50 protein-coding genes (1 of these 50 cut by a window edge) are annotated in these 57,256 nt (G+C 71.7%); 22 read left to right on the forward strand and 28 right to left on the reverse strand.

Going from position 1 to position 57,256, the window contains the following annotated elements:
* Positions 1-160 precede the first annotated feature (160 nt).
* The 3 genes from ACFVYL_RS30670 to cynR all read right to left on the reverse strand — a co-directional run bounded on the left by ACFVYL_RS30670 (position 161) and on the right by cynR (position 1,975).
* The gene (locus ACFVYL_RS30670; protein WP_389721684.1) at positions 161-316 is read right to left on the reverse strand and encodes a DUF6131 family protein; all 156 of its coding nucleotides are present in this window, start codon (positions 314-316) and stop codon (positions 161-163) included.
* 108 nt (positions 317-424) lie between these two features.
* Positions 425-775: a PRC-barrel domain-containing protein gene (locus tag ACFVYL_RS30675; protein WP_389721686.1), complete on the reverse strand. Its 351-nt coding sequence runs from the start codon at positions 773-775 to the stop codon at positions 425-427.
* Between the two features lie 279 nt (positions 776-1,054).
* Complete coding sequence (cynR, locus tag ACFVYL_RS30680) at positions 1,055-1,975, reverse strand: transcriptional regulator CynR (protein ID WP_389721688.1); 921 nt, start codon at positions 1,973-1,975, stop codon at positions 1,055-1,057.
* Positions 1,976-2,163: 188 nt separating this feature from the next.
* Between cynR and ACFVYL_RS30685 the strand changes: the two genes are divergently transcribed.
* From ACFVYL_RS30685 to secD, 11 genes are all read left to right on the forward strand, one after another.
* Positions 2,164-2,781: a carbonic anhydrase gene (locus tag ACFVYL_RS30685; RefSeq protein WP_389721690.1), complete on the forward strand. Its 618-nt coding sequence runs from the start codon at positions 2,164-2,166 to the stop codon at positions 2,779-2,781.
* Between the two features lie 36 nt (positions 2,782-2,817).
* Complete coding sequence (gene cynS, locus ACFVYL_RS30690; RefSeq protein WP_389721691.1) at positions 2,818-3,288, forward strand: cyanase; 471 nt, start codon at positions 2,818-2,820, stop codon at positions 3,286-3,288.
* Between the two features lie 250 nt (positions 3,289-3,538).
* Positions 3,539-4,810 (forward strand): ABC transporter substrate-binding protein, encoded by a 1,272-nt coding sequence (locus ACFVYL_RS30695; protein ID WP_389721693.1) that lies wholly within the window; start codon positions 3,539-3,541, stop codon positions 4,808-4,810.
* The gene (locus ACFVYL_RS30700) at positions 4,807-5,781 is read left to right on the forward strand and encodes a carbohydrate ABC transporter permease (protein ID WP_389721695.1); all 975 of its coding nucleotides are present in this window, start codon (positions 4,807-4,809) and stop codon (positions 5,779-5,781) included. The genes ACFVYL_RS30695 and ACFVYL_RS30700 overlap by 4 nt, the downstream gene beginning before the upstream one ends.
* Before the next feature lie 12 nt (positions 5,782-5,793).
* On the forward strand, positions 5,794-6,606 hold the full coding sequence (locus ACFVYL_RS30705; RefSeq protein ID WP_389721697.1) for a carbohydrate ABC transporter permease: 813 nt from the start codon (positions 5,794-5,796) through the stop codon (positions 6,604-6,606).
* A gap of 38 nt (positions 6,607-6,644) precedes the next feature.
* Positions 6,645-9,866 (forward strand): alpha-mannosidase, encoded by a 3,222-nt coding sequence (locus ACFVYL_RS30710; RefSeq protein ID WP_389721699.1) that lies wholly within the window; start codon positions 6,645-6,647, stop codon positions 9,864-9,866.
* A 73-nt stretch (positions 9,867-9,939) separates the two neighbouring features.
* Positions 9,940-11,709 (forward strand): class I mannose-6-phosphate isomerase, encoded by a 1,770-nt coding sequence (locus ACFVYL_RS30715; protein ID WP_389721701.1) that lies wholly within the window; start codon positions 9,940-9,942, stop codon positions 11,707-11,709.
* Positions 11,706-12,587, forward strand: coding sequence for an ROK family protein (locus ACFVYL_RS30720; protein ID WP_389721703.1), 882 nt, complete (start codon positions 11,706-11,708; stop codon positions 12,585-12,587). Before ACFVYL_RS30715 ends, ACFVYL_RS30720 begins: the two co-directional genes overlap by 4 nt.
* Before the next feature lie 100 nt (positions 12,588-12,687).
* Positions 12,688-13,743, forward strand: coding sequence for a LacI family DNA-binding transcriptional regulator (locus ACFVYL_RS30725; RefSeq protein ID WP_389721705.1), 1,056 nt, complete (start codon positions 12,688-12,690; stop codon positions 13,741-13,743).
* Positions 13,744-13,914: 171 nt separating this feature from the next.
* Entirely contained in the window at positions 13,915-14,286 is a 372-nt protein-coding gene (locus tag ACFVYL_RS30730) for a hypothetical protein (RefSeq protein ID WP_389721707.1), read from the forward strand.
* A gap of 115 nt (positions 14,287-14,401) precedes the next feature.
* Entirely contained in the window at positions 14,402-16,747 is a 2,346-nt protein-coding gene (gene secD / locus ACFVYL_RS30735; RefSeq protein ID WP_389721709.1) for a protein translocase subunit SecD, read from the forward strand.
* A 245-nt stretch (positions 16,748-16,992) separates the two neighbouring features.
* On the opposite strand, the gene ACFVYL_RS30740 is transcribed toward secD, so the two are convergent.
* The 7 genes from ACFVYL_RS30740 to ACFVYL_RS30770 form a co-directional block, all read right to left on the reverse strand.
* Positions 16,993-17,541 (reverse strand): tellurite resistance TerB family protein, encoded by a 549-nt coding sequence (locus ACFVYL_RS30740; protein WP_389721711.1) that lies wholly within the window; start codon positions 17,539-17,541, stop codon positions 16,993-16,995.
* 15 nt (positions 17,542-17,556) lie between these two features.
* Entirely contained in the window at positions 17,557-18,990 is a 1,434-nt protein-coding gene (dctA, locus tag ACFVYL_RS30745) for a C4-dicarboxylate transporter DctA (protein ID WP_389721713.1), read from the reverse strand.
* A gap of 120 nt (positions 18,991-19,110) precedes the next feature.
* The gene (locus tag ACFVYL_RS30750) at positions 19,111-20,166 is read right to left on the reverse strand and encodes a tartrate dehydrogenase (RefSeq protein WP_389721715.1); all 1,056 of its coding nucleotides are present in this window, start codon (positions 20,164-20,166) and stop codon (positions 19,111-19,113) included.
* Between the two features lie 119 nt (positions 20,167-20,285).
* Positions 20,286-21,182, reverse strand: coding sequence for a LysR family transcriptional regulator (locus tag ACFVYL_RS30755; RefSeq protein WP_389721717.1), 897 nt, complete (start codon positions 21,180-21,182; stop codon positions 20,286-20,288).
* A 92-nt stretch (positions 21,183-21,274) separates the two neighbouring features.
* Complete coding sequence (locus ACFVYL_RS30760; protein WP_389721719.1) at positions 21,275-21,919, reverse strand: TetR family transcriptional regulator; 645 nt, start codon at positions 21,917-21,919, stop codon at positions 21,275-21,277.
* Positions 21,920-22,010: 91 nt separating this feature from the next.
* The gene (locus ACFVYL_RS30765) at positions 22,011-22,886 is read right to left on the reverse strand and encodes a DUF1206 domain-containing protein (RefSeq protein ID WP_389721721.1); all 876 of its coding nucleotides are present in this window, start codon (positions 22,884-22,886) and stop codon (positions 22,011-22,013) included.
* Between the two features lie 103 nt (positions 22,887-22,989).
* Positions 22,990-23,409 (reverse strand): STAS domain-containing protein, encoded by a 420-nt coding sequence (locus ACFVYL_RS30770; RefSeq protein ID WP_389721723.1) that lies wholly within the window; start codon positions 23,407-23,409, stop codon positions 22,990-22,992.
* A 509-nt stretch (positions 23,410-23,918) separates the two neighbouring features.
* Here ACFVYL_RS30770 and ACFVYL_RS30775 point away from each other — a divergent pair.
* Positions 23,919-25,070, forward strand: coding sequence for an alpha/beta hydrolase (locus ACFVYL_RS30775; RefSeq protein WP_389721725.1), 1,152 nt, complete (start codon positions 23,919-23,921; stop codon positions 25,068-25,070).
* Between the two features lie 17 nt (positions 25,071-25,087).
* On the opposite strand, the gene ACFVYL_RS30780 is transcribed toward ACFVYL_RS30775, so the two are convergent.
* Positions 25,088-25,891 (reverse strand): TSUP family transporter, encoded by an 804-nt coding sequence (locus ACFVYL_RS30780; protein WP_389721727.1) that lies wholly within the window; start codon positions 25,889-25,891, stop codon positions 25,088-25,090.
* 86 nt (positions 25,892-25,977) lie between these two features.
* On the opposite strand from ACFVYL_RS30780, the gene ACFVYL_RS30785 reads away from it, so the two are divergent.
* Positions 25,978-26,760, forward strand: coding sequence for a helix-turn-helix domain-containing protein (locus ACFVYL_RS30785; protein WP_389721729.1), 783 nt, complete (start codon positions 25,978-25,980; stop codon positions 26,758-26,760).
* Here the strand turns inward: ACFVYL_RS30785 and ACFVYL_RS30790 are convergent, their stop codons facing one another.
* The 3 genes from ACFVYL_RS30790 to ACFVYL_RS30800 form a co-directional block, all read right to left on the reverse strand.
* Entirely contained in the window at positions 26,761-27,627 is an 867-nt protein-coding gene (locus ACFVYL_RS30790) for a GyrI-like domain-containing protein (RefSeq protein WP_389721731.1), read from the reverse strand.
* A gap of 86 nt (positions 27,628-27,713) precedes the next feature.
* Positions 27,714-29,462: an ankyrin repeat domain-containing protein gene (locus tag ACFVYL_RS30795; RefSeq protein WP_389721733.1), complete on the reverse strand. Its 1,749-nt coding sequence runs from the start codon at positions 29,460-29,462 to the stop codon at positions 27,714-27,716.
* 85 nt (positions 29,463-29,547) lie between these two features.
* A complete protein-coding gene (locus ACFVYL_RS30800) occupies positions 29,548-30,141 on the reverse strand; it encodes a M23 family metallopeptidase (protein WP_389721735.1) in 594 nt (197 codons plus the stop codon).
* Positions 30,142-30,517: 376 nt separating this feature from the next.
* On the opposite strand from ACFVYL_RS30800, the gene ACFVYL_RS30805 reads away from it, so the two are divergent.
* Both ACFVYL_RS30805 and ACFVYL_RS30810 read left to right on the forward strand, forming a co-directional pair.
* Complete coding sequence (locus ACFVYL_RS30805) at positions 30,518-31,732, forward strand: acyl-CoA dehydrogenase family protein (RefSeq protein WP_389721737.1); 1,215 nt, start codon at positions 30,518-30,520, stop codon at positions 31,730-31,732.
* Between the two features lie 247 nt (positions 31,733-31,979).
* On the forward strand, positions 31,980-33,098 hold the full coding sequence (locus ACFVYL_RS30810) for a hypothetical protein (RefSeq protein ID WP_389721739.1): 1,119 nt from the start codon (positions 31,980-31,982) through the stop codon (positions 33,096-33,098).
* 44 nt (positions 33,099-33,142) lie between these two features.
* On the opposite strand, the gene ACFVYL_RS30815 is transcribed toward ACFVYL_RS30810, so the two are convergent.
* Complete coding sequence (locus ACFVYL_RS30815) at positions 33,143-34,729, reverse strand: sigma-70 family RNA polymerase sigma factor (protein ID WP_389721741.1); 1,587 nt, start codon at positions 34,727-34,729, stop codon at positions 33,143-33,145.
* Positions 34,730-35,050: 321 nt separating this feature from the next.
* Positions 35,051-36,274 carry an alpha/beta hydrolase family protein gene (locus ACFVYL_RS30820; RefSeq protein WP_389721743.1) on the reverse strand — a complete coding sequence of 408 codons (1,224 nt, stop codon included), beginning with the start codon at positions 36,272-36,274 and terminating at the stop codon, positions 35,051-35,053.
* Between the two features lie 231 nt (positions 36,275-36,505).
* Between ACFVYL_RS30820 and ACFVYL_RS30825 the strand changes: the two genes are divergently transcribed.
* On the forward strand, positions 36,506-39,721 hold the full coding sequence (locus ACFVYL_RS30825; RefSeq protein WP_389721745.1) for an amidohydrolase family protein: 3,216 nt from the start codon (positions 36,506-36,508) through the stop codon (positions 39,719-39,721).
* 78 nt (positions 39,722-39,799) lie between these two features.
* On the opposite strand, the gene ACFVYL_RS30830 is transcribed toward ACFVYL_RS30825, so the two are convergent.
* The 3 genes from ACFVYL_RS30830 to ACFVYL_RS30840 form a co-directional block, all read right to left on the reverse strand.
* Positions 39,800-40,420: an L-threonylcarbamoyladenylate synthase gene (locus ACFVYL_RS30830; protein ID WP_361733066.1), complete on the reverse strand. Its 621-nt coding sequence runs from the start codon at positions 40,418-40,420 to the stop codon at positions 39,800-39,802.
* A gap of 104 nt (positions 40,421-40,524) precedes the next feature.
* Positions 40,525-41,415 carry an alpha/beta fold hydrolase gene (locus tag ACFVYL_RS30835; RefSeq protein ID WP_389721747.1) on the reverse strand — a complete coding sequence of 297 codons (891 nt, stop codon included), beginning with the start codon at positions 41,413-41,415 and terminating at the stop codon, positions 40,525-40,527.
* A 524-nt stretch (positions 41,416-41,939) separates the two neighbouring features.
* Positions 41,940-42,761 (reverse strand): alpha/beta fold hydrolase, encoded by an 822-nt coding sequence (locus tag ACFVYL_RS30840; protein WP_389721749.1) that lies wholly within the window; start codon positions 42,759-42,761, stop codon positions 41,940-41,942.
* Positions 42,762-43,423: 662 nt separating this feature from the next.
* Here ACFVYL_RS30840 and ACFVYL_RS30845 point away from each other — a divergent pair.
* The 3 genes from ACFVYL_RS30845 to ACFVYL_RS30855 all read left to right on the forward strand — a co-directional run bounded on the left by ACFVYL_RS30845 (position 43,424) and on the right by ACFVYL_RS30855 (position 45,582).
* Positions 43,424-44,233, forward strand: a complete 810-nt coding sequence (locus tag ACFVYL_RS30845) for a class I SAM-dependent methyltransferase (RefSeq protein WP_389721751.1) — start codon at positions 43,424-43,426, stop codon at positions 44,231-44,233.
* A gap of 44 nt (positions 44,234-44,277) precedes the next feature.
* Positions 44,278-44,814: a putative immunity protein gene (locus ACFVYL_RS30850; RefSeq protein WP_389721753.1), complete on the forward strand. Its 537-nt coding sequence runs from the start codon at positions 44,278-44,280 to the stop codon at positions 44,812-44,814.
* Between the two features lie 120 nt (positions 44,815-44,934).
* Entirely contained in the window at positions 44,935-45,582 is a 648-nt protein-coding gene (locus tag ACFVYL_RS30855; RefSeq protein ID WP_389721755.1) for a TOPRIM nucleotidyl transferase/hydrolase domain-containing protein, read from the forward strand.
* A gap of 187 nt (positions 45,583-45,769) precedes the next feature.
* Here the strand turns inward: ACFVYL_RS30855 and ACFVYL_RS30860 are convergent, their stop codons facing one another.
* On the reverse strand, positions 45,770-46,951 hold the full coding sequence (locus ACFVYL_RS30860; RefSeq protein WP_389721829.1) for an alanine--tRNA ligase-related protein: 1,182 nt from the start codon (positions 46,949-46,951) through the stop codon (positions 45,770-45,772).
* 275 nt (positions 46,952-47,226) lie between these two features.
* Positions 47,227-48,291 (reverse strand): NAD(P)/FAD-dependent oxidoreductase, encoded by a 1,065-nt coding sequence (locus tag ACFVYL_RS30865; protein WP_389721757.1) that lies wholly within the window; start codon positions 48,289-48,291, stop codon positions 47,227-47,229.
* Positions 48,292-48,606: 315 nt separating this feature from the next.
* On the opposite strand from ACFVYL_RS30865, the gene ACFVYL_RS30870 reads away from it, so the two are divergent.
* From ACFVYL_RS30870 to ACFVYL_RS30880, 3 genes are read left to right on the forward strand one after another with little or no spacing between them, the layout of a single operon-like run.
* Entirely contained in the window at positions 48,607-48,888 is a 282-nt protein-coding gene (locus ACFVYL_RS30870) for a polyprenyl synthetase (RefSeq protein WP_389721759.1), read from the forward strand.
* Complete coding sequence (locus ACFVYL_RS30875) at positions 48,878-49,933, forward strand: polyprenyl synthetase family protein (RefSeq protein ID WP_389721761.1); 1,056 nt, start codon at positions 48,878-48,880, stop codon at positions 49,931-49,933. The genes ACFVYL_RS30870 and ACFVYL_RS30875 overlap by 11 nt, the downstream gene beginning before the upstream one ends.
* 56 nt (positions 49,934-49,989) lie before the next feature.
* Entirely contained in the window at positions 49,990-51,147 is a 1,158-nt protein-coding gene (locus tag ACFVYL_RS30880; RefSeq protein WP_389721763.1) for an oxygenase MpaB family protein, read from the forward strand.
* A 63-nt stretch (positions 51,148-51,210) separates the two neighbouring features.
* On the opposite strand, the gene ACFVYL_RS30885 is transcribed toward ACFVYL_RS30880, so the two are convergent.
* From ACFVYL_RS30885 to ACFVYL_RS30915, 7 genes are all read right to left on the reverse strand, one after another.
* Entirely contained in the window at positions 51,211-52,443 is a 1,233-nt protein-coding gene (locus tag ACFVYL_RS30885; RefSeq protein ID WP_389721765.1) for a cytochrome P450, read from the reverse strand.
* Positions 52,444-52,455: 12 nt separating this feature from the next.
* The gene (locus ACFVYL_RS30890) at positions 52,456-53,664 is read right to left on the reverse strand and encodes a cytochrome P450 (protein ID WP_389721767.1); all 1,209 of its coding nucleotides are present in this window, start codon (positions 53,662-53,664) and stop codon (positions 52,456-52,458) included.
* Positions 53,661-54,224, reverse strand: coding sequence for an ATP/GTP-binding protein (locus tag ACFVYL_RS30895; protein ID WP_389721769.1), 564 nt, complete (start codon positions 54,222-54,224; stop codon positions 53,661-53,663). The genes ACFVYL_RS30890 and ACFVYL_RS30895 overlap by 4 nt, the downstream gene beginning before the upstream one ends.
* 25 nt (positions 54,225-54,249) lie before the next feature.
* The gene (locus ACFVYL_RS30900; protein ID WP_389721771.1) at positions 54,250-54,606 is read right to left on the reverse strand and encodes a DUF742 domain-containing protein; all 357 of its coding nucleotides are present in this window, start codon (positions 54,604-54,606) and stop codon (positions 54,250-54,252) included.
* Positions 54,603-55,019, reverse strand: coding sequence for a roadblock/LC7 domain-containing protein (locus ACFVYL_RS30905; protein ID WP_389721773.1), 417 nt, complete (start codon positions 55,017-55,019; stop codon positions 54,603-54,605). The genes ACFVYL_RS30900 and ACFVYL_RS30905 overlap by 4 nt, the downstream gene beginning before the upstream one ends.
* Positions 55,020-55,021: 2 nt before the next feature.
* Positions 55,022-56,347: an ATP-binding protein gene (locus ACFVYL_RS30910; protein WP_389721775.1), complete on the reverse strand. Its 1,326-nt coding sequence runs from the start codon at positions 56,345-56,347 to the stop codon at positions 55,022-55,024.
* Between the two features lie 817 nt (positions 56,348-57,164).
* A protein-coding gene (locus ACFVYL_RS30915) for an amino acid adenylation domain-containing protein (RefSeq protein ID WP_389721777.1) crosses the window boundary here: on the reverse strand, positions 57,165-57,256 show its 3' end. 3,904 nt of this gene lie beyond the right edge of the window; the window shows 92 of its 3,996 coding nt (coding positions 3,905-3,996); the start codon falls outside the window, past its right edge; it ends in the stop codon at positions 57,165-57,167.

Raw genomic sequence — 57,256 nt, forward strand, 5'->3', positions numbered from 1 at the left:
GAGCAAATGCTCCGGCCCCCTCCTTATGGACTTATGGCCTTATGGACTCTTACGGACTCATACACGTACGGACTCACACACGGCAGATGGGCCCACCGATCTCTGATGGGCCCATCGATGTCACCGGTTTTCGAGGCTCCGCCGACGTCTACGCCGACGTCTACCAATAGTGCTTGCGGCCGCCCACGGAGTGTCCGACTGCTCCGAGCACCCAAAGGACCGCACCGATGATGACGAGTGCGATGCCAATGGTCCAGAGGATAGAGATACCTGCCAGCATGCCGATGACGAGCAAGATGATGCCGAGTGCGATCATGGATCCTCCGACCCTCAGAACTATTTTTCAGTGTACGCCTGTCGGGTGAAAACGACCGGCGAGTGAATGCTGCCGCCTTGCCGGGGTGAAACCGCCGGGGTGGCGGGATCAGTGGCCCGATCCGCCGTAATAACCGCCGAGCTGGTCGCGGTAGGCGGGGTCGCCCAGATGCTTTTCCTTGTCGAACTCGGGTGCGTTCTTGATCTGTTCCTTGGTGAGCGAGACCAGGATTCGCCGGTCGTCATGGTCGATGACCGTGACGGTGCTGGCGGGCAGCAGAACCTCCTTGCCGAAGATCCAGACACCGGTGTCGACGACGAGGTACTGGTTGGCGACTTCGTCGGAGTGCTTGTCGACCTTGCCGATGTGACCATCCGAGGCTTCCACCTTGTAGCCGGTCAGATCGGCGTCCGGACCGTGACCGGCCGTCGGAACGTAGTTCCACATTTCATTGCTCACGCAGGACTCCCCAATCGACATCTGCAACACAAGTCTTTGAATACCAGGGGAGGCGACGTATTGATCGTCCGCTCCCGCTGTTCGGGTGTCCTGTCGGAGCGAGGCCAAACAAAGAGAAGTCGAAATTCTTTGCGGGCGGTGGTGCGAAGGCCAGGAAACGCCCGTACCGCCGGACCATGATCGGTCCGGCGGTACGCCGTCAGCTTCCAGCTGAACTCCTGGGGCGAGCCGACATCGGTGGCCTGCCAACCCTTGCTGTCGTACTGATTGTCGGGACTGTCAACCCTTCAATTGATGTTCGTGGGGCGGCAGTTGCGTCCGGGCCCACTCGCGGGCCAGCTCGGTGAAGGCCCGCGCGGCGGCGCTCCGGTAACCGCTTTCACGGTGCAGCAGGGTGACCGTACGGGCCGGCAGCGCGGGGGTGAGCGGGACGGTGTGCAGGTCGGGGCGGTCGTGGGCGAGGGCGTCGGGCAGGACCGTGGCCAGCGGGGTGTGCCGGACGATCTCGGTGAGGGCGTTGATCGAGGTGGCCTCCACGGTGACGTCCGGCCGCACCCTGTGCCGACTCAGGTGGGCGTCGATGTGCACGCGGGTGGCGAAGTCGCTGCTGAGCAGGGCGAGTCGGAGCCGCGCCAGCTCGTCGAGCGGCAGGGGAGTGGTGCGCCCCGCCTGCGGATGACGGTCGCCCACCACGAGGCTGAGCGTCTCGGTGAACAGATCCGTGGCGGCCAGTCCCGGCAGGTGCGGACCGTGGAAGGCGATGCCGAGGTCGAGCTCGTCGGCAAGCAGCTCGGGCTCGATGCGTTCCTGCGGAAGTTCCTTCAGGCGCAGAGTGATCCCGGGGTGGCGGGAGTGCAGCAGCGCGGTGAGCGGCCCGACCAGATAGGCGGTGAACGTCGGTGTCACGGCGAGCCGCAGCGTGCCGCGCGACAGATCGGTCACGTCGTGCACGGCACGCTCGGCGGCGGCCAGGTCCTGCAGGGCGCGCCGCGCGTACGGCAGATAGGCGGCCCCGGCGTCGGTGAGCCGCACCGCGCGCCCGCCTCGGTCCAGGAGGGCGACGCCGATCGCCCGTTCGAGCTGGCGGATCTGCTGGGACAGTGTCGGCTGGGAGATGTGCAGCTCCTCGGCCGCCCGCGTGAAGTTGCCGTGCTCGGCGACGGCGAGCAGATAGCGCAGATGACGCAATTCAGGGGCCATCACACAACTATAGATGCCATCGATAGCAATCATGGAAACCAAGTCTTGGACTCTATAGGCGCACGTCCTGCACGGTGGAACTCGTCAGCCGCACGAGGCGGAGATCCTCCTCCGGCCCACGGCGTTCGCCGCCCCTTCCGGGCTCCGGCGCTCCCGTGCCGGCTGACCCTCTGTCGAAGGGAGTGACCATGCGAGACCTCGCGGCGGGAGTACGGAGCTTCCAGCAGGAAGTCTTCCCGGCCAAGGCCGAACTGTTCGCGGGCCTGGCCGCCCGCCACGCACCGGACACGCTGTTCATCAGCTGTTCCGACGCCCGGGTCGTACCCGAACTGATCACCCAGCGCGAGCCGGGTGAACTGTTCGTCGTCCGCACCGCCGGCAATCTCGTACCGGCCCACATGCCGTACGCCGACGGTACGGCCGCGAGCATCGAGTACGCGGTGGCCGTCCTCGGCGTCACCGACATCGTGGTGTGCGGCCATTCGTCCTGCGGCGCGATGACGGCCCTCGCCGAGGGCCACGACCTGAGCGGCGCGCCCGCCGTGGCCGGCTGGTTGCGCCACGCGGACGCGGCTATGACCGGCGTGCCCGGCTCCGCGACCGGCGCGGCACGCGTGGCCGCCCTGGTGCGGGAGAACGTCCTCGCCCAGCTGACCCGCCTGACCACCCACCCCGCGGTGGCCGGAGCCCTGTCCCGCGGCGCGCTGACGCTGCACGGCTGGGTCTACGACATCGCCACCGGCGCCGTCGAGAACCTCACCGGCGCCGTCGAGAACTTCACCCCGGCCGCCCGTCCGGCGGCCTGAACCCTCCCGGAACCCTCTCCGAAAGGACACCACTCCATGATCCACGCCCAGTTCGACCCCGCCGCACGCCAGAACCTCGCCGTCCGCGCCGTCGAGGCCAAGGTCCGCGAGGACCTGTCCTGGCAGCAGATCGCCGACGCGGCGGGCCTCTCCGTCGCCTTCGTCACCGCGGCCGTCCTCGGCCAGCACGCGCTGCCCGCGCCCGCCGCGCGGGCCGTCGCCGAACTGCTCGGCCTGGACGAGGACGCCGCGACACTGCTGCAGACGATCCCGACCCGCGGCTCGATCCCCGGTGGCATACCGACCGACCCGACGATCTACCGCTTCTACGAGATGCTCCAGGTCTATGGCACCACGCTGAAGGCCCTGGTCCACGAGGAGTTCGGCGACGGCATCATCAGCGCGATCAACTTCAGGCTCGACGTGCGGAAGGTCGCCGACCCCGAGGGCGGCGAGCGCGCGGTGATCACCCTGGATGGCAAGTACCTGCCCACCAAGCCGTTCTGACCCGGCGGACGGCCGCGCGCCGTCCGGTTGGCCCCGTCGCCGCACGGCGTCGGGGCCAACCGCCTCTCAAAACGAGGCAGATCAAGGAAGTCCGAACACGGCCGGTTCGCGACCCATTGACATCGGGCGGGCCCGCGGTGAAGCTCCAAGACGCCCGTGGTAACGCTAACAACGGGCTGAGGCACACCTGAGGGAGCCATCCATGTCAGGTAGTCGTCACCTCCCGAGGCCGGGTGGTCTTCCTCCCTCGATGGACCGCCGCACCCTGCTCCTCGCCACCGCGGCCACCGCGGCCGGCGCACTCGCCACGGCCTGCGGCTCCGCCGGTGGACTCCCCGCGGGCGAGGTCGCCGTGCTCGGCGACAGCACCGCCTGGGAGAAGCCCATGACGGCCGCGGGGGCGGCCATGAAGTCCGTGGCGTCGCTGCGCCTCGTGCCCGAGGTCAACCCCTCCCTGGAGTCGTTCGAGCAGATCGTGCGGTCCTCGCTGCGGACCGACAAGACGCCGGACATGCTCAAGTACTGGTCGGGCTACCGGCTGCGGGACCTGGCCCGTACCGGCGGCATCGTGGACCTGACGCCCCAGTGGGACGACGCCGTCGCCAAGGGCTGGGTGGAACCCTCGCTGCGGGACGCGTTCACCCACCGCCGGCGGGTGTACGGACTGCCGATGAACCTCGCGTACTGGGTGATGTTCTACAACCCCGAGGTGTTCCGCGAGTACGACATCAGGACCCCGCGGACCTGGGACGGATTCCTCGCGGCCTGCGCGCGCCTGAAGAAGGCGGGCATCACGCCGCTGCACGGCACCGCCGCCGACCGCTGGCCCTCCTTCATCTGGTTCCAGGAGGTCCTCAGCCGTCAGGACCCCCGCTTCTACCAGGACTTGATGAACGGCCGCGATCGGTACACCGACCCGCGTGCCGAACGCGCGCTGCGCACCATCGCCTCCTTCTTCGACAAGGACTGGTTCACCCCCATGGACCTGAGCCACACCGACGCGGCCGCCGCCCTGGTGGCCGGCGAGGTCGGCCTGGTCGCCTGCGGCACCTGGCTCGGCTCGACACTGGCAGGAGCGGGCGGGAAACCGGGTGGGAACGTGGGCGCCTTCGTGCTGCCCATGGCCGACCCGAAGGCCCGCCCCAGCGTCGTCTTCGAGTCCAGCGCCCTCGTCGCCACCGTCAAGGGCGCCGACCACGACGAGGCCGTCGAAGCCACCGGCTCCTGGCTCCACCCCGCGGTCATGCGGGCCTTCTCGGGCGCACTCCAGGACGGCTGCCCCAACCCGAAGGTCAAGGCCGCCAACCCCGTCATCGCGGGCCTCACCGAGCAGGTGCGCGGCGACAAGCTGTGGCTGCTCAACCGCTTCTGGGAACAGGGCCCGCCCGAACTGGTCGAGGCGACCGTCGACGACCTCGCCGGATTCCTGCTGAACCCGTCCTCGTACCGAAAGACGCTGCGCACCATGCAGGACCGCGCCGACGACGCCTGGCGAGTGTGGCGGGAGGCGGAGAAGACATGACCGGGACCACGTCGACCGCGCACGGCGGCGCCGAGGCGGTGCGCGTGCGCCGCCGGGTGCCCACGCGCACCCCGCACCAGGCCGTGAAGGCGGGCGGCGGCAGACTCGGCGGCCCCCTCGCCGCCCTGCCCTGGGCACTGCCCGCCTTCACCCTCGTCGGCGTCCTCCTCGTCTACCCCTTCTTCCGCAGCGTCTACGGCAGCTTCTTCGAGGACAACGGCTTCACCAGCAGCTTCACCGGGTTCGACAACTACACGCGCCTCGCCGACGACCCGATCTTCGGCCGGTCGCTGCTCAACACCCTGATGTGGGTGGCCGGCACGCTGCTCCTGCCCGTACTCGCCGGACTCCTCATCGCCGTCGCCACCCACAGCATGCGCTTCGGCGGGATCGCCCAGCTGATCATCGTCCTGCCGTACGCCATCTCGGGCGCCGCCACCGCCGTCCTGTGGAACTTCATGCTGACGTCCGACGGCGCCGTCAACCAGGTGCTGCGCGGCGTCGGACTGGACGGCTGGGCACACACCTGGCTCCTGGAGTGGCCGCAGAACACCCTCGCGATGATCGTCGCGAGCACCTGGCAGGCGACCGGCCTGAACGTCGTCCTCTTCGCGATCGGGCTGCGCGCCATTCCGAGCGAGACCGTCGAGGCCGCCGAACTGGACGGCGCGAGCGGCTGGCGCATGTTCCGGCACATCACCCTGCCCCAACTGCGCGCCGTGACCGTTGTCGTGGTCGGCATGGCCGTCGTGAACAGCCTCAAGGCGTTCGACATGATCTGGATCCTGACCAAGGGCGGGCCGTCCCGCTCCTCGGAGACCCTCGCGCTGAGCATGTACCGCGAGACGTTCCGGCTGTTCCACGTCGGGTACGGCTCGGCCATCGCGCTCGTCCTCTCGGTGATCGTCGTGGCCTCGTCCTGGATGTACCTGCGCCACCAGATGCCCGACACCGGCACGGCGAAGAGCTGAGGGGGGAGTCCCATGGGACGCGCGCTGCGCACCGTCTTCGTCACCGGGTGCGTGCTGCTCTGGCTGATTCCGCTGTACCTGCTGGTCGTCAATGCCCTCACCCCGGTGACCGAGTACGCGGGCAGACCCGACTGGTTCCTTCAGGGCTTCGACCTCGTGGACAACGTCGAGACCGCCTGGGACGTGGCGGGCATCGGCGACAGCTTCCAGGCCTCGCTCCTCTACGCCTGCGTATGCGCTGTGACCGCCGTCCTGGTGGCGGCCATGGCGGCGTTCGCTGTCGTCGTCCTGCCCATCCCGAAACCGGCGTTCTGGTTCTGGCTGATCTACTCCGGCACGCTCTTCCCGCTGCAGATGTTCCTCGCACCGCTCTTCGGCCTGTACGCGGACGCCGACCTGTACGACACCAGGATCGGCCTGATGCTCGTGTACGCGGCATGGGCGGTGCCGTTCGCGTTCTTCCTGATCCGCAATCAGATGACTGCCATGCCACCGGAGTTGACCGAGGCCGCGCTGATCGACGGGGCGTCCTTCCGCCGGATCTTCTGGCGCATCCACGTCCCCCTGATGAAGGAAGGGCTCGCGGCGGCCTTCATCTTCCAGTTCACCGCCGTCTGGAACGACCTGCTCCTCGGCATCACCCTCAGCCGCAGCCCCGACGTACAACCGGTCATGGCGGCCCTGAGCACCCTCAACAACGCCTACTCCTCGACGGGCCCGCCCGTCATCCTGGCCGGCGCGCTGATCGTGTCCGTGCCGACCCTCGTCCTCTTCCTGCTGTTCCGCGGCCTGTTCCTGCGCGGCATCACCGCGTCCGCCCGCTGACCCGACCATCCCCTTCCCCTTCCCCGGGAGCGATCCGCATGACGACACGGGCTCTGGTCCGCACCACCGACTGGGACAACGACCGGATACGGAAAAGCCTGCGCGCCGGCGTGGTCAGCGCCGAGGGGGTCCTGGCGGACGGAGCCGTCCTGCGGCTCACCGAGGAACCCCTCCTGCGCCACGCCGATGACGGCGCACTCCTGCAGTCGCTGCGCGTCGAACCCGTCAACGGCACCGCACTGCCGGCGGAGTTGAGCGTGCGGACGGAATCCGGCGCGGCCCTGCGCTGCGAGCGGATCGCCGGCCCCGGCCGTTCCGCGCGGCTCCTGCTGCCCGCCGTCGGCGCCGCGACCCGCGTCACCGTCGGCCTCCCGGACGGACGGGACGGCATCGGCGTACGGCTCACCCCGCAGCGCCGCTGGACCCTGCACCTCATCCACCACTCCCACCTCGACATCGGCTACACCGACCCGCAGGGCCGGGTCCTCGCCGAGCACCTGTCGTTCCTCGACTCCTGCCTCGAACTGACCCGCGCCACCGACGACTGGCCCGCCGAGTCCCGGTTCAGGTGGTGCGTGGAGTCGCTGTGGTCGTTCCAGCAGTGGGCGCGGGCCCGCCCCGCGGAACAGGTCGCCGAGTTCGTCCGCAGGGTCCACGAGGGCCGCATCGAACTGACCGCGCTTCCGTTCAACCTGCACACCGAGACCTGCTCCACCGACGAGTTGCACGAACTCCTGCGGGCCGCCCGCGCCGTGCGCGACGAGCATGGCGTCCACTTCACCTCCGCCATGCAGACCGACGTACCCGGCGCAGTCGTCGGACTCGTGGACGCCCTCGCCGCCGCGGGCGTCAAGTACCTCTCCGTCGCCCACAACTGGGCCGGGCGCTCCGTCCCCCACCTCGTCGGCGGCGAGAAACTGCCCCGCCTCTTCCGCTGGCGCGCGCCCAGCGGCAACAGCGTCCTGGTGTGGGTCACCGACACCCCGCACGGCCTCGCCTACATGGAGGGCCCGCTCCTGGGATTCGACACCCGGTACGCGGACGTCGACGACCTGCTGCCCGCCTACCTGACCTCCCTCGCCACACACCCCTACCCCTACCGGGGCGGCATCTTCGGCTGGTCCATGGACCACACGGAGGTCAAGCGCGAGCCCTACCCCTGGGACGTGCTCCACCTGCGCGTGCAGGGCAAGTTCGGCGACAACGCGCCCCCGCGCCGCATCATCGCCGACACCGTCCGCCGCTGGAACGACACCTGGGCCTTCCCCCGCCTGCGGCTCTCCCGCAACGAGGACTTCTTCACCGACGCCGAGGCCAGGCTCGGGGCCGGGATCCGCACCTTCGAGGGCGACTGGACCGACTGGTGGGTCGACGGGGTCGGGTCGGGGGCGCACCCGCTGTCCCTGGCCAGGACCGCCCAGTCCGTGGTCGCCGACGCCCAGACCATCGGCACGTTCGCCGCCCTCCTCGGCGCCACGGGGGCCGAGGACGACAGCAGGGACGCCGCCGGGGTCTACGAGGCGGTGTCGCTCTTCGACGAGCACACCTGGGGCGCCGGCGACCCGTGGACCCACGGCGACGAGGGCGGCCACTGTGGTGAGCACCAGTGGCACTGGAAGTACGGGCAGGCGATGCGCGCGCACGACGACGGCAACGCGCTCCTCGCCCGCGCGAGCGCCCGCCTCGGACAGCGGCTCGCCGCCTCACCCGACGCGGCGGCCACGTACCACGTCGTCAACACCTGCTCATGGCCGCGCACCGACGTCGTCCACGTCTTCCTGCCCGAGAGCGCCGTGCCGCTGGAGCAGCCGGTGACCGTGCACGACGCCCGCGACGGGCGTCAACTGCACTGCGAGGAACGGCCGCAGACCAACGACGACCACCGGGACGCGGGCCGGTTCCTGCTCGTCCGCGTCGACGACGTGCCCCCCACCGGATCGGTCCGCCTCGACATCGTCGCCGCGGCCGCCGCACCGCCCCCAGAGCCGGACGGCGCGAAGGCGAAGGCCGCCACTGGCTGGAACCCGACCGGCGGCACCGAACGCGAGGACCCCGGCGAGACAGCGGCCGAGGCGCTGGCCCGCCCCGCCCCGACCCATCTGGAGAACGACCACTTCGCCGTCCGCGTCGACCTCGCGCACGCCTGCGTCGCCTCGGTCATCGACAAGCGGACCGGCCGTGAGCTCGTCCGCGCGGACGCCGTCGTCGGCTTCAACGGCTACCTCCACGACAGCTACACCACCGCGGGCGGCTTCAACCACAACTCCAGCCGCACCACGGCGTCGGACCGCCTCGAACACCTCGGGGTCCGTGCGCTCGCCCCGCCCGCCGCGCTCATCGCCCGCCGCTCGACGGCCGTCGCCGAGTCCCTCACGTACGAGACCCGCCCGGCCGGCGCCCGGCGGCTGCGCACCACGCTCACCCTCCCGCACGGCGTGCCCCGGCTCGACATCGAGAACCACCTCGACAAGGACGCCGGTCTCGGCAAGGAGAGCGCCTACTTCGCCTTTCCCTTCGCCTTCGACGAGCCGGTCGTCCGGATGGAGGCCACGGGCGGCGTCACGGGCAGCGGACTGCCGGTGGTGCCGGGCTCCGCGCCGCACATGCGGGCGGTGCGGCGCTGGGTGACCCTGGCCGACGACGACCTGACGGTGGCCTGGTCCACGCAGGACGCGCCGCTCGTGCAGTTCGGCAACATCGCCCTGCCCTACGCCCCGTTCCCGAAGACACTGGACCACGACGAATCCGCCACCCTCTTCTCCTGGATCCACAACAATCTCTGGGACACCAACTTCCCCAGCGAGCAGGGCTTCGCATTCACCTACCGCTACAGCCTGGCCAGCGGATCCGGTGCGGGCGGCCTCGGGCCACGAACGGCCGCCGCCCGGAGCCGCCCGATGCGCGCCGTCCGGGCCAGAGGGAGCTCGGGCGGCGCGCCGGACCAGCATTGTTTCGCCGACCTGGACGATCCCCGCGTCCGGCTCGTCGGCGCCACCACCCCACGGCCCGGCCACACCCTGCTGCGCCTGCAGTCGTTCGCGGAGCAGCCCGTGACCTGCCGGGTCCGCGCCCACTTCCCGGTGACCGCCGCACACCACGCGGACTTCCTCGGCACCCCGGGCGCCCCACTCCCCTGTCCACACGGCGAAGTCGCCCTGGACATGCCCGTGCTCGGCACGGCCGCGGTGCTCTTCACGCGCCCGGCCGACGCCGCCGCGGGACCTGAAGCACCGCCCACACCTCCCTCCGTACGCCCCTGACCGCACATCCCTGAAAGCCGCACTGAGCGTTGTTCCCGTACGTGTTCCCGTACGTCCGCGCGAAGGAGAACGTGTGTACCGGCTCGACCCCCGTTACGCCCCCGAACCGGGAGCCGTCCTGGCCACCGGCTGGCGGGACGTCGCCGCGCAGCTGCCCCCGGGACCCGCCACCCTCGCCGTGGAAGGGCCCCCGACGGTGGACTGGGACGGTCTCGCCGCCCGGCTGACCGAGGAACTCTCCGCGTGCGGCACCACCGTGCGGACCCTCGACCTGCGCGCCCACCACGCCCCGCCCGCCACGGTGCGGCGCCGCACCGAATCCGCCGTGACGGCCGACGACCCGTACTACGCCAAGCTCGCCGAGACCCCACTGCGCGACTTCTTCGACGGCCTCCCCCGGCCGGAGCGGCCGAACGGCCACGAGCTGCTGCTCGTCCACGGACCCGGTGCCTCGTTCGTCCCGCACGACGTGCTCTGGTACGCCGACCTGCCCAAGCGCCACGCCGAGGCGGCCGTCGCCGCAGGGTCCGGCAGGAACCTCGGACTCCCGTACGAGGAGGCGCGGTTGAGGCGACTCTTCTACATCGACTGGCCCGTCCTCGACCGCCACCGCGACGCCCTCGTACCCAGGCTCGACGGTTGGCTCGACGTCCAGGACCGCGACCGGCCCACGTATATCGACGGCGCCGGACTGCGTGCCACCCTCGCGGGCCTCGCCCGGCGCCCCGTCCGGACCCGCCCCTACTTCAACTCCACGCCCTGGGGCGGACATTGGGCCCAGCGCCACCTGGGCTTCGACCCCGGCGCCCGCAACACCGCCCTCGGATACGAACTCATCGCCCCCGAGTCCGGTGTCCTCATCGGCGCCCACTCCGGCCAACAGGCCGAAATCCCCTTCGCGTTGCTGTGCGTCCTGCACCCGGGGGAGTTCCTCGGCCCCGAGGTGACCGCCCGCTTCGGCACCTCCTTCCCGATCCGCTTCGACTACCTGGACACCGTGGACGGCGGCAACCTCTCCGTGCACTGCCATCCCAGGGCGCGGTACATGAGGGAGCGGTTCGGCTGGCCCTACACCCAGCACGAGACGTACTACGTGACCCTCGCAGGCCCGTGCGCCCGCGTCTTCCTCGGCCTGCGCGAGGACGCCGACCCTGCTCTCTTCCGCAAGGAGGTCGAGGAGGCCGCACACGACGGGACCCCCATGGCCCCGGAGGACCACGTCCTGACCTTCCCCGCCGTACAGGGCCGCCTCTTCATGATCCCCGCGGGCACCCCGCACGCCTCCGGCGCCGGGAACGTCGTCCTGGAGATCAGCGCCACCCCCTACCTCTACTCCCTCCGCTTCTACGACTGGCTGCGCCCCGACGCCGACGGACGCCCCCGCCAACTCCCCTACGAACACGGCCTCGCCAACCTGGAGACCGAACGCCGCGGCGACGCCGTCGCCCGGGACCTCGTCCAGGAACCACGCACCCTGCGCGCCGGAGCGGGCTGGCGCGAGGAACTCCTGGGCGCGCTGGACGAGATGTTCTACGAAGTGCGGCGCTACGCCCTCGACCGGAACGCCGTGGCCGACGACGACACGGCGGGCCGCTTCCACGTCCTGAACGTCGTGGAGGGGGAGGCCGTCATGCTGCACACGGCGGCGGGGGAGCGGCACCTGCTCTCCCGGGCGGAGACCCTGACGGTGCCCGCGGCGGTCGGCCCCTACCGCCTTGCGGCCGTCGGCGAGAGCCCGGTCGCGGTCGTCAAGGCGCTGGTCCGCCCGGACCCGTCGACCGGCACCGGCACCGGCACGCCGGATCCTTCGGCGGACCCCGATCACCTCCGGGGCGGCACATGAGAGGCGCCCGCCCGAGACCCGTCCTCGAACTCGGCGGCACCCATGTGACCGCGGCCCTCGCCAACCCCGCCACCGCCACCGTGACCCGGCGCGTGCGGCGTCGGGTCCACGCCCGCTCCAGCGCCGAACACGTCCTGGGCGCACTCGTACGCTGCGCCGGAGAGCTGGACGCCCCGGCCGGACAGGTGTGGGGCGTCGCGGTCCCCGGCCCCTTCGACTACGACAAGGGCATCGCCCGCTTCGAGGGCGTCGGCAAGTTCGACGACCTGTACGGCATCGACGTGCGCGCGGTGCTCCTCGACGGGGTGTGGCCGCGCCCGGCGGACACCGTGTTCCTCAACGACGCACACGCCTTCCTGCTCGGCGAGTGGCGGGCCGGCGCCGCTCGCGGGCACCACCGCAGTGTGGGCATCACCCTCGGGACGGGCGTGGGTTCGGCCTTCCTCATCGACGGCGACGCACAGCACCGGGGGCCCGGCGTACCGTCCCAGGGCCGCATCGACCTCGTGCAGGCGAACGGCAGGCCCCTGGAGGACACAGTGTCGCGGCGGGCGATCCTGGCCCGCTACGGCGGCGAGCACGCGGCCCGGGGCCTCGACGTCAGCGAGGTCGCGGACCGGGCACGGGCGGGGGAGCGGTACGCGCGGCACGTCCTCGACGAGGCCTTCACGACCCTCGGCGCCGTGCTCGCCCCGCACCTGCGCGCCTTCGACGCGACCGTCCTCGTCGTCGGCGGCGCCATGGCCGACTCCTGGGACCTGCTCCGGCCCGCGCTGCGCGCCGGTCTGGGGGATACTCCCGTCACGCTGCGCCCCGCGGGGCTCGGCGGGAACGCGGCGCTCGTCGGCGCGGCGGCGCACGCGGCCGCCGTGCTCTGAGCCGACGCGCGCCCGGACCGGGCGCCGAACGGAACGGGCGCCGAACGGAACGGGCGCCGAACGGACCGGGCGCCGAACGGAACGGAAGGACATCCGCACCATGCCCGGACCGCACGACCACGGCGGCGGCAGGCCGCGGCGCGATCCCAGAAGCGGTCAGCCCACCCTGCGGGACGTCGCCGAACGCGCCGGGGTCAGTGCCATGACGGCGTCGCGGGTGCTGCGCGACGACCCACAGGTGCTGCCCGCCACCCGCGAGCGGGTCCGGGCCGCGGCCGCCGCCCTCGGCTACCGCCCCAACGAGGTCGCCCGCAGCCTCAGGCTGGGCCGCGGCACCGGACTCGTCGGGCTCGTCGTCACCAACCTCGCCAACCCCTTCTACTCACGTCTGGCCCTCGGCGTCGACTCCGTGGTCGCCCGGCACGGACTGAAGACGGTGATCGGCAATACCGGCCAGGACCCCGGCGCCGAACGGGAGCTGGTCGCCGATCTCCTGGCCCGCCGTGTCGACGGCATCATCGCTGTCCCGGCGGGCGCCGACCAGCGCCACCTCGCGGCGGCGGCGGCCGACGGTGTGCCGGTGGTCCTTGCCAGCCGTCCGCCCGAGGGGTTCGCGGCGGACTGCGTCCTGGTCGACGACTTCGGCGGCGCGCACGCCGCCACGGCCCGCCTCCTGGCACGCGGCCACCGCCGCATCGGCTTCCTCGGCTCACCGCCCGCCGTCTACACCGGCACGGAACGGCTGCGCGGATACGCGGCCGCCCTCGCCTCGGCGGGGCTCGCCGCCGACCCGGGCCTCGTACGCCAGGGCCAGACGGAACCGGAAGAGGCCACGCGCGCCGCGGCCGGACTCCTCGCGCTGCCCGACCCGCCGACCGCGCTGTTCTGCTCCAACAACCGGAACACGATAGGGGCGTTCCGTGCCCTGCGGGCCGCCGAGGGCGGCGCGGCCGTCGCCCTCGCGGGCTTCGACGACTTCGAGCTGGCCGACGCGCTCGGCCTGGCGCTCACGCTCGTCGCCTACGACAGCGACGAAGTCGGCCGCGCGGCGGGCCGCCTCCTCGCCGACCGGCTGCACGCCGGAGGGGGTGTGGGTGCGCCCGGCGAGCCCCGGCAGATCGTGGTGCCCACCAGCCTGGTGGAATACGGAGCTTGAGGCTCCGCCCGTACGTCGTGGGTCGGAGCGGTCGGTCGGAACGGTCGGTCGGAGCGGTCGGAGCGGTCGTGCGGAACGTACCGGGGTGTCCCGTACGTTGGGCAGGTCGGGGGCGGGACTCGGCCGTGCCGTGTGCACCCGCATGAGTGCCGGAGGGACGGGGGGAGACGCGTGTCGCAGCAGAGCCGTTCCGCGCGCCTGGCCGCGTCCGCGCTGTCCTTCCTCGTCACGGTGCTCGTCCTCTTCGTCCCGTCCGCCGCGGCGAGCGGGGCATCGGCCGACGCCCCGCCCACCCGGCACGCCGTGGGCGCGCGCGCCGGGAAGGCCACCGGACCCCATGACATCCCGGCCCTCCACGTCGCCGTCACCCACCGGCCGGACGCCCACATTCCGGAGCCACAGCCGGCCGGCCCGGCGCCCGTACCCTTCGACACGGCGCCGCACCGCGCCCTCAGCGGTCCCGACGCCCGGCCCGCCACCGCGTTCGCACCGCCCCAGCGGATCCACGCGGCGGCCGCCCCGCGCGGGCCGCCCCGCCGATGAGCACGCAGACCCTTCCCGACGCCTGACCCGTCGCACACCGCATGCCGTACGCCGTACCGCTTGCGCGATGCCCGGTCACGCGTTCTTCCTTCCTGCCCTCATCCGTGGAGAACCCATGTCACGCGCGCCCCTGTGGCGGGCGGTGGTCGCCCTCGCGGTCGTCGCCCTGTCCCTCTACATCGCCCTCACCCAATCCGCCCGCCTCGGCCTCGATCTGCGAGGCGGCACCCAGATCGTCCTGGAGACCAGGAACTCACCCACCGTCACAGCGGACGCCGCGTCCACCGACCGTGCCCTGGAGGTCCTCAGGCAGCGCGTCGACGCCCTCGGCGTCTCCGAACCGGGCATCGCACGCTCCGGCGAGAAGCGCATCATCGTCGAACTCCCCGGCGTGCAGGACCCGCGCAAGGCGGCCGAAGTCATCGGCCGCACCGCGCAGCTGACCGTCCACCCGGTGACGGGGGAGTCGCAGGCCAAGGGCACCGCGAAGCCCGCCGCCGACGGTTCGCGCACCCTGCCCGACCCCGACAGGCCGGGCAAACACCTCAGGCTCGGCCCCACCGCACTGACCGGCGAGGGGGTAAAGGACGCCGAAGCGAGGCTCGATCAGCAGTCTCTCGCCGGCTGGACCGTCTCCCTCGACTTCCGGAAGGGGGCGGGGGACACCTGGGCGAAAGTCACCGGCGAGGCGGCCTGCGCGCCGCAGGGCGCACCCGAACGGCGCGTCGCCATCACGCTCGACAACAAGATCATCTCGGCTCCCGGTGTCAATGAGGGTGTCGCGTGCGGGACCGGCATCACCGGCGGGACCACCCAGATCACCGGCAACTTCAGCCAGTCGGAGGCCCGCGACCTCGCCGCCCTCGTCAAGGGCGGGGCGCTGCCGGTGCCCGTCGACGTCGTGGAGCAGCGCACGGTCGGCCCGACGCTCGGCGCCGAAGCCATCGAGGCGAGCACCCGGGCGGCCCTCATCGGCATCGCCCTGACCGCCCTCTTCATCACCGCGGTCTACCGGCTCCTCGGCTTCCTCGCCGGGCTCGCCCTCGCGCTCTACGGCCTCATCTCGTACGCCGCCCTCGTGGCGCTCGGCGCGACGCTCACCCTGCCCGGACTCGCCGGGTTCGTCCTTGCCATCGGCATGGCCGTGGACGCCAACGTCCTCGTCTTCGAACGGGCCAGGGAGGAGTACCTCGCCGTTCGGTCGAAGGACCTGGCCAAGCCGGTCCGCACGGGATTCTCGAAGGCGTGGAGCGCGGTCGTCGACTCGAACGTCACGACGCTGCTCGCCGCCGGACTGCTGTTCTTCTTCGCCACCGGACCCGTCAAGGGCTTCGGCATCACCCTGTGCGTCGGCGTCCTCGCGTCGATGCTCACCGCGCTGGTCATCACCCGCGTCCTCGCGGACTTCGCCGTCGGCCGGGACGCCGTACGCAGGCGCCCGGCGCTGACGGGCATCGCCTCGACGGGCCGCGTCCGCACCTGGCTGGCCCGGCGGGACCCGAACCTGGTGCGCCACCGCCGCCGCTGGCTCGGCGTCAGCGGCCTGCTGGTCGCCGTGGCCGTCGCGGGCATCGCCCTGCGCGGCCTGGAGTTCGGCGTCGAGTTCACCGGCGGCCGTCTCGTCGAGTACAGCACCAGCAGGTCCGTCGACGCCGACACGGCCCGCGCGGCCGTGTCCGACGCGGGATTCCCGCGAGCGGTGGTGCAGGAGTCCGGGGACGGCGACATCACCGTACGCACGGAACGGCTGACCGACACCGAACAGCAGCGCGTCAGGACGGCGTTGGAGCGGCCCGGCGGCACCGTGACCGTCGAACGCGACGAACTGATCGGCCCGAGCCTCGGCAGCGAGCTGCGCCAGAAGGCGCTCATCGCCCTCGGGATCGCCGTGGCCGCCCAGCTGATCTACCTGAGCGTGCGATTCCGCTGGACCCTCGCGGCGGCGGCCGTCTCGGCGATGGTCCATGACGTCCTGCTCGTGGTGGGCCTCTTCGCGTGGCTCGGCAAACCCGTCGACAGCGTCTTCCTCGCCGCCCTGCTCACCGTGATCGGCTACTCGGTCAACGACACGGTGGTCGTCTTCGACCGCGTGCGCGAGGCGCGCCGCCGCCACCCGCGCGGCGATCTGGGGACCACGGCCAACCGGGCGGTGGTGCAGACGCTGCCGCGCACGGTGAACACGGGCATGGGCGCCCTGTTCATCCTCAGCGCCCTCGCGGTGCTCGGCGGGGACGCGCTCGCCGACTTCTCGCTGGCTCTGATCGCCGGGGTGCTGGTCGGTATGGCCTCCACCGTCTTCACGGCCGTGCCGATCGCCGTCGCGCTCGAGCACCGCAATCCTCCGACACCGCCGTCCGGGCGGCCCGGCTCCTCGGACTCGGCCCCGGCCGAAGTGCCGGACGGTTACAGCCCGTTGGAGGCCCGGCGCAGGAGGGAGCGGGGCACGGGAGCGGTCGTGTGAGCCTCATACCGTTGTGATGCCGTCGTGCTTCGGCCAAGCTCTGTGGCCATGGAGTACGGCGGCGCTGCTCGGCGCGCCGGGCCCGTACACGGCACGAACCGTTCTGACCGCGGGCCGGTACGCCGATAGCCGCTGCGCAAGCGGGGGTTCAAAGACAGGCTCTGAAACGCTCGGCCCCGGACCGCGACCGGACCGGGGCCGAGCGGCGGAGTGCGGCTCGATCAGAGGCCGAACTCCTGACTCGATCAGAGGCCGAACTCCTGAGGGGAGACGCCGAGCGCGGCGCACGCCTCCCGCAGGATCTGCTCCTCCGCCGGAGCGATGTACCCGTCCGCGCCCGCGACGACGAAGCCGGTCTGGACGACGGCCTTGGCCTCCGTCTGCTTCTTCGCCGCCTTGGCGATCTCCTGCATGGCCTCGGTCTTGCCGTGCTGGAAGTTGGCCGTCAACCGGTCGACGTGCTTGTTGAACCGCTGCCGGAGCTGCTCGGGCGGGAAGTTCTGCAGGACGTCGTTCTGCAGGATCAGCGACTCCACGTGCTGGCGTTCGGCCGGGTCGACCGAGCCGTCGGCGGCCGCGACCAGGGCGCACATGGCCATGCTGGCGTCCCGGTAGGCACCGCTCTTGAGCTCGGTCTTGAGGGAGGAGAGCTGATTCTTGAGGACGCCCACGAGCTGCGCCTTCGAACCCCCGCCGGACCCGGAACCCGACCTACCGTGTCCGCCGGCGCCCCGCGCCCCCTGCGACTGCTGCAGACCCTTCGCCTGGTCCTTGATCCGGTCCCACATCGCCATCCGTGCCACCTCGGTCTACCTGTTCGCTTCCACCCGCGCGTTCTGCGCGTCGTTCTGCCAACGCCTTCCCGGGTCCGGGAGTTCCACGTCCGGCGGACCCGTTGGATCCGGTTCCCGCCCGGCCCGCTCCAGGTCGGGCTCGGGGACCTTGGTGTGCAGGACCCTGTTGACGCGTGCCGTGTCGAGGACGCGTTCCCAGCGGGCGACGACGAGGGTGGCCACGCTGTTGCCCGCGAGGTTGGTGAGGGCGCGGCACTCGGACATGAACTTGTCGATCCCGAAGACGAGCATGATGCCGGCGGCGGGCAGGGTGCCGACCGTGGAGAGGGTGGCGGCCAGGGCGATGAAACCGGCGCCCGTGATGCCGCCGGACCCCTTGGAGGTGAGGAGCATGACGGCGAGCAGACCGAGTTGCTCGCCGACGGAGAGCGGCGTGTCGGTGGCCTGGGCGATGTAGACGGCGGCCAGGGAGAGATAGATGGAGCTGCCGTCGAGGTTGAAGGAGTAGCCGGTCGGCACGGTCAGGCCGACGATGTCCCGGCGCACGCCGAGACCCTCCAGCTTGGACATGACCCGGGGCAGCACGCTCTCGGAGGAGGAGGTGCCCAGGACGATGAGGAACTCCTCGCGCAGGTAGCCCAGCAGCCGGAAGATGTTGATCCGCAGCAGGGCGAGGACGCCGCCGAGGACGACCACGACGAAGAACAGCGACGTGCCGTAGAACAGGCCGATCAGGCGGCCGAGGCTGGTGAGCGTCGAGACCCCGTACTTGCCGATGGTGTACGCCATGGCGGCGAACGCGCCGACGGGGGCGGCGAGCATGACGTAATGGAGGATCTTGAAGACGACCGTGCTCACCCGGTTGACGCCGTCGACGAGGGGCGCGCCGACGGGCCCCACGGCCTTCAGCGCGATGCCGAACAGGACAGCGAAGAAGATGACTTGGAGAATGTTGCCCTCGGCGAACGCGCCGACCGCGCTGGAGGGCACGATGTCGGTGAGGAAGTGCCACCAGCTCTGGTTCTCGCCGTCCTTCACGTATTGCGCGGCGTCGCCGGAGAGCTGGAGGTCGCCGGGGCGGGCGTGGGCCCCGGCGCCGGGCTCGAAGACGTTGACCGCGATCAGCCCGACGGCGAGCGCGGCCAGGGTGCCCGCCTGGAAGTAGAGCAGGGATTTGAGGCCGACCCTGCCGACCCGGCGCAGGCTGTCGACACCGCCGATGCCCGCCACGATCGTCAGGAAGACGATCGGGGTGATCAGCATCTTGATGGCGGAGACGAAGGTGGTGCCGACCGGTTCCAGGGCGACGCCCACGGAGGGGGTGAGCCAGCCGGTCAGGATCCCGGCGACGATCGCGGTCAGGACCCAGAAGTACAGCTGTTTGTACCAGGGCTTTGACGGTGGTGAAGCGGGGCGCGCGGCAGGGGCGGTGGACTCGGTCGCTGCCATGGCGTTTCTCCTCGTCGGACAACGTGGATGCGACGTGGACGCAGCCGGGACGCGGTGCAGCCTGTCGACAGTGGCGGCAGCGGGCGGTGCCGTCCGTAGTGGGTCCTGGCCTTGCGTGGGTCAGAGCAGTTCGAGGAGCTTCTCGGTGAACTCGGCGGTGGTGGCGTCGCCGCCGAGGTCGGGGGTGCGCAGGTCGGTCTTGGCGAGCACCGCGGCGATGGCGCCGGTGATGTCGTCGGCGGCCGCCCGGTGGCCGAGGTGATCGAGCATCAGCGCGGCCGACCAGATCGCACCGAGCGGGTTGGCGATGCCGCGCCCCGCGATGTCGGGGGCGGAGCCGTGCACCGGCTCGAACATGGAGGGGTACTCCCGCTCCGGGTTGAGGTTGGCGGCCGGGGCGATCCCTATGGAACCGGCCACGGCGGCGGCCAGATCGCTGAGGATGTCACCGAAGAGGTTGGAGGCGACCACCACGTCGAAGCGGCCGGGATCGAGGACGAACTTGGCGGCCAGCGCGTCGATGTGCTCCTGGTCCCAGGTCACCCCCGGATGGGCGGCGCCCCGCTCGGCGACCAGCTCGTCCCAGAACGGCAGGGTGTGCACGATGCCGTTCGACTTGGTGGCCGAGGTGAGGGTGGAGCCGCGCCGCCCGGCCAGGGCGAAGGCGTAGTCGAGGACGCGGGTCACGCCGGCGCGGGTGAACACCGCCTCCTGTACGGCCATTTCCTCCGGAAAGCCCCGGTTGAGCCGCCCGCCGATCTCGCTGTACTCGCCCTCGACGTTTTCGCGGACGACGACGAAGTCGACCTCTCCGGGGGCGGCGGCGCGCAACGGGCTGTCGACCCCTTCGAAGACGCGGATCGGGCGCAGATTGACGTACTGGCGAAAGCCCCGTCGGATCGGGATCAGCAGGCCCCACAGCGAGACGTGGTCGGGGACACCCGGACAGCCGACCGCGCCGAGCAGAATGGCGTCCTTCTCCCGCAGCCGGTCGAGGCCGTCCTCGGGCATCATCGCGCCCTCACGGACGTAGCGCTCGCACGACCAGTCGTAGGAGGTGTACGAGAGACGGAATCCGTGGCGGGCGCCGACGGCGTCCAGGACCCGCTGGGCGGGCGGCAGCACCTCGGCCCCGATGCCGTCCCCGGGGATGAGTGCGATGTGGTGGTGGGTCATGTCCTGATTGCAGCAATCGGGACGCCCGACCGTCCAAGACACTCTGCCGATCTGCCTTATAGGGCGGCCCTATAGCCCTATAGCCCTATAGGAAGGGTGGGCGCAGGCGAAGTGCAGGGCTATGAGCAGTCGATGGCGGCAAGACCACAGGCCAGAAACGTCCGAGCGGCAGGCGACTGCTCGGCTCTGCGGCTCACCAGAGCGATCTGCAGCGTCGTCCTCGGCTCGATGTCCAGTACGTGCGCCCCGGCCCGCTCGGCCGTGGTGCGCCAGGACTCGGTGACCACGGCGAGCCCGACGCCCGCGAGCACCAGCGGCAGGATCGCCACCCGGTGCTCGGTCTCCGCCGCGATCGTGAAGCCGATCCCGCTCTCGCGGAGCCCGTCGACGTACGCGCGCATCCCCGTGCCCCGCTGCCCGACGATCAACCGCTGCCCGGCCAGCTCCTCGCAGGCCACCGCCCGGTCCTGTGCGAAGGGCCCGTCGGGCGGGGTGAGCAGCACGAAGCGCTGTTCCCCCGCGGCGTGGGAGATCACCTCTTTGTCGGAGACGGGGGAGATGGGGCCGGGCGCCGCGAGGAGACCCAGTTCGGCGGCCCCGGTGCGCACCATGTCGATGACGCCGCGCGGCGTGAAGGCGGCCCGGATGTTCACCGAGACGCCGGGGTAGCGGCCGCTGAAGCTACGGATCATCGTGGTCAGCGGCTCCACCGCCTGGGAGGGCATGGCGGCGATGTCGAGGCGCCCTTCGCGCAGTTCGTGCACCGCGGCGACGCTGGCCCGGGCCGTCTCCAGACTGCGCACGGCGGCCCGCGCGGGCTCGATCAGCGCCGTGCCCGCCTCGGTGAGCACGACCCGGCGGCCGATCCGGTGGAACAGGCTGCTGCCCAGGTCACGCTCCAGCGTCCGGACGGCCTGGGAGAGCGACGGTTGCGAGAGGTAGAGGGCCGAAGCGGCGCGGTTGAAACCCCCGTGGTCCACGATCGCGAGGAAGTACTCCAGCTGACGAACATCCATGCGCACATCCTCGGAGACTCACGAACGGGCGTCGGAACCCACCAACGGGCGCCGGAACCTGCGGACGGCGAACGGGGTACGGCGGACGCGAGTCAGCGGGGCGCGGCGGTGTCCAGTGCCGGGGCGATCACGTCGAAAGCCCGGTCGAGCAGCTCGGCCGGGTCCTCGGCGCCGTCGCTGCCGCTCCACCGCTGCAGCACCGTATCGAACGCGGTCAGCGCCATCCCCGCGGCCAGCCTCGGGTACAGCTCGGCTTCGGGGTCGAGTCCCGTGCGGCGCCCCAGCTCCTCGGTCAGGTCGCCGCGCCACTGTGCCTGGCGCTCCAGGAAACGGGCCAGCAGGGCGGGTGTCCGCAGAATGAGCTGTACGACGTTCAGCGCACGCGCGGAGTCGGCGGAACAGGCGGCGAGAGGAACCCCGACGGCGTGCAGCAACGCGACGGAGGGGCGCTCCCCGGCGGGGCGGCCAGCCAGCTCGACGCGTATGTCGGTCCCCATGTCGGCCAGAAACTGGACGACCACGTCCTCCTTGGACGCGAAGTACCGGAAGAACGTCCGCCGGGAGACGCCGGCGGCGGCCACGATCTCGTCGATGGTGACCGCGTCGTACCCCTTCAGGGCGAGCAACTGCAGTGCGGACTCGGTCAGTTCGTCCGAGACGAGTCGGCGTTTGCGCTCGGCCATGCTCAGTTTGGGGCGGGAAGTCACCACGACATCGTACACATCGGGCGTTCGCATGCCCTTCCTGGCGCTCAGGGGCGTCCTGGCATCTGGTGTCATCGGCAGCAGGGTGCGCCGGAGGATCGTGCGCACCCTGCCCGGCCGGTCGTCAGAGCTTGCGCCAGCGCGCGTTGGCCCACGAGAAGAGCCCGAAGGCGCCGAGGCCGACGGCGACCAGCACGAGCAGCCAGGGTCCCGCACCGGTGTCGGCGAAGGAGCGCAGGGTGTTGTCCATGCCTTTGGCCTCGCCCGGCTTGTGCTTGAGCGCCGCGGCGACGGCGAAGCCGCCCGCGGCGGCGAACACCGCGCCTCGGGTCGCGCCGCCGGAGACTCCGAGGGCGTCGACACCGCGGCGCACGCGCTGCGACATCTCGGACATGCGCAGCCGCTTGTGGAACTTGCGCAGGAGGGCGCGCCCGGCGATCCAGAGCCCCGCGACGATCACTCCGACGCCCGCGGCGGCGACGATCCACTGCCCGCCGGGCCAGTCGAGCACCTTGGCCGTCGCGTCCTGGGTGTTCCGGTCGCTCGCACCGCTGCCGCTGCCCTCGTCGCCCGTGGCGTAGGCGAGGACGGAGTACGCCACGAAGCCGTAGAAGACGCAGCGCACGGCGGCCATGGCCCGTTTGCCCGCGCTGTCGCCGTCGGGTCCGGCCTGTCCGAAGAGGGCTTCCGAGAGACGCCACAGCGCCATACCGGCAAGGGCGCAGCCGAGCGTCCAGAGCAGTACGTTGCCGAAGGGCTTGTCAGCGAGCTCCGCCATCGCGCCGCCGCGGTCCGCCTGGCGGCCACCGCCGCCGTCGGAGAAGGCGATCCGCAGGGCCAGCGCGCCGACCAGGAGGTACAGGACGCCGCGGCCGACGAATCCGGCGCGCGCCACCGTGGCGACGCTCCGCCCCTTGGCCGCCTTACGGGCCTTGCGCTTGCCGCGCAGGGTGGCCGAGGGGCGGCGTCTGGAGGAGCGGCGTATGGAGGGGAGATTCATGGCTCCCGGATGCCCCGCGCTCTCCGTCCCATGCGGATCCCGGGTGTTCTCGATACGGCTGGGGGGTGTTGTGGCGTGCGGTTCTGTCCGTGGCTGTGGCGGGTCAGTGGAATCCGCTGCGGGCACCGGTCCGCGCGCAGGAGGCCGGAGCGCAGGCCGGAATGGTGAACGCCCGGTCGAGGGCGGTGATGCGCAGCAGACGCCAGTTGCGCGCGCTGCCGGGAACGAGCCACAAGGTGCCCTGGTCGTGGGCGACTTGATTGCGGATCCGGACCAGCAGCCGCAGGCCGCCGGCGTCCATGAAGGTCACCTTTCGTAGATCAGTGACGACCCGGGGGCCGGCCCTGTCGAGGAGTGTCGTGACACGGGGGGCGAGCTCCTGGTCGGCCCAGGCGTCCAGTTCGCCCCAAAACGCAAGGACATCAGTGCCGTTCACCACGCGGTGGTGCAGGCCGAAGGTGAAGTCGGCGGTGCCCGTTTCCCAGTCCAGCAGTGTCTCTCTCCCTTCACGGAGAGTAACCAACAAAGCGATGGCGTGACGTGCAATGACCGGCGCCGGACGCCACCGAAGTCCCGGGCGGCACCGAGTTCATGTGTCAATCGTTCCCGCTCAGGGCCATTCTTACCCTCATGGGGCGGGGAGATTGGCCGAGTGTCGTAGCCGATCACACGTCAACTCCGCGACTACGGAGCGTAGTTATGCACGTGAATTGGGTCGCGGGGTCGCGCGGGAGCCCGGCGGGAGCCGCCCGGTGTCGTTCCGAGGGCGCACGGAAATCAGTGGCCCCGGCCTCGCCTCCGGCAGGGACACGCCACCTCCGGCAGGGGCGCTGCACCTCCGGCAAGGCCACGCAGGCGGGGCAGAGCGGGCAGACCGGTACGGCGGGGTAAACCATCGCGGTAGCCGATGTCCAACCGCGGCTGTATGTGGGCGAGTCCCGGCGGCGATAGCGTCGAAAACGCCGTTCGCGCCGGGACGTTCCCCGGACATCGACCAGATGGGTGGGGGCCATGCAAGGGTGGAGAAAATCCGTGCACGGGTGGAGACGATCCGCGCCCGGGTGGAGGAGATCCGCGAAGACGTGGTCGGCGTCCACCGCCCTGGCCGCCACCCTGGTGCTCACCGGGACGCCGGCACCGGCCGCTTCGGCGGCCGCCGTGAGCTGCCCGGCCATCGGGTCGGGTGACTCGAACGGCCTGGACATGCAGTACTGGCAGCTCTCGCCCGACGGCCTCGTCTGCGAGGCCGAGTTCACCACGGGCGCGCTCTACACCCCGCGCGGGCCCGGGGCGCCGCAGATCGACCCGGTGCGCAGACCCGTACGGGTGCGCGTCGAGCTGCCCGAGGGCTACGACCCATCGGCCGCCTACCCCGTGCTCTACCTCCTCAACGGCGGCGCCGCCGACTACGAGCAGTGGACGAGCGGCGGCGGCAACGTCACCGACAGCGTCACGAAGGCCGGTTTCAAGGGCATCGTCGTGATGCCCGAAGGCGGCAGAGTTGGCTTCTACTCCGACTGGCAGGGCGCCACCTACGGCAACTTCGCGCCCCTGTGGGAGACCTTCCACATCAAGCAGTTGGTGCCCTGGATCGACGCGCACTTCGCCACGTCCGGCCGTCGCGCCGTCGCGGGCATGTCCATGGGCGGTTACGGCGCACTGAAGTACGCGGCCCAGCGCCCCGACCTGTTCAGTGCCGTCGGCGCCTTCTCCGGCGGTACGGACATCCGGCGCCCCGATCACCAGCAGATCGTCAACGAGGGCACCACCCTCTACGGGGCCCGCTTCTGGAGGCACGGCTCGGGCAGCGACGCGGGGAACTACTGGAAGTACCTGTTCCCCGGCAACCCCGGCGCGCTCCAGCGCACCGAGCTGGTCTTCGGACCGCAGTCCGGCTGGACGGCGTTCAATCCGGCCCAGGTCGCCGGGAGCCGACCCGACGCGTACCGGTCGTACCAGGGGAAGCTGGCGCTCTACGCCGGCCGGAACGAGGACCCGTACACGTGGAACAACGAGCTCCACGCGACGCTGAAGCAGCAGAGCGTCCCCCACCGGTACTGCTCGGGCCCCGGCGGACACGACTTCTCCACCTGGACGCCGGCACTGGAGCACTTCCTCCGCTTCGCCTTCGGTGCGACGTCCACCCCGTGCCCCGACACCACCGGCTGGCGACAGGAACCCTGAGTCGGTGCCGGACGCCCTCAGGAGAGCAGCAGCATCACGATCGACACGAGGGCGAGCAGCCCGACGTACGCCCAGGCGTGGGTGCGATCGGGTATCCGCGGCGGGCGACGTCGCAGCACCGCGATGACCGGCAGGGCACCGAGCAACAGCGCCGAGGCCGCGCGGTAGTCGAGCAGACCCACCAGGTGCACGTGAGCGTCCGACGCGGCCGGGACCGCCGCCACGCAGAGCGAGACCGCCGTGGCCGGGAGCGCGATGGCGAGGGTCAGCGGGTTGGCCAGCGAGGTCGCCACTCGCATGGGGTGCCCGGCCCGCCGCATCGCCGGGACGGTCATGACACTGCCGCCCACACCTAGGAAGGCGGCGACGGCGCCGATCGGTGCGCCGAGGGCGGCCGGCAGCGGGCGCGGAGCGTCGGTGGCCACCGCCGTCCGCGGGTGCGGGCGCACGAAGCCCGGGCGCAGCAGCAAGTCGACGATGGTGAGCGCGACATAGCCGACGAACGCCCAGCGGGCCAGGCCGGCCGGGGCGAGACGGGCGGCGAACGCCCCGGCCGAGGCACCGGCCGTCAGCAGCACGAGCAGTCCGCCGCTGCCACGGAGCGCACGGAGCACCCGCCGCGGGGTGACGGCCGTCGCGAACGCCGCGTTCACCACCATCACCAGGGCCGACGTGGCCGTCGCCACCCGCATCGCGTCCGCCCCGAGCACGGCGTCCGCCCACACCACGACCGGCACCGCCACGAACCCGCCGCCGAAGCCGAACAGCACCGTCGTCACACCGGTGAGGAGCCCCACCCCGACCAACATCACAAAGACCATGCGGACCACCCCATCAGGCGCGCTCAGTGGCTCGCATCCGATGGTCGGCCCGGTTTCTTCGCGTCCCGGCCACTACAGTGGACCCGGTGAGGAACGTCCCGCTGGCCGAGGTCGACCACGTCGACCGGGCCGTCCTGCCGATCGGCACCGACTACGCCCCCGGCCACGTCCTGGACTGGCACGAACACCGTCGGGCGCAGTTCCTCTACGGCGCCACCGGGGTCATGGCCGTCGACACCGCCGAAGGCGCCTGGACCGTGCCGCCCGAGCGCGCCGTACTGATCCCGCCCGCCACCCGCCACCGGGTCCGCATGCTGGGGGTGAGCACCCGGAGCCTCTACATCGAACCGCACGCCGTCCCGTGGTGGCCCACCACCTGCACGGTCGTGGACGTGCCGCCGCTGCTGCGCGAACTGCTCCTGGCCGCGGTCGAGTTCGAGGCGGACTACAGCCTCTCCGGGCGGTCCGGGAGCATCGCCGCGCTTCTCCTGTACGAGATCGCCGAGCGCGCCCCGCTCCCCTTCCACGTGGGGATCCCCGCCTCCGCCGACCTCGCCGGGCTCTGCCGCGCGTACTTGGCCGCGCCTGACCCCGACGCCACCAACGCCGCGTGGGCCGCCCGGACCGCGATGAGCGAACGGGCCTTCACCCGGCGCTTCCGCGCCGAGACGGGCGACAGCCCAGCCGTGTGGCGGGGCCGCGCCCGGCTGCTCGCGGCCCTCCCGCTCCTGCGCACCGCCTCGGTCAGCGAGGTCGGCGCCCGGATCGGCTACTCGTCCCCCGCGGCGTTCACCGCCGCCTTCACCCGCGCCTTCGGCCTCCCGCCGTCCCGCTTCGCCGCGGGCCGGAGGGGCGTCGGCGGGTCCTGATCAGTCCTGTTCCCGCTCCACGGGGAGCCAGAGCTCGGCGTCCGCCTCGGCCCCGTCCGCCGAAGGGCGCGTGCGCAGGATCTCGGGGCCGGGACGGCCGCGGTACGGGTTCGACGGGAACCACTCGGTGAACACGTCACGCCACAGGTACTGGATGGTTTCCGGTACCGGCCCCGAGGTCGCGAAGACCGCCCACGTCCCGGCCGGAACGGACAGCGTGGCCGCGCCTTCCGGGGCGGGCGCGGACGTGACGACACCTTGGTAGTAGTCGAGTTCGGTGCCTTCGGCACGGCTCGGGTCCAGGTCGTCGCAGACGGCGAGGACACCCCGCGGCTCGTGCTCCGACAGCTTCTCCAGACGCTCCGTGTCCGCTCGGGGAATCGCCCGGACGAAGTCGATGATCGCCTGGTTCGGGCCCGCGTGCACCAGCGGCACCCGGGCCTTGGGCCCGACGACGGTGAAGGCCGGCTTGTCCACCACGCGATAGCGCATATCGCTGCCCCCTTCGATGGTGAGGCGGAAGGTCATCCGGGACTGGGAGCTGAGCGTCGCCGCGGTGCGCCTGGCCTCGCCGGGCCCGATGCCGTGCATGGCGCGGAACGCCCGGGCGAACGCCTCGCCCGAGCCGTAGCCGTGGCGGACCGCGATCTCCAGGAGCGTGTCCCGCCCCGCGAGCACCTCGGCGCCCGCGAGCGTGAGCCGCCGACGCCGGACGTACTCCGACAGCGGCATGCCCGCGAGCGCCGAGAACATCCGGCGCAGGTGGTACTCCGAGGTGGCCGCGACGCGTGCCGCCTCTGCCACGTCGACGGACTGGCCGAGATGGCGCTCGATGTACTCCATGGCCTGGTTGAGCCGCTCCAGCACGCCGGGCCTCCTTCCTCTCCTGCGATCACCACGCTAGGGCGCGCGTACGGTGTCGGACCCGACATTCTGTGCCCGATGCGGTCGGGTCAGCGCCTGAGCTCCGGCGGCAGCTCCACCCAGCGGCGTGGGCGACTGTTGTCGGTGGCCGCGCGCCCGTCGGTGACGCGGAGCCCGGCAGCCGCACAGGCGTAGGCCAGCTCGCGTGCGGTGTACGGGGCCCCGGGCCCGGACTGCCAGAAGCGGAAGCGCCAGTACGCCGACGGTTGCGCCGCGTCCGGATCGGGATAGATCTCCTCGCGGTCCACGCACCGGCCGTCCCTGACGAGGGTGCCGTGTGTGCCGCCCTTGGGGTTGAAGTACACCCCGTACGCGGTGGTCCGCGGTGATATCGCCTGCAGTACGCCGTCGTCGCTCGGCATGTACCCGTCCTGTGTGATGACGCAGCCGCCGGGGCTGCCGGGCAGGGCGGTCACCGAGACGTAGCGCAAGGGCGCGTCGTAGTCCTCCTTGTCGAACGGGGCGTGCTCCGGCGCGACTTCGGGGCAGCGCGCCGGGTCCGCGCCCAGCCGCCGGACGACCTCCTCCTCGTCCAGATCGCGGACGAAGGCGATGCCGAGCCCTTCGGTCCACGCCTCGTCGTCGAACGCCTCGATGAGCGCGTCCGCGGCACGGAAGGCGGCCAGCTCCTCCGCCGGCAGCGGCACCGCACCAGGCAGCCCCGCGACGGTCGGCGCGAGCGGTGTCGTCAGGAGCAGCCGGCCCGGCGACCAGGGGCCGGTCTGCGGACTCCACACGTCCGCTCCGGCCGCGACGAGGGCACGCACGCTCTCCTCGTCGCCCCGGCAGGCGGCGTGCCACAGCGCGGTGTGCCCTTCCTCGTCGGCCACGTCGACCCGCGCGACGTGGGGGAGCAGCACGGCCACCGCCGCCGCGTCGCCCCGCTCCGCGGCCAGATGCAGGGGAGTGGCGCCGGACCAGACGACGGCGTCGGCCCGTGCGCCGCCGTCGAGGCGGGCCCGGAGCAGTGCCGCGTCGCCCCAGTCCTCGTACCGCATGCCCTCCCAGTCGGCCCGCGGCACGTAACGCACCCGCTCCTCCTCCTGCTCCCGACGCATCCTGCGCTCGTACGCGGACGCCGGGCGGGCGAGGAATTCGGGCGGACCGTCCCACTGCGCCACCATGATGAGCTCGGGGCCCGTGTCCGCCTCCGTGCCCCGGGCCGGAAGGCCGGGCCACACCTCCATGGCGCGGGTGGCCGCGGCGCGCAGTGCGTCGGCGTCGACCGGCGTGGCGGTCTCGGGAACGTCTTCGTCGGGCCACTCCACGACCAGCCGCGTCACGCCGGGCGGCGGCAGCTCCGGCAGGTACAGGTCGACGGCCGTCCTGAAGAGTGCCCCACGGCCGTCGCTCAGGGCCGGATCCAGCGGGATCAGGCCGGACCGCGCTCCCTGCGCGCTCATCGCGGCATACATCTGCGCCGGCCCGAGCACCGACTCCTCGGGCGCGTCGAGCGAGGTCACCTGCCGGCCGTCCGCCAGCAGGAGCCCCACCCGGAGCCCCGACTGCCGGTCGCGACGCTCGTCCTGCCGGAGCACCAGCCGGTGCACGGAGAGGTGCAAAGTGACCGAGTCCGGCCACACGGACCAGCCGGTCACCAGCACCTTGGCGGCCGGTCCGGCACCGGCCACCGCCAGTTGTGGCACCAGTGCCGGCGCGAACCAGTCGGCCGGTGGCCGGTCGCGGGGCGCGTCGTCTCCCCAAGGGCCCAGCCTGACCACTTCGCCGCGCGGCTCGGCCGGTTCCTCCGGAAACACCAAGTCGTCAAAGAATCCCATGCGTTCATGCTGGCAGCAGGGTCTGACAACGGGCCGCGCGACAAGGTTCGTCCCGTCCCGTCCCGACCCGACCCGGCCCGGACCGTCACCAGAGGCGGGCGCCCCGCCGGGCCAGGTACCGGTAGGGATTGATGTCCGAGCCGTAGCCGCGCCGGGCCCTGATCTCCAGATGGAGGTGGGGTCCGGTGGCGCGGCCGGTGCTGCCGCTGCTTCCGAGCCGCGAACCGGCGCCGACGCGGGCGCCCTGCCGCACCCGGATGCGGGAGAGGTGCCCGTACACCGCGTAGTGCCCGTCCGGCATCCGCACGGTGACGGCGTTGCCGTACGCCCCGGACCAGCGGGCCAGCACCACGACTCCGCCGCCCACCGCGTATACGGGGGTGCCCCGCGGGACCGCGAGGTCGACTCCGGTGTGGTGGCCCGTGAGCCAGTTGCCGCGCACGCCGTAGCGGGTGGTGACCCGGTAGCGGCGGCGCAGTGGCAGTTTGAAACGCCGGGGCGGGCCGCCCTGTTCGAGGCCGCGGGCCTCGTCCTGCGGGACTTCCGCGTCGCCCTGTGCGAGGGCCGCCTCGAACTCGGCGTCGTAGGTGACCGCGCAGGAGTCGTCGGGCTGTGGGCCGTCCCAGGGCGAGTCCGCTCCCACGGAGAAGGCTCCGCCCGTCAGCAGCACCGCTGCCATGCCCAGTGCGTCACGTCGTGTGGTGCCCGCTCGGCGCGGGTTTTCTATGTCGTAACCCATCTACGTCAGCAGACCGTCCGGAACCGGGGAACGCACGTCGGCTGGGCCATCCGGTGGACATGGCCCCGGTGTGTCCACCTGCCGCCAGGAGCACCAATTCCCCCATAACTGACCGGACTGGGGCCGAGTACGAACAGATATTGGACGTGTTTCAAACGTCGTGACGATACTGACAACGCGTCGCGCCCGACGAGCCCTTGCCGGGTTTCCGTATTGCTGTGCACATCAAGGGGGTTGTGCCTCGCATGACGACGTCAGGACAACGGGAGCAGGGAGACGCGTTCGCTCCGGCGACGGAACGCTCCCTGGAGTCGGGGTGGAACGCGTCGATGGAGAGGACCGGACACACGCCATGGACGCCGCGGAGACCACGGCTCTCCTCGACCGGGTGCGCGGTACGGCGCAGGAGCTCTCCCGCACCTCGGCCGAGGTCGACCGCGGCCGCATCGCCCCGCACCGCGGCTACCGCCTGATACGTGAGGCCGGACTCCTGAAGCTGCTGGTGCCCCGGCAGTTCGGCGGCGCGGGGCTGTCCTTCCTCGACTACACCAAGGTCCTGGAGACGCTGGCCGTCGGCGACGCCGCGACGGCCATCGGATTCCACACGCACAACGTGGCCATCGGCTCGCTGTGCGAGACCGGCGGATCCGAACTCCCCGTTGCCGCCGACCGGTTCCGCTCCTGGCTCTTCGCCCAAGTGGTGGAGAGCGACGCGATGTTCGCCTCCGCCACGTCCGAGACGGGCTCCGGAACCAGGCTCCGCGACATTCGGGTCACCTACCGGCGGTCCGGCGACGGCTATGCGCTGAAAGGCACCAAGTCCGCGGTGTCGCCCGCCGGGATCGCCGATCACTACGTGGTCGCGGCCCGTGCGGAAGGTTCCGTGATCAGCGACAGGGTGTCGCATTTCGTGGTCTCGAAGGACGATCACGGCGTCGCCTTCTCGGACCCCGGCAACGCGCCCGCGCTGCGCGGCACGTGGACCGCCACCATGACGATGAGCGACGTGCCCGTCCCACGGCACCGACTGTTCCTCGGTGCCGAGGGGCTGTCCCTGTTCCGGCTCGTACGGGAGCCGCACTGGGCTGTGTCCGGCTGCCTCGGCGCGCATCTGGGCATCGCGGAGTCCATCCTGAGGTCGATGGTCCGTCTCCTGCGGGACGACGAGCTCCGCCGCTCCTCGTCGGCCATCCAGGCGGACGTCGGCCGGCTCGCCGTCGACCTCAGGGCGGCCCGCTCGCTGGTCTACTCCGCCGCGCGGCTGGTCGACGAGGAGAAGGGCACCCTGGAGGCCGACACCGCGGTACACGCGGCGAAGTACTGCGTCGGCGAACTGGCCCCTCGCCTGGCCCTGGCCGCCGTACGGATCTGCGGCCCCGACGCCCTGCGAAGACCGAGCCCGCTCGAACGCCTGCTCCGCGAGGCCGCCTTCTGCTCGACGCTGCCCGCGGGCCCCGAGGAATGCCTGCGGTACGTGGGCCGGTCGACGCTCGGCTTCCACATGGGTGATGCGGAGAACTCCGACTGGTGAACGCATGGGTGGCCCCGGGAAAGGGCCATCAGGCCTGGCCCTTCCCGTCAGTACACCGTCCGTACCGGTGTTCCGGCGTCGCCGCCCGCACGGCACCGTCGCCGACTCCAAAAGCACCGGCCCCACTTGGGACCCATGCCTCGGCCGTACGGTCTGCCCTAGGGTCGGCCGTGAAGTCCGTCCGACGGGCGCGCCCGGCGTGAGATGCGGATACGGTGCTGACGTGCTGATCGAGAAGGAGGGGCCCATGCCTGGAACGGTGCTGCTCGTCGCGGCTGCCCCGGTGGGCAAGGGGCGACTGGTGGACGCGGCCTCCGTGCTTCCCGTCCTCGCGGCGGTGCCACCCCAGACGCTCGCCGGAACGCCGACCGCGAGCATCGTGGAACTGGCCGACCCCCTGGACCCGCAGACGGTCCTCACCCGGCTGCGCGCGGCGGCCATGGCTCCCGGACCCCTGACGATCTACCTCATCGGTCAGGTCCATCTTGACCGGCGCCAGCGGCAGTTGCACGTCGCGCTCGCCAGGACCACCACGGCGACCGTGCGCTACACCGGGTTCCCCTGGCACTGGATCACGCAGGAGCTGCGGCTGCGCCCGGCGGGCACCACCACGGTCCTCGCCGATCTGCACACCGACCCCGAGAGCTGGCAGGCCCTCACCGCGCATCCCCTCGACGCGGGCCCGGCCGTGGCGCTCTACGGCCGCATCGCGCCGCCGTCCCGGCGCCGCACACCAGCGACCCCCGCGTACATGAAGGCCCTCGCGACCATCCTGCGCAGCGGTCACCGCCCGCCACTCCTCCAACTGCACCAGCACGCCGCCGCCCAGAGCCTCGGCGAGGACGCCCAGGACCTCCTGCCGGTCCACGACCCGGGCGCGCCTCCGGCCGCCGCACCCGTCCCCGCCCCGCCTCCTGCGCAGCAGGCCGACGCGGGCATGGACCCGCACGCGGCGATCACCGCGGCCGTCGAGGCGGGCCGGCACAGCGAGGCGTCGGCCCTCGCGGCCTCGTGGGAGCAGAGCGCGCTGCGGATGCACGGGGCGGGTTCGAAGGAGGCCATCCACTGGATGGAAGTACGGGCGGACCTGGCGAGGTTCGCCGGGGACCCGGCGCGCAGCTGCGAGACGTGGCTCGCGGTCGCCTCGGCCCGCCTCACGGCGGGACAGGCTCCCGACTCCCCGGAGGTGGAGGCCGCGGCGGACCGCGCCCATCACCTGTGGGACCGCGTACGCGACCCCGAGGCCGTCCGCGGCCTCGGGCCCGCCCTGGTCGCCCTGCGCCGCCGGGTGCCCGGCCGCCAGCGCGGCACGCTGCTGCTCGCGCAACGGCGCCTCGAACAGTTCCACACCCAGCAGGTCGGCTGAGAGCCTGTGTTTGAACCCCCGGCAGCCGCCGGGAACCGGCCGCGTCAGAGCGCCGTGCCGAAGGCCTGGGTCCACCACGGCCCGCCGGAGCCGTTGTTGATGCCCACGCCCAGCTCCTTGAAGTCGCAGTTGAGGATGTTGGCGCGGTGGCCGGGGCTGTTCATCCACGAGTCCATCACCGACGCCGGGGACCGCTGGCCGCGGGCGATGTTCTCCCCGTACGTGCTCCAGCGGTAGCCGGCCGCGGTGATGCGGTCGCCGGGGTCCGTGCCGTCCGGGCTGGTGTGGTCGAAGTAGTCGCGGGCCGCCATGTCGGCGGAGTGCTTGGCGGCCGCCGTGGCGAGCTTGCCGTTGGACCGGACCGGGCCGCAACCCGCCTTGGCGCGCTCGGTGTTGACCAGCGCGACGACCTGCACGGCCGTGCCGCTCGGCTTCGACGGCGCGGGTCCCGGCGCCTCGGACGTGGGCTTGGGCGTCGGCTTCGGCTTGGGCTTCGCGGCGCTGTGGCTCGGGGAGGGCTTGGTCTTCTTCTTCGACTTGCTGGGTGACGGCTTGGAGCTGGGGGACGCGGAGCGCGAGGGGGAGGCGCTCTTCGATGCCGGAGAGGGAGTGGGGGAGGCCGGTGCGGCGGCGGTGGACGGCGCACTCTCGTCCGTCTCCGGGCCGGTGAGGAGATGCACCGCGGTGCCGCCGATGCCGAGCGCGAGGACCGCGGCGGCCGCCCCGGTCGTACGGCGCCGGCGTCTGGCCCGGTCGCGGCGGGCCTGCGTCCGCGCGGCGACCGGAGCCTCCTCACCAGGAGCGGGGGCGGCCGCGGCGTGTCCGACCTCGACGAGGTCGGGCGGGACGACCAGGGCGGCGAGCGCGGCACCCACCGGGACCAGACCGAGCCCGACCAGCAGGCCCTCGGCGGGGACCAGGTTCGACCAGTGGCCCTCGCAGGCCGCGCAGTCGCGGGCGTGGCGGGCCAGCCGCTTGCGCCACAGGGCCGAGGGCACGCCGTCCCAGCCGGCCGTGATCTGCCGCAGCACCGGGCACGGCGGGTTGGCCGCCAGGGCGCGGACGACGACGCGAGCCGTCTCCAGCTGCGCCTTCATCCGCTGCACCCGCACCGCCGCGTGCTGGGATGACAGCTCGAGGGCCTCGGCGACCTCCGCCCGCGTGAGCTCGCCCGCGGACTCCAGCCACCACAGCGACAGCAGGGCCCGGTCGTCCTCGTCCAGCCACCGGGTGGCCTCGGCGGTCTCCCTGCGCTGCCCCGAGAGCCCGAGCCGCGTGATGGTCAGATCCACGAAGTCCGCACCCGGATCCACCACGTCGTACCCGTCCGCGAGGCCGGCGCCGGTGGGTATCGCGGACGAGGCGCGCTCCCGCCAGTGGCCGCGTATCTGGTTCATGGTGATGGCGACCAGCCAGCTGCGGAAGTTCTCCGGACCGCGCAGTCCGTCCAGGCCGCCGAGGACGCGGAGCATGGTCTCCTGCACCACGTCGTCCACGTCCGCATGGCCGTTCAGGGCCCGTCCGACGATGTTGTAGACGAGGGGCAGGTACTCCGCGACCAGCGCGTCCTGCGCCCGCTGGTTCCCGTCCTGCGCCGCTCTGATCATCGCGATGTGGCGTTCGCTGCTCACGCTGTGACCACTTTCTGTGTGGGGGGCTGTCTCCTCCGTCGTAGAGGAGACGCCCTGCGCCCACCTCGATAACAGAAACCGTGGGGCGGGGTCTGCTGACCGTATCGAGTGAAGTCCGACCCTCGACGTGAGGTCGAGGCCACGATGTCAGAGCGAGCCCGGCAGGACGAACAACCCCAGGTCACGAGCGGCGCGACCACGCTGATCCCCAGGCCAGGCTCCAGACCGGGCCCAGGCCGTGAGCCCGGCGTGACGGTCGCGCACCCGGTCAGCTCCTGCGGGAGGCGGCCCCTACGCAGCCGCCCCCCACCGGCCGACCGGTCAGCGCCGCCGGAAGGCGACCTCCGGGTTCCCCGGCGTCGGCCCGTCGAGCAGCGGCTGCGGGACACCGCGCAGCTGCTGCTCGAAGAAGGCTCCGACGTACGCCCGGGTGATCCGCTCGGAACGCTCACCGGACAGCGGCACCTCGGGATCGTCCACACCGGCCTGACCCGCCAGAACGGGCACGTCGGTGAACGTGAAGTGCCCGGAACCCCTGACGGTGAGCCAGCGCTTCCAGCCGTCGAGCCCCTGCCACGCCTCGTCCCAGTTCTTGCCGTCCTCGACCCCCGGCGTGTGCTGCACCTCAGTGCCCAGCATCAGGAAGGGACGGCCGCCGATCGAGTCGGGCCTGACGTGGAAATGGCCGTCCATGTTCATGCCCGCCCGTACCCGGGGATCGGCCGCCATGGTGGCGAGCGCGGCGGAGCCGCCTATGGAGTGCCCGCCCGCGCCGATCCGCCCGGGGTCGATCATGCGGGCAAGCCGCCAGGACGCTTTTCGGCCGGTCAGCCGGTCGATGACGTACGAGAGATCCTTCGCCCGCCCCTCGGTGGCGATCTCGCCGCCGCCGGGCTCCTCGACGGGGGCGCAGGCCCGGCAGGTGAGCATCCGGCCGCCGGGGAAGGCCGTGCCGACGGACTCGTAGGCGTGGTCGACGGTGGCCACCACGAAGCCACGGCTCGCCAGATCCTCGGCGAGGTGCGTCAACGTGGTGCGGGGAGCGGTGAACCCGGGAGAGAGCACGATCAACGGGAACCGTCCAGGGGCGGGCTTCGCCCCGGCGCGCGCGAAGGTGCGTGTGGAGCTGTACGCGGCCGCGGAGATCCGCGCGTCCACCTTCCACCACTCCAGCAGGAGCCGGGCCTCCTCCTCGGAGGTGTACGAGGTGGGGCTGCCGCCGCCGTGCCGCCCGGGGTAGTACACGGAGACCATCAACTCGCGCGCGCCCGCCGAGGGCACCCAGGGGTCACGGCGGCTCTTGTCGACGAGATGCAGGGTGTCGCGCCCCACCCCGAACAGGCCGGTGGGGCGCGGCAGATGGAGCTCCGCCGTCGCCGGATCACTCGCAGAGGCGCCGACGCGCCCGGCGCCGACACGCACGGCACCGGTGCCGCCGGAACCTGCGGCGAACGCCGCCGACCCGCCCGCGACCGTCAGGACGACGCCGAGGGCGACGGCGGAGACAAGGGTGCGCCTGTGCACGGAAGTTCGGATGGCTGTCATGTCAATGGACGCTATGACAGGGGGGATGGCGCGACGTCAGCCTGCGGTAGCACGCACATGCAGACTTCAGAGGTACGCGGGGCGGGGGCATCCGCTTCTGGTACGACGGCGACCCGGCCGAATCCCGCGCTGTCGCGTGTGTGTGGGCGTCGGGTCCCGGCGTGGATCACCGGCGTGTTGTCGACCCGTGGTGTTGTCCACGCGTAGGGAGATGGGCGAGTGTGCTGTGTCATGGACTGTGACCGGCACGACACCGTGCTGCCCCTGACCAGACGTCAACTATTCGTCGCCGCGGGCGTTTCCGGGGCGGTCGCCGCCCTGGGGGCCGTCCCCGCACCGGCCCGGCCGCGCACCACGGTGCCCCTCTCGTTCACCCGGGTCACGAACGGCTCCGCCACGCTCTCGCCCGCCGCCGACCGGCTGGTCGTCGAGGCACAGGCCACCCTCTGGTCGCTGCCCCGGAGCGGCGGCGAGGCGGTGCCGCTGACACCGGCGGGTCTGGAGCCGAACCGGCCGGTGTACGCCCCGGACGGCACGTCAGTCGCGTTCTGCGCCTACCAGGACGGCGGATTCCACCTCTGGACGATGCACGCCGACGGCTCCCGGCTGCGGCAGCGCACCGAAGGCCCCTGGGACGACCGGGGCCCCGCCTGGTCACCCGACGGAACGCGCATCGCCTTCGCGTCCGAGCGCGGCGGCGATCCGGTGCGGGGCGGCTCGTACCGTATCCACGTCCTCGACCTCGCGAGCGGTGAACTCACCCGTGTGACCGGGCTGCCCGGCCAGGACGGGCCGCACCAGGACGGGCCGTGGGAGGACTTCGACCCGACCTGGTCGCCCGACGGCGAGCGGATCCTGTTCGTGCGCGGAAAGCCCGTCACCACCCCGCAAGGCTCCTCGCTCGACGCCAGGACCATCGCGGCCGTCCCCGCCGAAGGGTCGGGCCTCGTCACCGTCATCCACACCGAGACCGCGTCCGCGCAGGTCATGACGCCTGCCCTGGCCCCGGACGGACGCCGCGTCGCCTACCTCAGGACCACCCCCGCACCCCACGCCTCCTGCACGCTCGTCGTCGACGGTGAACCTGTCGACCTGACCGGCGACCTGGCTCCCGTGCCGCCCCGCTGGACGGCGGACGGGAGACTCCTGCTCACCCTGGACGGCCGCTTCACACTCGTACGTCCCGGCGTACGTCCCGGCGGTCCGGGCGAGCCCGAGGTGATCCCCTTCGAGGCGACCTTGCCGGTGGACCGCCCCCATTACCGGATCAAGGAGTACGACCTGGGCCTCGGGCGGGCGCGCCCCACGCGCGGTATCCACCTGCCCGCACTGTCGCCGGACGGACGGCAGATCGCCTTCGCCGCACTCAACTCGCTCTGGCTCGCGGATACATCCGGCGGACGCCCGCCCCGCAGGGCGCACCGGGCGGCGGCCACCGGCTATCTGCTCGGCCCCACCTGGACGCGGGACGGAAAGTCCCTGGTCTACGCCGACGACCGCGACGGGCTGCTCGGCGTCTACCGCCGCGACCTCGCCACCGGCGCCGAGACCGCTCTGGCCTCCGGCGGCCGGGTCCATCCGGCCCTCTCGCCGGACGGCACGCGGCTCGCCTGCCTGGACATGACCGGACGCCTCGTGGTGCGCGAGCTCGCCTCGGGCACCGAACGCGTCATGGTGGAACCGCTCGGCGGCGGCGGGCTGCCGGGCAGACCGAGCTGGTCGCCCGACGGCCGCTACCTCGCGCTCTGCGACCGCAACCGCCTCAACCACCGCTTCCGGGAGGGCTACAACCTCATCCGGATCGTCGACACCGCCACCGGAGCGGACCGCCTGCACGCCGTCGCCCCGCACGCCTCGCTCTCCGACCGGTACGACTCCGGACCCGTCTGGTCCCCCGACGGCCGTCGGCTCGCGGTGATCGTCGAATCCGCGCTGCACCTCCTGCCCGTCACCCCCGACGGCACGCCACGCGGCGCCCTGCGGATGCTCTCCGCCGAACCGGCCGACCACCCGTCGTGGTCGGGCGACTCGAAGACACTCCTCTACCTGTCAAGTGGCCGCCTGCGTCTGATCGGAGCCGACGACGGCCGTCCCCGCACGGTGCGCGTCCCCCTGGACCGGCGCAGGCCCGAGCCCGCCGACCTGGTGGTGCACGCCGGCCGGCTGTGGGACGGTACCGGGGACGAGGTGCGCGAAGACGTCGACCTCATCGTCCGCGGCGGCCGCTTCGCTTCCGTGCGCCCGCATCGGCCCGTCGGCCGTACCGCCGCGGGCCGACACGTCGACGCCTCCCGGCACACGGTCGTCCCCGGCCTGTGGGACACGCACACCCACCCGTGGCAGACGACGTACGGCGGCCGCCAGACGGTGGGCCAGCTCACGTACGGGATCACCACGGCGGTGTCGCTGGGCGGCTTCGCGTACGAACAGGCCCGCGTCCGCGAAGCGGTGGCCGCGGGCGAGCTGGCCGGACCCCGCCTGCTCACCACCGGCGAACTCCTCGATGGCGGCCGTGTCGCGTACAGCATGGGCCGCGCGCACCGGAGCAGGGCGGCACTGAGGCGCTCCCTGGACCGCGGCGCGGCACTCGACTGGGACTTCGTCAAGACCTATGTGCGGGCGCCGGGCTGGGTGATGGAAGAGGCGGCGCGGTTCGCGCACGAGAAGCTCGGGGTACGGGCCGGGAGCCATCTGCTCTCGCCCGGCATCCAGCTCGGCCAGGACCTGACGACACATCTGCAGGCCACCCAGCGCGCGGAGTTCGGGCACGCCGTCACCGCCGGCGGCCGCGCCTGGGACGACGTCATCAAGATCTACAGCGCGCACGGCGCCGCCTTCTCGCTGATCGCCACACTCTTCACCTCGGCGCCTCTGCTCGGCGCGGACCCCGGCCTCGCGGACGACCCGCGGGTCACCGCGGTGATGCCGCCGTGGGACGCCGCCGCGGTGAAGGCCGGGGCAGGCGTGCCGCCCAGCGCGGCACAGCTGGCCACACTCCGCAGGGAGACCGACATCTACCGGCGCGTCCTCGCCGCCGGCGGCCAGGTGGCCCTCGGCACCGACCAGCCCCTCGTCCCTGTGGGCCTCTCGCTCCACCTGGGGCTGCGCGCCCTGCACAGGGGCGGTCTGTCACCGGCGGCGGCCCTGCGCACCGCGACCGTACTGCCCGCCAGGGTGTTCGGCCTAGACCGGCACCTGGGCACCGTCGAGGCCGGGAAGATCGCCGACGTGACGATCGTGGACGGCGACCCGTTCACGGACTTCGACACGATGGTGCGGACGGTGTCGGTGCTCCGGGGAGGCACTCCGTACCGGACCGAGGAGCTGACGGACGCGTTCGAACCCCGGCCGAAGGGCGGGTCAGGTGCGGGCGACAAGGACGAGGCGTACTGGCTGAAAGCGGGACACCTGATGCGCAGGGACGGCTGCTGCGCGCCGCAGCTCTGAAGACGGCTGCCGCTCAGCGCAGATCTGAACAGCAGGCCGTCGTTTCCCGGCGGCCTGCTACCGCTCCCCGGCGGCCTGCTACTCGAAGCGCGAGGTGTCGCCCGCCCCCCGGCGGACGATTTCCGCCTCGCCACCGGAGAAGTCGATGACGGTGGTGGGCTCGGTACCGCAGTCACCGGAGTCGATGACCGAGTCCACGAGGTGGTCGAGGCGCTCCTTGATGTCCCAGCCCTGGGTCAACGGCTCCTCCTGGTCGGGCAGGAGCAGCGTGCTGGAGAGCAGCGGTTCGCCCAGCTCGCCGAGCAGTGCCTGGGTGACGGTGTGATCGGGGATGCGCACCCCGACGGTCCGCTTCTTCGGGTGCATCATCTGGCGCGGCACCTCTTTGGTGGCGGGCAGGATGAAGGTGTAGCTGCCGGGCGTGGCCGCCTTGATCGCGCGAAATACGTCGTTGTCCAGGTGCACGAACTGCCCCATCTGCGCGAAGCTCTCGCACATGAGGGTGAAGTGGTGGCGGTCGTCGAGCTGGCGGATCGACCGGATGCGGTCCATGCCGTCGCGGCTGCCGAGCTGACATCCCAGCGCGTAGCAGGAGTCCGTCGGATAGGCGACGAGCGCGCCGGATCGGATCCCGTCGACCACGCTGCTGATGCTGCGCCGCTGGGGGTTGTCGGGGTGCACGTCGAAGTACTTGGCCATTCGGCGAGTCTAGGCGACCGGCCCGGGCCTGCCGGGGCTCCCCGACACCTGTGTGGCGAAGGGGGTGACCGGCGAACGTGTGAGGGCCCCGCTGGGGCCGGGCGTCAGCGGGGCGCCTCCAGGGTGTGTCGCAGAGCCTTCGCGAAGGCTTCGGGAGCGCCGTGCTGCCCGAACTCGCCCCCCAGGAAACCTCCATGATGGCTGGGGAACACGGCGAGCTCGCCGCCCAGTCCGTCGGCGATCGCGGCGGCCGCGCGAGCGGCGAACTCGCCCTCCGACTCCTGGCCCGCCGCGATGACGATACGGGTGGACGCGGCACGCAGCGCGGCGAAGTCCGGCCGGTAGCCGGTGCAGCCGAGGAGGTTCTGGCCGAGCAGCGGGTCGTCCCGCGTCCCGTCGTCCTCGCTCGGCAGACCGAAGTCGGCGGGGGAGGGCACCGGCTCGTCCGCCCAGTCGGCCGGGAACGGCCCCTTCCGGCTCGTGACCGCGATGAACTTCGCCATCGCGGGGCCCATCCCCTCGCGCAGATAGGTCGCATGCATGTCCGCGCAGACCGCGAGCATCACCTCTCGGTCGGGGACCACCTGGGCCGTCGGCGGTTCGTGGGCGACGAGGGTGCGCACGAGGTCGCCGTGCCGCTCCACCAACGCGAGGGAGTTGACGGCGCCCCCACTGCTCGCGAACACGTCGACGGGGCCCGCGCCGAGCGCCTCGATCACCTGCCGGAGATCGTCCGCGTGCTCCTCGGGAGTCGTCTGCGTGGCTCCGTCGGTACGGGAACTGCGGCCCACTCCGCGCGGGTCGTAGGTGACGACGGTCCGCTCGGGGAAGTGGGACGCCAGCGTGTCGAACCCCGCCGCGCTCATGGGCGAACCGACCAGGAACAGGGTGCCGCCGCCGTCGCCCTCTGTGGCACCGTCGCCGCGACCGGCGCGGATGTCGTACGCGAGTGTCGCCCCGGCGGTGGCGAGCGTGCGGGTTTCTGCCTCGGCCATCACTGTCTCCTCGATGTCTGCGGTCTCAGGAAGTAAGACCGCCGGGACCGCCGGAAGTCATCGGCTGGCTCTGTTCACGCGCAAAGTCAGAACCTCGGCCCTGGTTCGGGAGGCGCCGACCGTCGGGCCGCCGATCGGCGCGTAAGAATCCGATACCGGGGCTTGAGGCTGCCGCAACGTAAGCCTTTACCGTCCTAAGCAGGGCCGGAGATTCCGGCCCTGTGGAACACGTGTGAGGGAGGCGGCGATGGCCTGGTCGATCGCGGAGGTCGCCCGGATGTCGGCCGCGTACCAGCGGGCGGCAATCGACGCATACGCCGCAGCTCGGTTGCGCTGAGCGAGGACAGGGCCGCCGCCACGGGGGTGCGGCGGCCCTGCCCGGTGGGGGGACCTGCCGATTCCGTCGGCAAAGGGTCCGCAGCTGTCGAAGAAGACCCACCCGATGCCCAGCGACGACGCCGCCCGCCGGGTGCTTTCGGGCCTCATGAACATCGACCCTGCCCCCCCGCGAGTCGGCCGTGCGATCAGGTCATGTCGATGAAGTCGAACAGGTTCCGGTTGACCGCGTCGGCATGGGTGATGAAGATGCCGTGCCCTGCCAGGGGGTACTCCTTGTAGCTGTTGTCCGGCACCAACTCGGCCATGCGCTGTCCGCAGAGAGCGACGGGAGCGGAGGCGTCGGCGTCCCCGTGCAGGATCAGGGTCGGCACCCGTATCGCCGCGGCCTCCTCGCGCAGATCGGTGCAGAGACCTGTCCGGACCACCTCGTGGGCGGCCTTGGCCGAGCAGTCGAGGCACTGCCGCACCGTCCACTCCATGAGTTCGGCGGAGATGCTGTTGCCCAGGTGCGTGGCGAAGAACGCCTGCGCGTTCTGGGCCATCCACCTCGGTCGGTCCTTGGCGCGGTCGGCCGCCATGAGGTCGAGGATCTCCTGGCCGACGCCCTCCGGGTTGTCCGGCGTCCGCAGCATCAACGGCGCCGTGGCCCCGATGAGCACCAACCGGCTCACCCGGTCGTAGCCGTGACGGGTGAGGTAACGGATCGCCTCCCCGCCGCCCATCGAGTGCGCCACGAGGGTCACATCCCGCAGGTCGAGCCGCGTGAGCAGCGCCGCGAGGTCGTCGGCGAGGGTGTCGTAGTCATAGCCGTGCCCGACCCAGTCGGAACGGCCGTGCCCGCGTCTGTCGAACGCGACGCAGCGCAGGCCTTTGTCTGTCAGCGGCAGCATCTGGAACTCCCACGAACTGCTGCTCAGCCACGCCCCGGCGACGAACACCACCGGCTTGCCCTGTCCCCAGTCGGTGTAGAAGAGGCTTGTCCCGTCGGGTCCTTCGAAGTACGGCATGGAATGAGTCCTTCCGGGGGCGATGAGTCGTGCTCGCGCTCGCTGTCTTCGCGCTGTGACGACTCTGGCTCACCGGAGATCAAGGGGTCGATTACCCGGGAAGTAAGAGCCCCGCTCTCCGGAGGCCTGAGGGCGATGGCCCGAGGGGGGAAAGAAGGAGCCCCGGCTGGACGGGGGAGACCAGCCGGGGCCGTGAAACGTGGCGAGCGGAGGGCGGTCGCCTCTCGGCGAAAGGCTCCATGGGGCTTCAGCCGAACGATCGTCCCCATGGGCTATAGGTGAGGCCCGGGGACACTGTCCCCTCCGCAGCCACACTGAAAAGAACGACGCCCCACCCCGGGTTGTTCCGGACTGACCGCTACATACGGGGTGACGTGTGACACACGGGACAGAAGTCGGTTCGGGGCAGGTCACGGGCCCCTCCGGCTACCCGCCTCGGCGGCCTGCTCCGGGTCCATCATGGCGGGCAGGAACATCGCGTCGAACGGACTGAACCGCCGCGCGATGGAACGCGCCCTCGACCAGGCCTGACCGCACACCGGGCCAGGCGGTCCGTGCACGCCGGGCAGGCCAGGTGTGCCGAGTGAGCCGTGCACGCCGAGCGACAGCGCTAGCCGAAGGCGATCGAGCAGACCCCGCCGCCCCTCTGCCAGAATCGCCCCATGGCCGACCACGACGCGGATCAGGAACACGGATACCTGCTCGACAACCGGCAATCGGAGGCAGGAACCCGGTTCACGGCCCTCAGCGAGCTGTTCGATCCCGTGACGTTCCGCCACATCGACCGGCTCGGACTCACGGCAGGCATGCGGTGCTGGGAGATCGGCGCCGGCGGCCCGTCCGTACCCCTCGGACTGGCCGAACGAGTCGGACCCACAGGCACGGTCACCGCCACCGACATCGACGTGTCCTGGACCCGGGGGATCGCCGACGACGTGATCGAGGTGCTGCGCCACGACGTCGCGGCCGACCCGCCGCCGCCCGGCGGCTTCGACCTCGTCCACGCCCGGCTGGTCCTCGTGCACGTGGCCGACCGCGCCGAGGCCCTGCGCAGAATGGTCCGGGCGTTGCGCCCTGGCGGGTGGCTGCTCCTGGAGGACGCCGACCCGGGGCTGCAGCCGCTGCTGTGCCCGGACGAGTCGGGCCCCGAGCAGCAGCTCGCCAACCGGTTGCGCACCGGCTTCCGTACCTTGATGGCAGCGCGCGGCGCGGACCTCGCCTACGGACGGACCCTGCCCAGACTGCTGCGCGAGGCCGGTCTCGACGACGTGCGGGCCGATGCGTACTTCCCGATCACTTCGCCGGCCTGTGTCGTCCTCGAAGCCGCGACCGTGCGACAGATCCGCCCGCTCCTGGTGGCGAAGGGGCTCGCCACCGAGGAGGAGATCGACCGCCACCTCTCGAATGTCCTCACCGGCCGTCTCGACCTCGCCACCGCCCCGATGATCTCCGCGTGGGGGCGCAGGCCATAGCACCCCACCGCCTCCCCACCCGGCACGTGGTCGAAGATGGAGCCATGGCAGGGGAAGTGAGCGAGATCGTTCTGAGCAAGGAGGATCTCCGTGAGGTCACCGCGTTCGCCGCGGCGTGCGCGGAGGTCGTACTCGGTCTCTTCGAGGCCGACCGGCCGGACGACCCGCGGCCCCGGGACGCGATCGGCGCCGCCCGGCAGTTCGCCAGGGGCGGCGAGCGCGGAAAGTCGCTGCGCGACACGGCGTGGGCAGCGCTCAAGGCGGCCAAGAGCACGGACACGGCGGCCGGGTGCGAGGCGGCTCGGGCCGCGATGGCCGCGGCCGGCGCCGCCTACCTGCACCCGCTGGCGAAGGCCACCCAGGTGAAACACATCCTCGGCGCGGGCGCCCACGCGGCCAGAGCGGCGGAACTGGTCGCCGGTGACGACCGGTCCGTCGGCGCCGAACGCGTCGCGCAGGCGGTGCGCTGTGCGAGCCCGGTCGTGGTCGACGTGCTCAAACGGTTCCCGGCGGCGCCGGGCGGTGGGGGACGGACCGGTGAGCTGATCCGGCTGCTGGACGACGACCTGCGCGGCCGCTGACCGCCCCTCGGGGTGCGTACCGGCCGGGTTGCGTACGGGCCGCCCCGCGCGGTGCGGCCGAGCAGGGAAGCGGTCGGAATATCACGTGCCGTGTCGCCGCCGGAGGCGCAGACTCGCTCCATGGCGGACATGAGGTCGTTCCGGGATGCGGTCGGCTGCTGGGCGCGCGGCGGCAGGGTCAACGGCGGCTGGGCGAAGGGCGGTTCCGGCGGGGCGGCGAGCGAGCTGGCCGTGCGTCTCGGGGTGCGGACGGCGGTGCTGCTTGAGGGGCCGAGCGACTTCGAGGCCGTCGAGGCGCTGGCCGCGCGGCGCGGCCGGGACCTGGCCGCCGAGGGGGTGTGCGTCCTACCGATGGGCGGGGCGATGAGCGTCGGCCGCTACGCCGGCCTGCTCGGCCCGCCCGGCCTCGGCCTGCGCCTGGCCGGACTGTGCGACAAGGGCGAGCAGCGCTTCTACGACCAGGGCCTGGAGCGGGCGGGAGCTTCGCGGAAGGGCTTCTTCGTGTGTGTGGCGGACCTGGAGGACGAACTGGTCCGCGCGCTGGGCACGGCAAGGGTGGAGGAGATCGTCCGCGCCGAGGGCGACCTCCGCGCCTGGCAGACCTTTCTGCGCCAGCCCGCACAGCGCGGCGGGCCCAAGGACCAGCAGTTGAGGCGTTTCCTCGGCACGAAGAAGGGCCGCAAGATCCGCTACGGCCGCCTCCTCGTCGAATCCTTGGCCCCCGAACAGGTACCGGCTCCGCTCGACGACCTCCTCACGAGCCTGTGACCGCGACGGCCGATCCCCGCGGTGGTTGTCAGGAGAGGAGCGAGCGGCCCGTGGGCGCCAACCGGAGGACATGCGGGGCCGCATGTCCGCCTCGGAGATCATCGCCGGCGGGAGGGGGGCTACCGACTGCTCGACGCCTCGGCTCGGTCCAGCCCCGCAACCCGCGCCCCCTGATGTGCCCGGTCCGTCACTCCGGCCGCAGGCTCAGGACGAGCTCGCGCGGCAGGCCGTGCGTGTCGTGGAGATAGAACAAGTCCTCCTCGCCGAGCGGGCCCTGGAACCGGGGCCGGGACAGGATCCGCCGTCCGCGTTCCAGAAGCCGACGGAACCGCTGCTCCTCCTCCAGCAGGATCCCGCGTACGACCACGGGGTCCGTGTCCTGACGGAAGTGATCCAGCGTGTGCAGGATCAGCTCGCCCGGCAGGTCCCCGAGGTAGCGCGTGGGATCGTCACGCCACAGGACGGTGAGCAGGCGTCGTACCAGCCGTCGCAGCACGTACCCGCGGCCGGTGTTGGCGGGCCGCACCCCGTCGCCGATCACCACCACGGCCGACCGGAGATGATCGCAGACCAGCCGCAGGGACGGAACGTCCAGCTGCCACAACCCCGGTACGAGCTGTCGCCACGGGGCGAAGACGTCGCACTCGAAGACCGACTGCTTGCCCTGCACCAGCGAGACAAGGCGCTCCAGGCCCATTCCGGTGTCGACATTGCGCTGAGGCAGCGGCACGAGCGAACCGTCGTCGAGCCTGCGGTAGCGCATCGTCACGTGGTTCCAGACCTCCACCCAGCGGTCGTCCTGGGTGGGCGTCGACCGCGGCGGGATGTCGCCCGTCCACAGGAAGATCTCCGAATCGGGACCGCACGGGCCGGTCGGGCCGTTGTCCCACCAGTTGTCCTCGGTGGTCGGCTCCACCGGGACTCCGAGCTCCTCCCACACGTCCGAGGAGGCGGTGTCCGGGCCGGTCCGGTCGTCGCCGCCGAAGACCGTGGCATGCATGTGCCGCGGATCGACGCCGAAGCCCTCAGTGAGCAGCTCGTATCCCCAGCGGAGGCTCTGCGGCCCTTCGTAGTCGCCGAGTGACCAGCTGCCGAGCATCTCGAAGACGGTGAGATGCGTCGGATCACCCACCTCGTCCAGGTCCGTGGTGCGCAGACAGCGCTGCACATTGACCAACCGGTTGCCGAGGGGGTGCGGGCGTCCCTCCAGGAAAGGAGTGAGGGGGTGCATGCCCGAAGTGGTGAACAGAACGGAGTCATCGGACGGCGGCAGCAGGGTCGAGCCGGTGATCCGCTGGTGTCCGCGCTCCTCGAAGTACTCGACGAACGTGCTCTGGACGCGGTCGGTGGTCAGCCGGTCGGTGTCCATACGGCCGGTGTTCATGCGGCCGGTGTCCATGCGGTCGGTATTCATGGGATGGCTCCTTCGCAGATACAGCGGGGAGGCACCGGACGACGGTCCGCACAGAGGGTGGTTCGCGGCGCGAAACCACAGAGCCATCGGCGGGCCGTTTCCGGTCGCCGATGGAAAAAGGGAAAGACGTCAGACGGCGGCAACCGGCGAGCTGGTCGCTCGCGCGGTCGCGGTGAGGCCTGGGCCGATGACGTTCATGCGGCCGACGATAACGCGCCCGTCCCACCGCGTCACCCGCTTTTCGCCGAGGCATCCTCAGGGGGAACGTGGACGGCAGCGCTGCAGCTCGGGGACCGCTCTGCCGGTCGTGAGTTCGTCCGCGACGAGTCGTCCGACGTGGGGGCGAGCGTGACGGCGGAGTGCATGACCACGACGTAGACGGATCGGTCGCGCGTCGCGTATCCGATGACGGGGCCGTGGGCGGGCATGGGCCGTCTGCTGGTGCGGCAGTCCCACATGCGGCACTGCTCGCTTCCCCGGAAGGCCCTCCGCAGGTGCCGGAGCGCGATGTGTCCCGCTTCCTCGGGCGGCGCTGTTCCGCCTGCGACGTACGGGACGACCAGCAGGAGGTCGCCCTCCCGCACCTCGCGGACCTCGAAGTCGGAGCAGGCCACGATGGTCCTGACCAGCCCAGGAGGTGCCGTGATCCGCGCGAGGGTGGCCGGGGAGGCAGCGATGGCAAGGTCGACGGAGAGCGGTTCGCAGAGCTCGGGAACGCCGGTTCCGGCCGTGAGTACGACGGTTGCGGCGGCGTGGAATCCGGCCGACGACAGCACTCCGTCGACACGGCCACCGGTCACCCGCAGAGCGGAGACGGCGGTCTCGTGGAGAACGGTCGCCCCATGGGCACGAGCGGAAGCCACCAGTGCGCGGGACAGCCCCGTCGGATCGACGCCCGCATCGCTCGGGGTGTGAAGGGCCTGGCGGGGTGGGTTCCGCAGGTTGGGTTCCAGGGCCGCGATGTCGCTCCGCCCGACGAGGAACTGGCCCGGCGCCGGCCGTAGGTCCCGATCCGGTACGTCGGCCAAGGTGAGCGAGCCGGTCCGGCGGACGGCCACGCCCGGCAGCTCGGCCTCCAGGCGCCGGTGGTCGGCCAGGACGTACGCACGGAGGTCCTTTGCGCCACCGGGCCAGCGGCGTCCCGAATCACCGATCCAGGCGAAGGAGTTCCGGGTGACCCCGGAGGCCGGTGCGGGTCCTTGTTCGAGCAGGGTGACCGGGACGCCCCGACGGGCCAAGTGGTACGCCACCGACGAACCGGCGATCCCCGCACCGACGACAACAACGGCTGACATGAGGCCACGGTCGGGCCACCGCAGCGGCGGCGCAACGCATTTTGCCGCGGCCCGTCCTCGGCCCGGCGGCCGGCGCCGCCGCCCAGGGCGTACTCCCGGGCGTACTCCCGGCCGAGGCGAGGACTCCGTACCCGATGGCGGCACAGAGCAGATGACCCACGATGGCTCCGCTCCAGGAACCGTGATCCGTACGGCTGAGCGATGTGATCGCCCGATCGTGAGTTCTCGCGATCCCGGTGCGGGCGGGACGCGATGCTCGACAGGCCGGTGGGTGACCGGCGTCGAGTGAACGCGCACCGGGTGGGGGACATAGGCATGCCACAGGAAGAGGAACAGCGACGTCCGGGCCTGGACGGCCAGGCCGTGCTGCTGGTGGCCGGGCTGGCCGATCTGGCGGTGAGCACGGTGGGTTCGGCCCTGGGCGCGGTGCGGGGAGCGCTGCGCCGCTCCGACACCGCGGAGCTGGCGGCGGATGCCGAGCGCGACCTTCTGGCGCGCGGGCGCCTCGCGCTGGACCGGTACGCGGCCGCGCCCCCGGCCCATCTGGAGATCCTGGCCCGGCGCGCCCTCGCCCGACGGGCCGCCGATGACGAGTGACCGGTGGGAGCCGGACGCGCTGAAGACCCGCGTCGACGACACACTGCACCGCTTCGTCGCCGAAGAGGCGGACCGACTGGCGGAGATCGACCCGCTCCTGGGCCCGGTGGCCGGGCAACTGGAGGCCGCGGTCGCGGACGGCAAACGGCTGCGGTCGGCATTCTGTTACTGGGGCTGGTGTGCGGTGGGGCAGCCGGACAGCGACGCGCTCGTACGGGCCGCGGCCGCCATGGAGCTCGTGCACGCGGCCGCGGTCGTGCACGACGACCTAATCGACGACAGCCCGCTGCGGCACGGGCGGCCCACCGCCCACAAGGCCCTGCGCACCGCCGTACGCGGACGCCCGCGCGCCGACGCCGCGGCCGGGTCACTGGCGATGCTGGTGGGAGACCTGCTGATGGCGCTGGCCGGACAGCTCTTCGCCACCAGCGGTCTGCCCGCCGCGTATCTGGCCCGGGCCCGCCCGCTGTGGTCGGCGATGGCCCGTGAGCTGATCGCGGGCGAGTGCCTGGAGATCCTCCGTACCGGAGCCGACCCGGACACCACGGCGTCGCTGAAGGTGATCCGCTACAAGACCGCGAAGTACACGGTCGAGCAGCCCCTGCTCATCGGCGGGGCCCTGGCAGGGGCGGGGGCGCGGCTGCGTGAGGGCTATCGCGCGTACGGGCTGCCGCTCGGGGAGGCGTTCCAGCTGCGGGACGATCTGCTCGGCCTGTTCGGGGACCCGGGCGTGACGGGCAAGGCCAACGCCGACGACCTGCACGGCCACCGGCCGACGGTCCTGCTGGCGGAGACCTGGCGCCTCGCCGGCGACGACGAGCGGGAGCGGCTCCGCGCTCTCCTCGGCCGACGCGACCGGAGCGGGGACGGGCTGCGGGCGGTGCGCGAGCTGATGCTCGGGCTCGGGGCGCCCGCCCGCATCGAAGACATGATCAGTGCCCGTGTCGAGGAAGCGCTCGACGCCCTGCACGAGTTGGACGTGCCGTCGCACGCCACCGCCGCCCTCACCGCGCTGGCCGGTTCGGCGGCGCTCCGCCTTTCCTGAAGCGGCCTCTCCCTCTCTCCTGACCCCGCCTCTCCATGGAAGCCGAGGAACCTGCCATGACCTGCACCGAGGCATCGATGAACACCCTGCGACAGGCCGGTGACGAACTGGCCGACGCCACCGTCGCCGCACTCTTCGAACGCGGTCAGGTGGGCACGTTCAACACCCTGATGCGGTACGTCTCCACCGTCGACGCCCCCTTGCCGGACGGGCTCCCCGACGTCGCGCGCGAGTACCTCGAGGCCACCCGTGTCCCGCCGGCGTGGGTGGACTGGGGCGAGATGGAGAAGGCCCGCCTGTTCTTCATCGACAACAGCGTGCACATCTCCACCGCACTGTCCTTCGCAGCCATGCCCGCCTGCTACGTCGTTCCGCACGTGGCGAAGCTCCTTTCAGCCACCCACGGACTGAAGTACCCCTCCAAACGGATGGCGGAGACCGGGCAGTTCACCGTCTACCTGATGCGGCCCGACGCCTTCGAGAGCGGCAGCCGCTTCATCCCCGCGGCCCAGAAGGTCCGCCTCCTGCACGCCTCCATCCGCCACCACCTCGTACGCGCGAACCGGTGGGACACCGACGCGCTCGGCACGCCGATCTGCCAGGAGGACTTGATCGGCGGGCAGATGTTCTTCTCAATGCTCGTCCTGGACAGCCTGCACCGCCTGGGCATCCACATGTCGACGGAGGGCGCGGAAGCGTACTACTACGCCTGGCGCGTGGTCGGAGCGATGCTCGGCGTCGACCAGGACGCCGTCCCCAAGACCCTCGACGAGGCCCGCCACTTCCTCGACCTGTACATGGTCCGGCACATGGGTCCTTCCGAGGAGGGCGCGCATCTGACCCGGCAGCTCATCGACCTCTACGAGGAGGTGGTGCCCGGGACCCTCTTCGACCCCATCGTCTCCGCCCTGATCCGCCACCTCGTCGGAGACACCTGCGCCGACTGGCTCGCGGTGCCGCGCACCCCGTGGGACACCGTCGTCAGGGCCGTGCCCCACCTCCTCGGCGTCCTGGAGAGCATCGAGGACCGTTCCCCGCTCGGGGCCTGGGCACTGGACCGCCTGGGCCACCTCACCAGCGTCTTCGAACTGTCCTCGCTCACCCGCGGGCGCGTCATGCACTACGCCATTCCCGAACAGCTGAAGAAGGAGTACGGCGTCTCCCAGACGGTGACCCGCACCCACCGGTGGACCCCGCCCGCCGCCACGGTGTGAGGCGGGCCGCACCCCGGTCGGCGCGGACGTGCGCGACCAGGAGCGCGGCGCATCTCGCCCCGGTCAGCCCGTGGCGTTCCGCAGGCGGACGGGCAGAGTCTGGTGACCGTTGCTGAGCAGGGAGCCGAGCGGCTTCAACTCCTCGGCGGGTACGGCGAGTTCGAGCCGCGGGAAGCGCTCGAAGAGCAGCCGCAGGGCCGTGCTGACCTCGAGACGGGCGAGCGGGGCCCCGAGGCAGAAGTGGACGCCGTGGCCGAAGGCCAGGTGCTCCTTGAGCGTGCGGGTGATGTCGAAGGCGTCCGCGCTCTCGCCGTGCCAGTCGGGGTGACGGTTGGCCGCCGCGTAGGAGGCGAGGATCGCTTCGCCCCGGGCGATGGTCTGCCCGTCGGGCAGTTCGATGTCGGTCACCGCGAACCGCAGCGGCAGGTGCCTGACCGCCGGTTCCAGGCGCAGGGTCTCCTCGACGGCGTCGTTCCAGTCGGCCTTCCCCGCCTGCAGGAGCGCGAGCTGGTCGGGGTGGGCGAGCAGCTGGGTGATCGCCTGGTCGATGACGTTGACGGTGGTCTCGTAACCGGCGCTGATCATCAGCAGGAGCGTGTCGCGCAGCTCGTCCTCCGAAAGGCCGCCCTCCGCGTCCTCGTCGCGCGAGGTGATCAGGAGAGAGGTCATGTCGTCGCCGGGCTCGGCCCGTTTGGCGGCGATGAGCAGGTGCAGGGCCTCGTACAGTGCCTTGGTGTTGGCCTCTGACTGCTCGGCGGTCAGCGTGGTGTCGAAGACGCCGTCGACGACCCGGCGGAAGGAGTCCTGCTGCTCGGCCGGTACGCCCATGAGCCGGCTGATGACCGCGATCGGCAGCGGGTAGGCGAGACGCTCGCGCAGATCGACGACCTCGCCGGGCGGAAGGGCGTCGAGGTCGTCGAGGATGCCCGTGACGACCGCGTCTATGTTCTTCCGCAGCGCGGTGACGCGGCGGTGGCTGAACGCGGGGGCGACGATGCGCCGAAGACGCCGGTGGTCCGACCCGTAGGCGGTGAACATGTTCTCCACCGCGACCCACAGGGCGAGCGGCCACCGTTGGATCGCCTCGTTGAAGTCCGGCCAGTGCGCGCGGGCGTCCTTGGAGACGCTCGGACTGGTCAGCAACTCCTTGAGCAGCGCGGGGTCGGTGACGGACCAGGCGGTCACACCGAGGATGTCGACGCGGGCCGCCTGGCCGTGAGCGCGCAACTGCTGGTGCTCGTCGTGTGCGCGGGCCCCGGTGGGGTCGAGGACGATCGGCTTCGTGGACAGGGTCATGGTGTGGTCCCTTCAGACGGATGCGACGGCGGGGAACAGGACGGGCAGAGCGGCGAGCGCCCGGTGGAAGGGCCCGGGGCGCCAGACCAGCTCGCCGGGGGCGGTCGCGAGATCCATCTCGGGCAGCGCGTCGAGCAGGTGAGTGATGGCCGTCTCGGCGATGAGATAGGCGTGCGGGCGGGCGGGGCAGGCGTGCGGGCCGGTGCTCCACGACAAGTGCGCGCGATTGCTGGCGATGCGCTGGTCCCCGAGGGTGGGATCGTTGTTGCAGGCGGCCATCGAGATGACGACCGGCTGGTGCGCAGGGAGCAGGAACCCGTCGACATCGACCGGGTGCGGCGGATAGCTGATGCAGTAGTTCGCCAGCGGCGGGTCGGTGTACAGCACCGTGTCGAGCGCTTCACGGACCGAGGAGCCCCCCGCGTGCAGGTCGCCGGAGAACTGGTCGTCGATGAGGATCCTGAGGACCGTGTTGGCGATGAGGTTGGTCAGCGGCTCGATGCCGGCGCCGTAGAGCGTGACGAGCTGATGCGCCATCTCGACATCGTCGAGAGCCGCGGAGTGCGACAGGAGCCGGGAGGTGATGTCGTCGCCGGGCTCGCGCTGACGCAGCGCCACCAGATCCGCGACGGCCTCGGAGAGGATCTGGTTGCCGCTCGCGGCATCCACGCCCTCGAAGATCTTGGCCATGCCGTCGGCGATGCGGCGGCCCGTCTCGTCCGGGCAGCCGAGGAGGGCGCTGAGGACGCGGAAGGCGATGGGCCAGGCGTACTGGCTCAGCAGATCGGCGCCTTCGGAGTCCCGGAACTCGGCGATCGTGGCGTCGGCGACCCGCTCGACCACCTTGCGCAGCTCGTGCTGGTCGACGGCGTTGATCGCGTCGCTGTTCGCCGACCGGTAGCGAGTGTGCGCCGGACCGGTCGAACGCAGCGCGTTGGGGCGGCCCTCCATCATCGGGCGGACCGGGCAGCTCTCGGGTATGGACTGCTCCCACACCCCCGGATCGGCCGGGAACCGCAGCGGGTCGTTGAGGATGCGCCGGGCCTGAGCGTAACCGATGACGAGAGTCGCGGGGACGTCGGGGACGAGATCGACCGGGACGAACGGCCCGAACTCGGCCCGCATCCGCGCGTAGGCGGCGTGCGGGTCGGCCGCGAACTCGGCTCCGTACAGGGCGATCCGGCGCTCCAGGGCCGCGTCGGTCGAGGTCAGGCTGGTCACGGGCGGGGCTCCAAAACGGGTGCGTGCAGGTCGGACAGGTACTCGCAGAGAGTGATCAGGGCCATGACGCTGGAACTGCCGTCACGCGCGTCACACGTCGTCAGCGGCGTGTGCGCGTCCAGCTGGAGTGCCTGACGGATCTCGTCCAGGTGGTAGAGCGGGGCACCGTCGAAGAGGTTGATCGCCACGGCGTACGGCGTGCCCTGCTCCTCGTGGAGCGCGAGGATCTCGAAAGAGGCCTCCAGATTGCGGGTGTCGACCAGCACAAGGGCGCCGAGAGCACCCTCGGTGAGCCCCGCCCACATGGGGCGGAAACGCCCCTGACCGGGAGTGCCGAACAGATACAGCACCAGGGCCTCGCTGAGGTGCAGCCGCCCGAAGTCCATGCCGACGGTCGTGGTCGTCTTCCGCGGCGTCCGCGCCAGATCGTCCACCCCGGCGCTGGCCTGCGTGATCCGCTCCTCCATGCGCAGCGGCGGCACCTGGGAGACACTGCCCACGAACGTCGTCTTGCCGACGCCGAAGCTCCCCGAGATCACGATCTTCGCTGACCTGGTCACCCCGGGAGGTACGAAGATGAGGCCGTCAGACGAGGGCGCGGAGACCACGCAGTACCTCCTGGAGCAGATCGGTTTGGGGTTGGTCGTCGTCGGCGGCGACAGGACGGGTCAACAGGCCCTCGTCGATGAGGGAGGAGACCAGGATGCGGACCGTGGAGGGCGGGAACTCCAGGGCGGCCGCGATGTCCGCGACCGCCAGCCCACCGCCCCCCGCGTGGGTGAACAGGCCCATCACCCGACGGGCGTCCGCGCTCAGGCCCTCGGACGAGCCGCTCGCGGCGAGCAGCACGGTCTCCAGGCGCACAGCCGGATCGGCACGGACCCGCCCGTCGGTACGGACATAGGGTCTGACCAGGTCCGGGTCTCGCCGCGGCCCGCTCACGTCGTCGGCAGGCCTTCGACGGAAGGACCCCGCGGGGCGACCTTCATCTCGTGGCCGACACGCTGGGCCAGCTCCAGCATGTGATGGGTGATCAGGCCGATGTCGGCGTCAGGACCGGTCGTCTGCACCGACAACATGGTGTTGCCCCCGGCCTGGGTGATCAGGCCCACGTGGTTGGTCAGCTCGATCAGGGCCTGCCGGGTGCCGCCACCGCCGGTCTCCTCGTCGTACGCGAGCGCGGCGGCACGCACGGCCGCCGTGATCGCGGCGAACTTCTCCGCGTCGTCCTGCTCGATGCCGGCCGTCTTGGAGTGCAGGAGCCCGTCGGAGCTCATCAGGACCGCGTGCCTGACACCCTCGAGGGACCCCAGTGACCGGTCAAGGAGCCAGCCGAGTTCATTGCCGGTGGTCACGATCAGGCTCCTTCATGCGTGGTGGTCGATTCTTCCGTGCGCGCGCTGCGCGTCCCCTTCGCCCAGGCGGCGGCGATGGCGGGACGGCCCGGTGCCGCCTGGCCGCCGGACGGGGCCGCCCGTCCGCCCGCGGGGGCGGTCGTCCGCGAACGGACGGTCAGCCCACTGGCAGTGGTGCGTTTGGCGGGCACCGGCTCGGCGCGCGGCAGCGGGGCGGGCGGGGGCGTGGCGGACGTGGTCAACAGGCTCTTGGGAATGAACATGTAGACGCGTGTCCCGCCGAACGGGTTCGGGGCCTCCAGGTCGATACGGAACCCGTAGTCACCGGCGAGGGCCGCCGCGGCCCGCAGGCCGGTCTGCGGGTGGGCGCCGAGCTGGTTGATGTCGTCCCGCCGAGCACCCGTCAGGATCGCCCTGGCCCACGTCAACTGCTCGTCGTTCATGCGCAGTCCGGCGTCGTCCACGATGACCGACACCCCGTGGTGCCCCTCCTGGAAGGACACGTGGACCCGCGCGGAAGAGGGGGAGTAGCGGACCGCGTTGTCCAGGAGCACCGCCAACGCGTGCACGACGGGACCGACCGCCCGGCTGGTCACCGTGACGGCGAGCTCCTGATGCTCGACGCGCTCGTACTCCTCGATGCTGCCCATGGCCGCCCGCACCACGTCCGTCATCGGGGTGGCCGGCCAGCGGCGGGACAGCTTGCCCCCGGACAGCACCACATAGTTCTGGGCCACGAGCAGCATCTGCTGCGTGGGGTGGTCGATGCCCACCAGCGTCTCGTAGGCCTCATCGCCCTCGTGCCGCCGCACGCCGTGGCTGACCCGCTGGCTCAGCTTCGACGCCATGCCCACCATCGCGGACGACACGGCTCGCACCGCCGCCCGGCTGGACTCCTCGGCGCTCTCCCGCGCCCGGGCCACCTCGTCCTGCGCGTTCTTCCGTGCCTCGGTTATCTGCGCACTCGTACTGGTCTGGGCGTCGTACTGCACCTTGCGCACCGTGTGGGCCGCGGAGTCCGCCAGCCCCGCGAGGCGCTGCGCCAGCGTGGTGTTGACGAGCGCCTCGGGCAGTTCGATGTCGACACCGTGGCCGGTACCCAGACGCTCCGCCTCGGTCCCCAGCCGGGGAATCACACCGTCGGCGAGCTGCGCCAGCACCTCCTCGGTGGCGCGCTGGCGTATGGCGATCTCCTCGGCCTGGCCGCGGAGGCGGTCGCTCGTACGGCGCTCACCTCGGTACTGGTCCCAGAACCGCCAAGCCGCGCTGCCGGCGGCCAGGGCCAGAACTGAGGGCACCACGGTGGTGGCCTGCGTCAGGTCTGTCATCACGTCCTCTACAGGTGTCGAAGGGGGGCGAGGAAACGGTTCGTCCGCTCCGAAGCGGAATCCATCGCTCAAAATCGGCCACGACGCGCCTCGCCGACCAGCCGGCCGGAGCGAGCGCACCGCCCGGCGGCGGCTCGAAGCGGAGGCCGATCACGGGTTTCCCAGGGCTGTCGGGACCCGGCGCATGCCGGGGCGGAAACGGCCGACCCGGAGGCATCGGCGAGTCGGAACGCATTCCAACTACGCGAGGAACCGCGCGGGTTGACGCGTGAACCTGAAAGCCGGCCGGAGAGGAGACACGGTGGCCGGGCAGATCCGGTGGCCGCGTCGAGGCTCCCTCGACGACCCGGCCTGTCTCACCGTACTCATCAGCACTTCCTGGCTTCCCCTCGGTCACAGCAGACTTACGGCAGCACACATTTCGGCCAACTAGCGCATAAAAAAAGCCAGTTGGTCGACTGCTGCAAACAATATCCTGTCGTATCTACCAACCGTTTGGCCAGATGAGCCGACGGATCATGAGACGAGCCGGACAGCGGCGGGCGCGCCGCGTTGACCGCTGTCCCTCGCACCGCTAGGCGTACTGCGCCGTTGCGTGCCGGTATCTCGCATTCACGATCGTTACGAAGCGCCTGCTCCCGGAGCGCGCGGTTTCCACGAGCTCCGCCCAGGACTGTCCATTGTCGGGCGCGGTGGTACCGGAGCTGTCCGCGTGGCCGCCCACCGACACGTCAGCCTCCCGGCGTTCCACGCTTTCGACGGCGCCCACCCGGTGCGGGGCAATCCACTTCGACGTGCGCGTCGCCCTGGAGGTGGCTCAGCGTGTGTCCGACAGGTGCGGGGCGAGGAGGTCCGCAACGGTCTTGAGGTGGTCGGGTGAGGCGATGGCGTGGTGGGTGCAGTCGAGGC

The sequence above is a fragment of the Streptomyces sp. NPDC058308 genome, from assembly GCF_042880275.1.
In the GTDB taxonomy this organism is placed as follows: Bacteria; Actinomycetota; Actinomycetes; order Streptomycetales; family Streptomycetaceae; genus Streptomyces.

Coding starts and splice junctions, on each gene's coding strand:
- ACFVYL_RS30670 (WP_389721684.1), bottom strand. CDS start 316: ATGATCGCACTCGGCATCATCTTGCTCGTCATCGGCATGCTGGCAGGT.
- cynR (WP_389721688.1), bottom strand. CDS start 1,975: ATGGCCCCTGAATTGCGTCATCTGCGCTATCTGCTCGCCGTCGCCGAG.
- ACFVYL_RS30685 (WP_389721690.1), top strand. CDS start 2,164: ATGCGAGACCTCGCGGCGGGAGTACGGAGCTTCCAGCAGGAAGTCTTC.
- cynS (WP_389721691.1), top strand. CDS start 2,818: ATGATCCACGCCCAGTTCGACCCCGCCGCACGCCAGAACCTCGCCGTC.
- ACFVYL_RS30695 (WP_389721693.1), top strand. CDS start 3,539: ATGGACCGCCGCACCCTGCTCCTCGCCACCGCGGCCACCGCGGCCGGC.
- ACFVYL_RS30700 (WP_389721695.1), top strand. CDS start 4,807: ATGACCGGGACCACGTCGACCGCGCACGGCGGCGCCGAGGCGGTGCGC.
- ACFVYL_RS30705 (WP_389721697.1), top strand. CDS start 5,794: ATGGGACGCGCGCTGCGCACCGTCTTCGTCACCGGGTGCGTGCTGCTC.
- ACFVYL_RS30710 (WP_389721699.1), top strand. CDS start 6,645: ATGACGACACGGGCTCTGGTCCGCACCACCGACTGGGACAACGACCGG.
- ACFVYL_RS30720 (WP_389721703.1), top strand. CDS start 11,706: ATGAGAGGCGCCCGCCCGAGACCCGTCCTCGAACTCGGCGGCACCCAT.
- ACFVYL_RS30725 (WP_389721705.1), top strand. CDS start 12,688: ATGCCCGGACCGCACGACCACGGCGGCGGCAGGCCGCGGCGCGATCCC.
- secD (WP_389721709.1), top strand. CDS start 14,402: ATGTCACGCGCGCCCCTGTGGCGGGCGGTGGTCGCCCTCGCGGTCGTC.
- ACFVYL_RS30740 (WP_389721711.1), bottom strand. CDS start 17,541: ATGGCGATGTGGGACCGGATCAAGGACCAGGCGAAGGGTCTGCAGCAG.
- dctA (WP_389721713.1), bottom strand. CDS start 18,990: ATGGCAGCGACCGAGTCCACCGCCCCTGCCGCGCGCCCCGCTTCACCA.
- ACFVYL_RS30750 (WP_389721715.1), bottom strand. CDS start 20,166: ATGACCCACCACCACATCGCACTCATCCCCGGGGACGGCATCGGGGCC.
- ACFVYL_RS30755 (WP_389721717.1), bottom strand. CDS start 21,182: ATGGATGTTCGTCAGCTGGAGTACTTCCTCGCGATCGTGGACCACGGG.
- ACFVYL_RS30760 (WP_389721719.1), bottom strand. CDS start 21,919: ATGCGAACGCCCGATGTGTACGATGTCGTGGTGACTTCCCGCCCCAAA.
- ACFVYL_RS30765 (WP_389721721.1), bottom strand. CDS start 22,886: ATGAATCTCCCCTCCATACGCCGCTCCTCCAGACGCCGCCCCTCGGCC.
- ACFVYL_RS30780 (WP_389721727.1), bottom strand. CDS start 25,891: ATGGTCTTTGTGATGTTGGTCGGGGTGGGGCTCCTCACCGGTGTGACG.
- ACFVYL_RS30795 (WP_389721733.1), bottom strand. CDS start 29,462: ATGGGATTCTTTGACGACTTGGTGTTTCCGGAGGAACCGGCCGAGCCG.
- ACFVYL_RS30800 (WP_389721735.1), bottom strand. CDS start 30,141: ATGGCAGCGGTGCTGCTGACGGGCGGAGCCTTCTCCGTGGGAGCGGAC.
- ACFVYL_RS30810 (WP_389721739.1), top strand. CDS start 31,980: ATGCCTGGAACGGTGCTGCTCGTCGCGGCTGCCCCGGTGGGCAAGGGG.
- ACFVYL_RS30820 (WP_389721743.1), bottom strand. CDS start 36,274: ATGACAGCCATCCGAACTTCCGTGCACAGGCGCACCCTTGTCTCCGCC.
- ACFVYL_RS30825 (WP_389721745.1), top strand. CDS start 36,506: ATGGACTGTGACCGGCACGACACCGTGCTGCCCCTGACCAGACGTCAA.
- ACFVYL_RS30830 (WP_361733066.1), bottom strand. CDS start 40,420: ATGGCCAAGTACTTCGACGTGCACCCCGACAACCCCCAGCGGCGCAGC.
- ACFVYL_RS30835 (WP_389721747.1), bottom strand. CDS start 41,415: ATGGCCGAGGCAGAAACCCGCACGCTCGCCACCGCCGGGGCGACACTC.
- ACFVYL_RS30840 (WP_389721749.1), bottom strand. CDS start 42,761: ATGCCGTACTTCGAAGGACCCGACGGGACAAGCCTCTTCTACACCGAC.
- ACFVYL_RS30845 (WP_389721751.1), top strand. CDS start 43,424: ATGGCCGACCACGACGCGGATCAGGAACACGGATACCTGCTCGACAAC.
- ACFVYL_RS30850 (WP_389721753.1), top strand. CDS start 44,278: ATGGCAGGGGAAGTGAGCGAGATCGTTCTGAGCAAGGAGGATCTCCGT.
- ACFVYL_RS30855 (WP_389721755.1), top strand. CDS start 44,935: ATGGCGGACATGAGGTCGTTCCGGGATGCGGTCGGCTGCTGGGCGCGC.
- ACFVYL_RS30860 (WP_389721829.1), bottom strand. CDS start 46,951: ATGGACACCGACCGGCTGACCACCGACCGCGTCCAGAGCACGTTCGTC.
- ACFVYL_RS30865 (WP_389721757.1), bottom strand. CDS start 48,291: ATGTCAGCCGTTGTTGTCGTCGGTGCGGGGATCGCCGGTTCGTCGGTG.
- ACFVYL_RS30870 (WP_389721759.1), top strand. CDS start 48,607: ATGCCACAGGAAGAGGAACAGCGACGTCCGGGCCTGGACGGCCAGGCC.
- ACFVYL_RS30875 (WP_389721761.1), top strand. CDS start 48,878: ATGACGAGTGACCGGTGGGAGCCGGACGCGCTGAAGACCCGCGTCGAC.
- ACFVYL_RS30880 (WP_389721763.1), top strand. CDS start 49,990: ATGACCTGCACCGAGGCATCGATGAACACCCTGCGACAGGCCGGTGAC.
- ACFVYL_RS30885 (WP_389721765.1), bottom strand. CDS start 52,443: ATGACCCTGTCCACGAAGCCGATCGTCCTCGACCCCACCGGGGCCCGC.
- ACFVYL_RS30910 (WP_389721775.1), bottom strand. CDS start 56,347: ATGACAGACCTGACGCAGGCCACCACCGTGGTGCCCTCAGTTCTGGCC.